General features: G+C 61.0%; 41 protein-coding genes, 5 tRNA genes and 2 pseudogenes (1 of these 48 only partly in view). 29 read left to right on the top strand and 19 right to left on the bottom strand.

The annotated features are described in order from the left end of the window. Window positions 1-2,205 (top strand): VCBS domain-containing protein (locus tag VWY60_RS03395; protein WP_416539825.1); only part of this gene is annotated, 2,205 nt, incomplete at its 5' end. Between the two features lie 303 nt (window positions 2,206-2,508). On the opposite strand, the gene VWY60_RS03390 is transcribed toward VWY60_RS03395, so the two are convergent. Next, window positions 2,509-3,819 (bottom strand): PLP-dependent aminotransferase family protein, encoded by a 1,311-nt coding sequence (locus VWY60_RS03390; RefSeq protein WP_416538986.1) that lies wholly within the window; start codon window positions 3,817-3,819, stop codon window positions 2,509-2,511. Window positions 3,820-3,932: 113 nt separating this feature from the next. On the opposite strand from VWY60_RS03390, the gene VWY60_RS03385 reads away from it, so the two are divergent. Beyond that, window positions 3,933-5,099: an MFS transporter gene (locus VWY60_RS03385; protein ID WP_416539824.1), complete on the top strand. Its 1,167-nt coding sequence runs from the start codon at window positions 3,933-3,935 to the stop codon at window positions 5,097-5,099. Window positions 5,100-5,306: 207 nt separating this feature from the next. On the opposite strand, the gene VWY60_RS03380 is transcribed toward VWY60_RS03385, so the two are convergent. Then, window positions 5,307-5,903, bottom strand: coding sequence for a TetR/AcrR family transcriptional regulator (locus tag VWY60_RS03380; RefSeq protein ID WP_416539823.1), 597 nt, complete (start codon window positions 5,901-5,903; stop codon window positions 5,307-5,309). 125 nt (window positions 5,904-6,028) lie between these two features. Here VWY60_RS03380 and VWY60_RS03375 point away from each other — a divergent pair, with 125 nt between their 5' ends. Both VWY60_RS03375 and VWY60_RS03370 read left to right on the top strand, forming a co-directional pair. Then, entirely contained in the window at window positions 6,029-6,448 is a 420-nt protein-coding gene (locus VWY60_RS03375) for a DUF4345 domain-containing protein (RefSeq protein WP_416539822.1), read from the top strand. Window positions 6,449-6,543: 95 nt separating this feature from the next. Then, window positions 6,544-7,098, top strand: a pseudogene (locus tag VWY60_RS03370) (transposase); the annotation flags it as partial. Window positions 7,099-7,130: 32 nt separating this feature from the next. Here the strand turns inward: VWY60_RS03370 and VWY60_RS03365 are convergent. After that, on the bottom strand, window positions 7,131-7,409 hold the full coding sequence (locus VWY60_RS03365; protein WP_416539821.1) for a hypothetical protein: 279 nt from the start codon (window positions 7,407-7,409) through the stop codon (window positions 7,131-7,133). A gap of 25 nt (window positions 7,410-7,434) precedes the next feature. Beyond that, window positions 7,435-7,695: pseudogene (locus VWY60_RS03360) on the bottom strand (M24 family metallopeptidase); the annotation flags it as partial. Between VWY60_RS03360 and VWY60_RS03355 the strand changes: the two are divergent. Genes VWY60_RS03355 through VWY60_RS03340 form a run of 4 tightly spaced genes read left to right on the top strand, consistent with a single transcriptional unit; the run spans window position 7,578 to window position 9,718 of the window. Then, complete coding sequence (locus VWY60_RS03355; RefSeq protein WP_416539828.1) at window positions 7,578-7,964, top strand: NAD(P)-binding domain-containing protein; 387 nt, start codon at window positions 7,578-7,580, stop codon at window positions 7,962-7,964. The pseudogene VWY60_RS03360 and the gene VWY60_RS03355 sit on opposite strands and share 118 nt — an antisense overlap. Before the next feature lie 44 nt (window positions 7,965-8,008). Next, complete coding sequence (locus VWY60_RS03350; protein ID WP_416539820.1) at window positions 8,009-8,449, top strand: NAD-binding protein; 441 nt, start codon at window positions 8,009-8,011, stop codon at window positions 8,447-8,449. Then, window positions 8,407-8,826, top strand: coding sequence for a ThuA domain-containing protein (locus VWY60_RS03345; RefSeq protein WP_416539819.1), 420 nt, complete (start codon window positions 8,407-8,409; stop codon window positions 8,824-8,826). Before VWY60_RS03350 ends, VWY60_RS03345 begins: the two co-directional genes overlap by 43 nt. 37 nt (window positions 8,827-8,863) lie before the next feature. Next, the gene (locus tag VWY60_RS03340) at window positions 8,864-9,718 is read left to right on the top strand and encodes a fumarylacetoacetate hydrolase family protein (RefSeq protein WP_416539818.1); all 855 of its coding nucleotides are present in this window, start codon (window positions 8,864-8,866) and stop codon (window positions 9,716-9,718) included. Between the two features lie 22 nt (window positions 9,719-9,740). Here the strand turns inward: VWY60_RS03340 and VWY60_RS03335 are convergent, their stop codons facing one another. The 7 genes from VWY60_RS03335 to VWY60_RS03305 form a co-directional block, all read right to left on the bottom strand. Next, window positions 9,741-11,408: an acyl-CoA synthetase gene (locus VWY60_RS03335; RefSeq protein ID WP_416539817.1), complete on the bottom strand. Its 1,668-nt coding sequence runs from the start codon at window positions 11,406-11,408 to the stop codon at window positions 9,741-9,743. A 3-nt stretch (window positions 11,409-11,411) separates the two neighbouring features. Beyond that, window positions 11,412-12,212: an enoyl-CoA hydratase gene (locus tag VWY60_RS03330; RefSeq protein WP_416539816.1), complete on the bottom strand. Its 801-nt coding sequence runs from the start codon at window positions 12,210-12,212 to the stop codon at window positions 11,412-11,414. 23 nt (window positions 12,213-12,235) lie between these two features. After that, a complete protein-coding gene (locus tag VWY60_RS03325) occupies window positions 12,236-12,685 on the bottom strand; it encodes an OsmC family protein (protein WP_416535163.1) in 450 nt (149 codons plus the stop codon). A 27-nt stretch (window positions 12,686-12,712) separates the two neighbouring features. Then, complete coding sequence (locus VWY60_RS03320) at window positions 12,713-13,852, bottom strand: glycine cleavage T C-terminal barrel domain-containing protein (RefSeq protein ID WP_416539815.1); 1,140 nt, start codon at window positions 13,850-13,852, stop codon at window positions 12,713-12,715. 140 nt (window positions 13,853-13,992) lie between these two features. Further along, window positions 13,993-14,508, bottom strand: a complete 516-nt coding sequence (locus VWY60_RS03315; protein WP_416539814.1) for an Lrp/AsnC family transcriptional regulator — start codon at window positions 14,506-14,508, stop codon at window positions 13,993-13,995. 508 nt (window positions 14,509-15,016) lie between these two features. Further along, the gene (locus tag VWY60_RS03310; protein WP_340545934.1) at window positions 15,017-15,295 is read right to left on the bottom strand and encodes an NfeD family protein; all 279 of its coding nucleotides are present in this window, start codon (window positions 15,293-15,295) and stop codon (window positions 15,017-15,019) included. Further along, on the bottom strand, window positions 15,292-16,185 hold the full coding sequence (locus VWY60_RS03305; protein ID WP_416539813.1) for an SPFH domain-containing protein: 894 nt from the start codon (window positions 16,183-16,185) through the stop codon (window positions 15,292-15,294). Before VWY60_RS03305 ends, VWY60_RS03310 begins: the two co-directional genes overlap by 4 nt. A 364-nt stretch (window positions 16,186-16,549) precedes the next feature. Here VWY60_RS03305 and tgt point away from each other — a divergent pair, with 364 nt between their 5' ends. The 3 genes from tgt (at window position 16,550) to lon (ending at window position 21,436) form a co-directional block, all read left to right on the top strand. Continuing rightward, entirely contained in the window at window positions 16,550-17,680 is a 1,131-nt protein-coding gene (gene tgt, locus VWY60_RS03300) for a tRNA guanosine(34) transglycosylase Tgt (protein ID WP_340545932.1), read from the top strand. A 437-nt stretch (window positions 17,681-18,117) separates the two neighbouring features. Next, window positions 18,118-18,786 (top strand): hypothetical protein, encoded by a 669-nt coding sequence (locus VWY60_RS03295; protein ID WP_416539812.1) that lies wholly within the window; start codon window positions 18,118-18,120, stop codon window positions 18,784-18,786. Between the two features lie 235 nt (window positions 18,787-19,021). After that, complete coding sequence (gene lon / locus VWY60_RS03290; RefSeq protein ID WP_416535159.1) at window positions 19,022-21,436, top strand: endopeptidase La; 2,415 nt, start codon at window positions 19,022-19,024, stop codon at window positions 21,434-21,436. Between the two features lie 311 nt (window positions 21,437-21,747). Here the strand turns inward: lon and VWY60_RS03285 are convergent, their stop codons facing one another. Further along, window positions 21,748-22,020, bottom strand: a complete 273-nt coding sequence (locus VWY60_RS03285) for a YrhK family protein (protein WP_416539811.1) — start codon at window positions 22,018-22,020, stop codon at window positions 21,748-21,750. Between the two features lie 292 nt (window positions 22,021-22,312). Then, window positions 22,313-23,368 carry a Leu/Phe/Val dehydrogenase gene (locus VWY60_RS03280; protein ID WP_416539810.1) on the bottom strand — a complete coding sequence of 352 codons (1,056 nt, stop codon included), beginning with the start codon at window positions 23,366-23,368 and terminating at the stop codon, window positions 22,313-22,315. Window positions 23,369-23,497: 129 nt separating this feature from the next. Between VWY60_RS03280 and VWY60_RS03275 the strand changes: the two genes are divergently transcribed. From VWY60_RS03275 to VWY60_RS03240, 8 genes are all read left to right on the top strand, one after another. Further along, window positions 23,498-23,953 carry an Lrp/AsnC family transcriptional regulator gene (locus tag VWY60_RS03275; RefSeq protein WP_340545927.1) on the top strand — a complete coding sequence of 152 codons (456 nt, stop codon included), beginning with the start codon at window positions 23,498-23,500 and terminating at the stop codon, window positions 23,951-23,953. A 101-nt stretch (window positions 23,954-24,054) separates the two neighbouring features. Further along, window positions 24,055-24,129, top strand: a tRNA-Val gene (locus VWY60_RS03270). Window positions 24,130-24,277: 148 nt separating this feature from the next. Continuing rightward, a complete protein-coding gene (locus tag VWY60_RS03265) occupies window positions 24,278-24,847 on the top strand; it encodes a histidine phosphatase family protein (RefSeq protein ID WP_416539809.1) in 570 nt (189 codons plus the stop codon). Window positions 24,848-24,924: 77 nt separating this feature from the next. Beyond that, window positions 24,925-25,000, top strand: a tRNA-Val gene (locus tag VWY60_RS03260). A 147-nt stretch (window positions 25,001-25,147) separates the two neighbouring features. Then, window positions 25,148-25,519: a hypothetical protein gene (locus tag VWY60_RS03255; RefSeq protein WP_340545925.1), complete on the top strand. Its 372-nt coding sequence runs from the start codon at window positions 25,148-25,150 to the stop codon at window positions 25,517-25,519. A 330-nt stretch (window positions 25,520-25,849) separates the two neighbouring features. Next, window positions 25,850-25,926: transfer RNA gene (locus tag VWY60_RS03250), tRNA-Asp, on the top strand. Between the two features lie 50 nt (window positions 25,927-25,976). After that, window positions 25,977-26,053 (top strand) — tRNA-Asp (locus VWY60_RS03245). An 87-nt stretch (window positions 26,054-26,140) separates the two neighbouring features. Continuing rightward, a tRNA-Asp gene (locus tag VWY60_RS03240) sits at window positions 26,141-26,217 on the top strand. A 127-nt stretch (window positions 26,218-26,344) separates the two neighbouring features. Here the strand turns inward: VWY60_RS03240 and VWY60_RS03235 are convergent. Next, on the bottom strand, window positions 26,345-27,736 hold the full coding sequence (locus VWY60_RS03235) for a M20/M25/M40 family metallo-hydrolase (protein WP_416539808.1): 1,392 nt from the start codon (window positions 27,734-27,736) through the stop codon (window positions 26,345-26,347). A gap of 323 nt (window positions 27,737-28,059) precedes the next feature. Here VWY60_RS03235 and hemA point away from each other — a divergent pair, with 323 nt between their 5' ends. The 3 genes from hemA (at window position 28,060) to ispG (ending at window position 31,969) form a co-directional block, all read left to right on the top strand. Further along, window positions 28,060-29,283, top strand: a complete 1,224-nt coding sequence (hemA, locus tag VWY60_RS03230) for a 5-aminolevulinate synthase (protein ID WP_416539807.1) — start codon at window positions 28,060-28,062, stop codon at window positions 29,281-29,283. 131 nt (window positions 29,284-29,414) lie between these two features. Beyond that, window positions 29,415-30,638 carry a helix-turn-helix domain-containing protein gene (locus VWY60_RS03225; protein WP_340545922.1) on the top strand — a complete coding sequence of 408 codons (1,224 nt, stop codon included), beginning with the start codon at window positions 29,415-29,417 and terminating at the stop codon, window positions 30,636-30,638. A 209-nt stretch (window positions 30,639-30,847) separates the two neighbouring features. Then, the gene (ispG, locus tag VWY60_RS03220; RefSeq protein WP_416539806.1) at window positions 30,848-31,969 is read left to right on the top strand and encodes a flavodoxin-dependent (E)-4-hydroxy-3-methylbut-2-enyl-diphosphate synthase; all 1,122 of its coding nucleotides are present in this window, start codon (window positions 30,848-30,850) and stop codon (window positions 31,967-31,969) included. Window positions 31,970-32,206: 237 nt separating this feature from the next. On the opposite strand, the gene VWY60_RS03215 is transcribed toward ispG, so the two are convergent. Beyond that, window positions 32,207-32,995, bottom strand: a complete 789-nt coding sequence (locus VWY60_RS03215; protein ID WP_416534240.1) for a DsbA family protein — start codon at window positions 32,993-32,995, stop codon at window positions 32,207-32,209. After that, the gene (locus tag VWY60_RS03210) at window positions 32,992-34,380 is read right to left on the bottom strand and encodes a M48 family metalloprotease (protein WP_416534239.1); all 1,389 of its coding nucleotides are present in this window, start codon (window positions 34,378-34,380) and stop codon (window positions 32,992-32,994) included. The genes VWY60_RS03215 and VWY60_RS03210 overlap by 4 nt, the downstream gene beginning before the upstream one ends. Between VWY60_RS03210 and VWY60_RS03205 the strand changes: the two genes are divergently transcribed. From VWY60_RS03205 to VWY60_RS03180, 6 genes are all read left to right on the top strand, one after another. Beyond that, complete coding sequence (locus VWY60_RS03205) at window positions 34,379-35,527, top strand: pyridoxal phosphate-dependent aminotransferase (protein WP_340545918.1); 1,149 nt, start codon at window positions 34,379-34,381, stop codon at window positions 35,525-35,527. The two genes, VWY60_RS03210 and VWY60_RS03205, sit on opposite strands and share 2 nt — an antisense overlap. A 164-nt stretch (window positions 35,528-35,691) precedes the next feature. Beyond that, entirely contained in the window at window positions 35,692-36,972 is a 1,281-nt protein-coding gene (locus VWY60_RS03200; RefSeq protein WP_416539805.1) for an N-acetylmuramoyl-L-alanine amidase, read from the top strand. Window positions 36,973-37,159: 187 nt separating this feature from the next. After that, entirely contained in the window at window positions 37,160-39,661 is a 2,502-nt protein-coding gene (locus VWY60_RS03195; RefSeq protein ID WP_416534237.1) for a penicillin-binding protein 1A, read from the top strand. 178 nt (window positions 39,662-39,839) lie between these two features. Beyond that, window positions 39,840-40,964, top strand: coding sequence for a peptide chain release factor 2 (prfB, locus tag VWY60_RS03190; protein ID WP_340545916.1), 1,125 nt, complete (start codon window positions 39,840-39,842; stop codon window positions 40,962-40,964). Window positions 40,965-41,105: 141 nt separating this feature from the next. Beyond that, the gene (locus VWY60_RS03185) at window positions 41,106-42,530 is read left to right on the top strand and encodes an amidase (RefSeq protein ID WP_416539804.1); all 1,425 of its coding nucleotides are present in this window, start codon (window positions 41,106-41,108) and stop codon (window positions 42,528-42,530) included. Between the two features lie 12 nt (window positions 42,531-42,542). Next, a complete protein-coding gene (locus VWY60_RS03180) occupies window positions 42,543-43,313 on the top strand; it encodes a DUF2189 domain-containing protein (protein ID WP_340545914.1) in 771 nt (256 codons plus the stop codon). 7 nt (window positions 43,314-43,320) lie between these two features. Here VWY60_RS03180 and VWY60_RS03175 read toward each other — a convergent pair whose 3' ends face one another. After that, entirely contained in the window at window positions 43,321-44,079 is a 759-nt protein-coding gene (locus VWY60_RS03175; protein ID WP_416539827.1) for a helix-turn-helix domain-containing protein, read from the bottom strand. 259 nt (window positions 44,080-44,338) lie between these two features. Here VWY60_RS03175 and VWY60_RS03170 point away from each other — a divergent pair, with 259 nt between their 5' ends. Beyond that, on the top strand, window positions 44,339-44,839 hold the full coding sequence (locus tag VWY60_RS03170) for a hypothetical protein (protein WP_340545913.1): 501 nt from the start codon (window positions 44,339-44,341) through the stop codon (window positions 44,837-44,839). 102 nt (window positions 44,840-44,941) lie between these two features. Here VWY60_RS03170 and ilvN read toward each other — a convergent pair whose 3' ends face one another. Both ilvN and VWY60_RS03160 read right to left on the bottom strand, forming a co-directional pair. Then, entirely contained in the window at window positions 44,942-45,502 is a 561-nt protein-coding gene (gene ilvN, locus VWY60_RS03165; RefSeq protein ID WP_340545912.1) for an acetolactate synthase small subunit, read from the bottom strand. A 66-nt stretch (window positions 45,503-45,568) separates the two neighbouring features. Further along, a protein-coding gene (locus VWY60_RS03160) for an acetolactate synthase 3 large subunit (RefSeq protein WP_340545911.1) crosses the window boundary here: on the bottom strand, window positions 45,569-46,160 show its final stretch. Its footprint extends 1,160 nt past the window's final position; 592 of the gene's 1,752 nt are visible here — the last part of the coding sequence; the start codon falls outside the window, past its right edge — the gene reads right to left on this strand; its stop codon occupies window positions 45,569-45,571.

Below are 46,160 nucleotides of genomic sequence, written 5' to 3'. Positions count from 1 at the left end.
ACAGCAACCGACAGCTTCACCTACACTGTGGATGATGGCAATGGCGGCACTGCGACCGAAACCGTGACGATCACCGTCACCGGCCAGAACGACGCGCCGGTTGCCATGGCGGTAACCGATACTGCCGACGAAGACGGCCCTGCCATCACCATTGCGGCGGACTTCACAGATGTCGATGCCGCTGACAGCCACACGTTCAGCGTCGACACCACAGGCACGCTTGGCGCGGTCACCGACAACGGCGATGGCACGTTTGGCTATGACCCCAGCGGCGCGTTTGACAGCCTCGCGGTTGGAGAAACAGCAACCGACAGCTTCACCTACACTGTGGATGACGGCAATGGCGGCACTTCCACTGAGACGGTCACTGTCGCCATCACCGGCCAGAACGACGCGCCGATCATCAATGTCGCGAACTCTGATCTGGTGGAAGAGATCGGCGCGGGCTTTACCACATCCGGCAGCTTTGACGCGCAAGATTTCATCGAGGCCTTTGATCCCACAAGCGGCACGGCTTCGATCCAGACGGTCGGCGGTCAGGATGCGATGCGGGTGAATATCAACACCGAAGACAGGCGTGCGCCACACACCGTTTTTGATATTGTCGAGCAAGGCGCGCTGGAGGCGAACGACAAGGTCGTCGTGACTGTTCAGGGTGAAGTCGCACGGACAGGCGGCGATCAGGACGTCTTTTTTGGTCTCACCGATGGTGTCGGTCAGGTGTCGTATTTCTCTGTCAACAGCAGGGCGGGACGCCTGTATAACGGCGAGCTCAAGACGGACTCGCAGCCGGGAGACTCGCTACAGGATGGTGCGATTGAGCTGAACCTACTCAATCTGAGCGGCGGGCAGCAGAATACCTTTAGCCTCGAAATCGTCCTCGACGGTCTCAGCGATGTCATCTCGGTGTTCAGCAGTTCGGGTGCGCTGATTGGCACGTTTGATGGCTTTGACCCGGCGTCCTCAAAACCCGATCAAACCAACGCGATTGATCCGTCTTTGGGTCTCAAGCTGTTCCTAGCGAGTGATGGTGACAACGAGACCAATTACTTTGTCGGCCTTGACTACGATATGGAGATCACCCGTCAGGGCACGATTGAATTCAACGATGTCGATGTCACGGATGAGCACACGGCAGAGATTGATGCGGTGCGCTTTGTGGGCGATGCAGGCGGGCTGACCTCGGCGCAGGCGCTGGCCCTGATCGAGCTCAGCGTGAACAGCACCGCAGCGCAAGCGTCCGGCTCTGTGGACTGGGCTTTTGACATAGGCGCGGTGGATGCGGCCTATCTGGCCGCGGGCGAGACGCTGATGATCGAGTATGACGTGACCGTGCAGGACGGCAACGGCGGCTCTGACACGCAAACCCTGTCGTTCACAGTGAACGGCACAAATGACGCCCCGGTGGCACAAGCGGTGACCGGCACTGTCGACGAAGATCCGCAGGTTGCCAGCTCTGATGGCATCGGTGCCTATACGATCCCCAATGCCGGGCGTTTCTATGTCTACGATTTCGACACGGGCACGGCGGCGTCTATCCAGCGCGACGGGGGCGCGAATTTCACCTTTGATCAGATCGCCGCGCAGTATCTCAGTGAGGGCAACGGCGTGATCGTCCAGCCCAACCCCAATAGCACCGGCTGGGCATTCGCGGGCGAGGTGTTCGTGGATGGGACGGGACAGACAATCGCCTCGACCGATTGGGTCATCAACGGGGGCAACGGCGATGTCGACCTGTCGAACCCTCAGTGGATCTTGTTTGCCGACACCAATCAGAACATCGACAGCATCGAGCTGGACATCGCAGGCTTGGATCTTGGAGGCGGTGTCACGGTGGATGCCCAGATTTCGGTCGGCCCGCTTAACTATGAGTATGCGCGGACCGATGATCTGCGCGTGGACGGGGTTCAGTTCAGCTCAACCCTGAATGGCCCCAGCCCCTCGGTCACGGTTGCAGCAAATGTCACCGATCCAGACAGCGATACCTTTGTGTTCACGATTGACGACAGCGGCACCCTTGGCGATGTCATCAACAACGGCGACGGCACGTTCACCTATTCCGCCGACGGTATGTTCGAGCATTTGAACAGCGGGGAGACGGCCACTGACAGCTTCGCCTACACGGTCGATGACGGCGATGGCGGTCTGGACACGGAAACTGTGACGATCACCATTTTGGGATCAGATGACATCCTGTTTGCCTAGGGGACCAGTACAGCAATCGAAGCAGGCACCACATCAAGGTGCCTGCTTTCGCACGGTTTGCGGTTGCAGCTGTCCATTCGGCATACGTGTCTGGTGTCAGGGGGCGTTTCTGGCCGATGAGGCCGCCCGTGTCTGAAGCCCTGCCTTTCGGATGGGTGCGGAGTGTTGGACGTTTGGCATGACACGGCTGCCAATACTCATTCCCCCCTTTGCCGGATGTGCCGTCAGCAAGCAGCACCAAAGATGAACCGGCGGCAAACGTCAGTTCGCGGTATTCGCTCGACAGCCGGTGCCGGAGCTTCCCTAGGCTATCGAAGTTTCCTCGACGGCTTTTCGGACGGTCTGGAAAACCTCCCTCAACTCACTCTTTGAAATGCCACCGAAAGCGAGCCGCAATGCCTGTGGCACAGCAACGGTTGTCGCAAAGGGGTCTGCTCCCGATGCCGAGATGCCGTGTTCTTTCAGACGTGTGACGATAGGCTCGGCGCGGACACCTTTCTCCAGCGGCAGCCAGGCAAAACCTGCATTCGGGTGCGACAGGATGCGCGCGCCACCCAACGCGGTCCGGCAGAGCTGCTGGCGCTCAGCGCCATCCCGTCTGCGGTTTTCCTCCGAAGCCACCAGCGTGCCATCTTCCACCCAGCCCGTGACCAGACCGGAAATCAGCGCCGGGGTGTTCCATGTCGTCGCCCGGATCGCTTCAAGCAGTCTGTCGCAGTGGTTTGCAGGGGCGATCACGTATCCCAGGCGTAGCCCCGTGGCGAGGCTCTTGGAGAAGCCGCCCACATGAACGGTACGCTCCGGCGCAAGCGAGATGAGGCTCGGCGGCGGGTCCGGCTCCAGAAAGGCGTATGCAGCGTCCTCGATCACCAGAAGATCATGTTTGCGCGCGACGCCGATCAGACGGTGGCGCGTTGGTTCGTCCATGACTGCGCCCAGGGGATTATGGACGGTGGGCATCAGATAGATTGCCCGGATCTTTCGGTCGCGGCACTGTCTGTCCAGATCATCCGGGCTCATCACGCCGTCCCGCCCGTCCACCGGGATAAGGTCAATCCCCTGCAATGTCGCGATGGATTTGAAGCCGGGGTAGGTCAGCGTGTCGGTGGCGATGGCGTCACCGCGTTGAAATAGCCCAAGGGCGATGATGGCCAATCCATGCTGGCCACCGGAGGTGACCAACAGGCATTCGGGATCAATGGGACCAAGCGTTGATGTGAGATTTTCGGCGATGATCCGGCGTTCGTGGGTGCGTCCGCCATGGGGCTGGTAGCGCAGCATCGCCTCAAGATCACCCGTGGTCGCTAGCCGCCGAAGGCCAGCACGCAGCATATCTGCATCGGCTGCGTCACCCGGCATGTTGAAGACGAGGTCGACGAGACCATCGCTGACCGTCTGTCGAACACCAAGCGTCGTCGGCAGGTCAAGGTCGCGCACATAGGTGCCGCGACCAGCCTCGCCGACAATCAGCCCGCGACGTTCAAGCTCCCCGTAGGCGCGCGTCGCCGTGGCGAGGGCGACGTTGAACTGCTCCGCAAACGCCCGATGTGTCGGGAGTTTGGTGCCCGGGGCAAGCTTGCCCTGCCGGATCACTGCCGAGAGCATGTCGGCCAAGCGTATGTATCTGGATTTCCTCATCTCTTCACTGTAATTAGTACAATAGAAAAATTGTCATATTTAAAGGCTCATGGCATTCCGATCTGAAGTCAACCTTCAAGGTCCACCCCATGTCCAAACTCATCCCGATTTCACTTCTTGCCTTTGGCTTGTTCACGGTGACATTCGCCGTGAACCTTCAGGCTCCGCTCTATGATGTCTATGCCGCCGAAAGCGACGTTGGGGCGACGGCAGTGACGGTCGCGTTCGCGGCCTATGTCGGAGGTCTCATGCCGACGCTGCTGCTGGTGGGCGGGCTATCGGATCGGATCGGTCGCCGGGTTCCGATTGCACTGGCGCTGATCTTCGGAGACGTCGCAACCGCGCTGCTGGTGCAGGTGCCAAGCTGGACAAGTCTGGTCACCGCGCGCTTCCTGCTCGGGATCGGGACAGGTCTCGCGACGACTGCCGGAACCGCCTATATGACGGAAATTCGCGGCGCGGAGCGCGCAAGGAGCGCCGCTCTGATTGTCACCTCCGCAACATCGCTCGGCTTTGGTGGTGGCGCTCTGGCGACCGGTATCAGCCTTGGTGTGCAGGGGCCAAGTTTGCTGCCTGCGAGCTATATCGCGCTGTTTGTGGCAGCACCGGTGCTCGCGGTCCTTGTCCTTGCATTGCCGCGGGTCGACACGCCCAAGCCGGTATCGGTTCTGCGCCTTCCGGTGTTCCCGGCTGGCGTTTGGGTTTTCGGGGCCGCGATGGCGCTGGCCTGGTCCACGACAGGCATGACCATTGCGGTTGTTCCGCTGGAACTTGCCGCGAACGACCTTGGCGGCTGGACGGGCCTTGTCATCTTTCTTGCGATCTTTGTGGGCTTTCTGTGCCAGCCGATTGCCCGCCGCATGACCAACGAACGGGCGCTCGCCCTCGGGTTTGTCCTGATCCCGCTCGGCTTTCTCGTTCTTCTGGCCGGTGTCTGGCTGAAGGTTCTGGCATTTGTTCTGATCGGCACCTGCATCACCAGTGCGGCCAGCTATGGCTTTACCTATCTCGCCGCTTTGGCAGAGGTCTCGCTACATGCGCCGGATGATCGGGCGCGGGCGACGGCGGGTCTCTTCGTCTATGCCTATTTCGGCTTCTCGCTGCCCGTGATTGCCAGCGGCGCACTGGCGGACAGGCTCGGCCTGCTGTCGGCCATGATCGTTTTCGCATCTGTCCAGATCGTGGTGACAGCGATCATCGTGATGCTATGGCAACGGCGACCCGTCCCGTCCAGCGCCGCTGTCAAAGCTGGGTAGCAGCGCAACCGCTAGTTTTTGAAAGCCACGGTCCGTCTAAGGTGCGGCATTGGGTGATTTCGGCGGGCCTGAGCCTATCACGGTTGGCCTGGGACAAGCTTGGGCTGGTCTCTCGGCGCCGCATCGCCTCAAGTATGCTATCGGCCCACTGTGTCCAATGCTGCTGATCGCATGGAAGTCTGTCTCATTCCGAAACTGCCTATCGGCTTATGCAACGACGCTTTTTAATAAACGTTCGGTCATCAGTGGTGTATCGACCCAAGGGTAATCAGGGATAGTGTTCATGCAAAGAGCAATGCCGATCATTCCCGATATGAGCGTGTCGGTCCTCACTTGAACATCGGCTGCGTCCGGAAGAACCTCTCGGATCAAATCTGAAAAGACTGCGAAATGTGCCAGGGTCTTCTCATCGCTCACGAAGGTACTGACATCCGCGCGGTTCACGTCGTTGGACATAAAGACAAGTCGAAAATGATCGGGATGATTGGTCCAATAGGCGACAAAGGTTTGTGCCGCCGACTGCAACCGTTCACTTGGAGCAGCGATATCCGTTAGCGTCTTCCGGATTTCATCTGACATGTCCGATAGGACGTCCGCCCAAAGGTATCGCAGGATATCTGTCTTGCCCTCGAAATGCGCATAGATCGTCATCGGCGCGCATCCAACCTCCTTCGCCAGACGCCGGATTGAAATCGCTTCGAAGCCTTCTGCTTGGTAAATCTCAAGCGCGTGCTTCCCAATTTTTGCCTGGAATCCAAGGATATCGGTCTCGCTTCGGCGAGGTCTGCCAGCGCGTCTAGCCATGGTTGGACACTCCAATTTAATCTGGAACGCGTCCCAAATAAATCTTGCAATGTCAAGTTTACATTAATATGGGACGCGTACTGAATTATTATTCAGCCTCAGCGCCAACCTCTAGGAGACATGAAATGAAGAAGATCAAACTACTGAACGCGGTCGTCGTGATCATTGGTGCCGTCATTGTCCTCCTAGGTTTGAACGTCGGCCTTGGCGGGATAAAGACACTGGGATGGCAATCGACACGTGATTTCGTTTCGATCACCGATGCGGCAACATTCCATGCTCAAGATAGTCACATACGATTTATTGGTGGTGTCTGGTTTGGCGTCGGTGCTGTGTTCATGATCGGAGGTTTTACAATGCGCCAGCTTCGCCCAACCTTGATCATTCTGTCGGCGATGATCGCAGTTGCGGGTCTGTTCCGACTAAGCGCCATGGACACCGGCGGGGTATTCAGCGCTGCCATTGCCCCTTCGTTCGCCTTCGAGCTTGCTGGTTTTCCGCTACTTGCATGGTGGCTGATGGTGTCTGCCAAACGAGAGGCCTAGGGACAGGATCAGAAGGTTTCTGCTGCAACGCGTGATTCACGGTTCCGAAAACGGAGCGGTGAATTGTCTGATTTTTTTGGCTGACGGATGCGCATATGGCGCGCTTTGAGCCCTTCTTTCCCAAGTTCCACGGCGAGCCCCGCGTTGATGGCCGACGTGTGTTGAGCGGAGTATCTTTATCAATCGCGATGGGTTGCGCTGGTGCGATGCTCCTCGGGAGTACGGCCCGCATAAGTCTCTCTACAGCCGCTGAACGCGCTGGAGCGAGAATGGCATCTTCGCGCGGATGATGGCGGGGCTGGCCGCCGGGCACGGCGAAGAACAGGCCGTGATGATTGACGCGACGTATCTAAAAGCCCACCGCACAGCGATCAGCATGGCCGCGAACTATGGATGATAAGGAACTGATCCAGTGGATCAATTCCCCGACGAGGGGAGGTGCGGCCGCCTGATCCCTTGCCCGGCAGGGCATTGCGCAGCAATGTCCCGAGAGGGGGCGAGACAAGTGTAGAATGAACACCAAGCTGCATGCCATCTGCGACAGCCAGGGCACCCGCTCGATCTGTTCGTTACCGACGGTCAGGTGCGACTACATCGGCGCGCGGGCGCTGCTCAGTGGTCTCCCAAATGTCGATTGGCTGCTCGGGGATCCCCGCCCAGTGCAGACCGGACGGGGCTTTGTTCAGTCGTTGATGTCGTGGTCGAAGTGTTTCACCTGGCCTTTTGGGCCCTTGAAGAAGTGGCGCAAGACCAGCCAGGCGATCAGCGAGAGGGTGGCGTAGATCAGCAGCAGCACCGGCAGGGTGATGCTGCCTGCGGGGGTGGCGACCAGCAGCAGGGCCACCAGCACGGCGCCGACGGCAAAGCCTATCACGTCCTCGGCCCCGGCTTGATCCATATGGGAAAAGTCGGCGCATACAGCGGCAGCCCTGGTGCCCAACGCCCTGATCTTCATTCGCAAAGCCGAGTTCCCGGGCTGTTGGTCAAACCTCAACCACCTTGTCGGTGGAGACGCCGGGTTTGATCGTCGCGATGGAGGCATCAATCCATTCGCGCGCCTTCACATAGGCGTCATTATGCCATGGGGTCGCGCGGCCGACGTTGAACCTGCGGTAGTAGCAGGTGCGATATCCCTGATAGGATTGCAGGATATCAAAGAAGGCCTGATTGCCGGGTCGGATTAAAATCCGAAGGCTGTCTGGCAGTGCAGACCCCTGTGGATCTGGCGGCGCGGGCTGACATCGTTGTCACGATGTTGGCCGATGACGCGGCCTCTTATGCAGTGCATCTCGGCCGCGACGGATTGTTTGCCTCGACAGGCAGCGCGACCTTGGTGGAAATGGGCACGATGAGCCCTGACCACATCGCCGATCTGGTCGCAACGGCGCCAGAGAATATCCGGGTGATTGATGCGCCGGTCTCCGGGCGACACAAGCTGCTGCAAGTGCAGATCTGCTGGTCATGGCCGACTGCCGTGACGAAGATGCTGATCTTGCGACCGTATTCGATGCGGTGAGCCGACAAACCATCTATCTCGGTCGGTCCTGGGCAGGGGCTGTGATGAAACTGGCGGTGAATTCGCTGATCCACGGGATTATTCAGACGCTTGCCGAAACGATGACCCTGGCCGAAGCCTCCGGCATCACGTCTGAGCAGGCATTCGATGTGATTGCGGCCTGTGCGCCAATGCTCAAATACCGGCGTCCGCTCTATCTGAACGAGGCAGATCACGATGTCACCTTTACCGTGGCACTGGCCCGCAAAGACATGGAAGTGACGCCACAGCTTGCAGATCGGCTTGGCACTGCGATGCCGCAAGGCCGAACCACACTGGCCAAATTGATCGAGGGGGAAAGGCAAGTTATGGCGCCCGCGATATGGCGTCGATATCGACCTACATGCGAAAGGATACACCATGAAAGCGGCGCTGTTTGTTGGCGGCTGGTTGGCACGGGCATATGGGGGATGCGTTCCGCGATCGCCCGACCTATCATTTCCTGATCGGCGGTCAGTTTGTGGCCCATCCGCCCGGATGGCCCGACAACCTGCAGCCGCGCGAAGACCATATTGATTCCGATGTGACCATCTGCAAACCCGACGATCCGATTGTGCAAGACATCAAGAGTTTCCGCCTGACGACCGAGCAATACCATATGCTCGTCGATCCATCGAACGAGGTCCTGGCGACCACGACGTTTTCGGGCGATCATCTGTGGTGGATCGAAGGCACCGTGATCCCGGTTGTCTGGAAACGCCGCTGGGACAAGGGCCGGGTGTTCTATTGCTCAATCGGCCACGAGTTGGACGACCTGAAGGTGCCGCAAGTTACCGAGATTATCCGCCGTGGGGCCCTGTGGGCGGCGCGCGGCGCTGCCTGATGACACGATATTCAAGCCATAATTATGAGGACACGATATGAAGCTTCTCCGCTACGGCGCGCCCGGCGCAGAAAAACCCGGGCTTCTGGATGCGTCAGGCCGCGTGCGCGATCTGTCGGGCCTGGTCCCGGATATCTCTGGTGAGACATTGCGCCCTGCTGGCCTGAAGGCCTTGCAAGCACTGGACCCGGAAACACTGCCGCTGGTTGACGGCACACCTCAAGAGGATCTGCGCCTTGGGGCCTGTGTCGGGAATATCGGCAAATTTGTCTGCATCGGCCTGAACTACGCCGATCACGCCGAAGAGGCGGGGATGCCGATCCCCGAAGAACCCATCATCTTCAACAAATGGACCTCTGCGGTGGTCGGCCCGAATGATGACATTCAGGTCCCGCGCGGTTCGGTCAAAACCGATTGGGAGGTCGAATTGGGCGTCGTGATCGGCGAACCGGGATCTTATATCGACGAGGGCAACGCGATGGACCATGTCGCAGGGTTTTGTGTGATCAACGATGTGTCAGAGCGCGATTTTCAGCTCAATCGGGCAGGCACGTGGGACAAGGGCAAAGGCTGCGATACCTTTGGGCCAACAGGGCCTTGGCTCGTCACAGTTGATGAGATCGCAGACATGGACAACATGGGGATGTGGCTGGATGTGGATGGCAAACGCATGCAGACAGGATCAACCGCGACATTGATCTTCAAGATCCCGCACCTCGTGTCCTATTGCAGCCAGTTCATGAGCCTGCAGTCGGGGGATGTCATTTCAACCGGCACGCCTCCGGGCGTGGGGATGGGTCAATCCCCGCAGCGGTATCTGCACGGCGGGGAGGTTGTGACCTTGGGTATCGACGGATTGGGCGAGCAACGATCAAAGGTTTTGCCAGCCTGACAGGATTGCAATTGACACCGGCTTACTGAGCCGGTGTCATTTGACCTGCATGTGCGTTTTCCGCGATCTTCTGGGCCTGATCGCGCAAGATGAATTTCTGGATCTTGCCGGTTGACGTGCGCGGGATCGGCATGAACACGAACTGTCCGGGCACCTTGTAGGGCGCAAGCTGGTCCTTGCACCACGCGCGCAATGTGGCGGCATCCACATGTTCACCTGTAGCCAGTTCCACAAAAGCACAGGGCGTTTCGCCCCATTTTTCGTGCGGCATGGCCACCACGGCAGCAATCGCGACGGCGGGGTGACGATAAAGCGCTTCTTCCACCTCAATGGACGAAATATTCTCGCCGCCCGAAATGATGATATCCTTGGAGCGATCCTTCAGCTGAATATAGCCGTCGGCGTGCCGCACGCCGAGATCGCCGGAATGGAACCAGCCGCCTGCAAAGGCCTCTTGGGTGGCTGTGGGATTGCGGAAATACCCCTTCATGACGACGTTGCCGCGAAACATCACCTCGCCCATGGTTTTCCCGTCGCGCGGCACGGGCAGCATGGTGTCCGGGTCCAGCACGTCCAATCCCTCAAGCGGCAGGTAACGCACGCCTTGGCGCGATTTCAGCTTGGCCTGTTCGGCGGGCGGGAGATCGGACCAGTCCTGATGCCAGTCATTCACCACGGCAGGGCCGTAGGTTTCAGTCAGCCCATAGAGATGCGTGACATCAAAGCCTGAGGTTTTCATATCCGCCAGCAGCTTCTCCGGCGGCGGGGCGGCAGCGGTAAAGAATTGCACGGTATGATCAAGTTGGCGCTTGTCGGCCTCGGGGGCCGAGATCATCAGTGACATGACAATTGGCGCGCCGCACAGGTGGGTGACGTGCTCATCTGCCAAAGCGGCCCAGATTGGTCCTGCCCGCACCTGACGCAGGCAGACATGGGTGCCGATGATCGCCGACAGCGTCCATGGGAAACACCAGCCATTGCAGTGGAACATTGGCAGCGTCCACAGATAGACCGCATGTTTCGCCATCGACGTCGTCAGCGCATTGCCCTGCGCCAGCAGATAGGCCCCCCGGTGGTGCGAAACCACACCCTTTGGATCACCTGTCGTCCCCGATGTGTAGTTGATCGAAATCGCGTCCCATTCATCCAGCGGCATCAGCCAGTCGAATTCAGGATCGCCCGTCGACAGGAAGGCCTCGTAATCCTGCGCATCTGCCTCGGTAACGGGTCCGCAGAATTCAGCGTCGTCGTATTGGATGACAAGCGGGCGCACTGTTGCCAGCGCCAGCGCATCCTGCATCAAGGGCATGAATTCGCGGTCTACGATGACGATTTTGCACATGGCATGGTCCAGCTGAAACGCAATCACCGAGGCATCTAGCCGGGTGTTCACGGAATGCAGGACCCCGCCACACATGGGAACACCGTAATGGCATTCCAGCATTGCGGGCGTATTGGCCAGCAGGGCCGACACGGTGTCACCGCGCCCGATGCCTTGCTCTGCCAAAGCACAGGCCAACTGACGTGATCGCGCATAAAACGCCGCATAATTGCGCCGCAACGGGCCATGCACCATCGCAGTGTGATCAGGAAAGACCGAGGCCGCGCGTTCCAGAAATGTCAGCGGCGTCAGTGGCTGATGGTTTGCAGGATTGCGGTCCAGATCGGTATTATAGGGGTTTGCGGTCATGGCTCAGGCGTCCTGCCATTGGGGCGCGCGCTTTTCGATGAACGCTTCGATCCCTTCTTCGGCGTCTTGCGCCAGCATGTTGTCGACCATCACAGCAGAGGCATAATCGTAGGCATCGGGCAGCGACATCTCGCGCTGGGCGTAATAGGCGCGTTTGCCGGTTGCCAGCGTCATGCTGGATTTTGACGCAATCTTGCGCGCCAACTCCATCGTTACCGTTTGCAACGCGTCAGGTGCCGCGACGCGGTTCACAAGGCCGATTTCGGCGGCCCGCGCGGCTGAGGTCAGGTCACCGGTTAGCAGCATTTCCATCGCGTGTTTGTCCGCAACATTGCGCGACAGCGCCACCATCGGGGTGGAGCAGAACAACCCGATGTGAACACCCGGTGTGCTGAATTGCGCCGTGTCCGCCGCAATGGCCAGATCACAGCTTGCGACCAGCTGGCAGCCTGCGGCCGTTGCGATGCCTGTGACCTCAGCGATGACGGGTTTGGGGCAATTCACGATGCCTTGCATCACGCCTGCGCACATCGCCATGACATGGGCAAAATAGGCTTTACCACCATCTCCGTTCAAACGCCCAGCGGTCATTTCCTTGAGGTCATGGCCTGCACAAAACGCAGGGCCATTGGCCGCCAGGACAATGACCCGCACATTTGGATCGGTCCCGGCGGCTGCAAACGCAGCACCGAGTTCCGCCAGCATCGCCTCGGACAAGGCATTGCGCCGACGCACGTCATTCAAGGTCAGGCGCAATATTCCGGTCCCGTCCAGAACGCGCAGCAGGATGTCAGAGGTGGTCACGGGGGGTATCCCTTATTCGAGCGCTAAAGAATGTTGATTTCGACACTGTCGGCGAGGGTGTTCGCAATAAAGCAGTAGCGGTGCGCGCGGTCCTGCATCTGCGCCAGTTCGGCGTCGCCCACCGTAAAGCCGGTGTCAAAACGCACCACCGGATGCAGATCAATCCGCGTTACCGACATCTGGCCCTTGGGGTTCTTGCCCAGATGGGCCTCGGCGTAATCGTGGTAGCTGGCCACCGGCCAGCCCGCCTTTGCGGCCAGCGCAAGAAAGGTCATCATATGACAGCTCGACAGCGCCGAGGCGAGGGCCTGTTCGGGGTTTGTGTTCTCCGGGTTTCCGCCCCAATCAGGGGCGGAATCGACCAGCAGGTCATAGCGGTTGTTGTATTGCACGGTGTGCTCGTTCGAATAGGAGCCGGTTTGCAATACGGGCGCTGCGCGCTGCCAGTGCAGCTCAATCGCGAGATCTGACATTTCGGTATTCTTTCATGTAGCAGGACGTTAAGCGGCAGCGATCTGTTTTTTGGGATCATAGAACGGGCGCTCGCAGATTGTTGCGCGGACGGGGCCGGATTTCGTGACGACCTCAACCTGTGCACCGATGTTGGCGTGTTCCGCTGACACCATGGCCAAGGCGATGTTCTGCTCCAAACGCGGGGAATAAACCGCAGAGGTGACCTTGCCGATTGCTTCGCCACCCGAATTGATGTCCCAGAATGTCGTGTTGGGACCCGCAAGAGGATCGCCGTCGATGATCAGGCCGATCTGCTTACGGCTGACACCTTCGTCCCTGATACGGCGCAACGCGGCCTTGCCGATGAAATCAGCCTCCATGTCGAGGTTCACCAACCGGTCAAACCCAAGCTCAAAGGGGTTGGTGCCCATGTCGGCATCCGCGTGATACGACAACATCCCACCTTCGATGCGGCGGATGGAGGATGTGTGGCCGGGCTTGAGGCCAAATTCCAGACCGGCTGCCATAATGGTTTCCCACAGCAGATCGCCTTTGGAACCGTCGCGCAGGTAGATTTCATAGCCCAGCTCGCTGGACCAGCCGGTGCGGGACACGATCAGCGGGATGCCGTTCAGCTCGACTTCGCGCAGCCAGTAGTAGCGCAGGTCCATGATCCCGTCGCCAAACAGCGCGCGCATGATCTCGCCGGATTTGGGGCCTTGCAATTGCAGCGGCGAGACATCCGGCTCACCAATCGTGACATCAAGGCCAGAGTTGACCGCAACCCCCTGCGCCCAAAGAAGAATGTCGCTATCAGCAAGAGAGATCCAGAAATGGTTCTCGGCAAGACGCAGCAGGACCGGATCGTTCAGAATGCCGCCGTCGGCATTGGTGATCAGGATGTATTTGCACTGGCCGACCGCCATCTTGGACAGATCGCGGCAGGTCAGCATCTGGGTGAATTTCGCCGCGTCAGGACCGGTGATTTCAACCTGCCGTTCAACGGCCACATCACAGAGTATCGCGTCATTCACGAGGTTCCAGAAGTTCTGCTCGGGATCACCGAAATCGCGCGGGATATACATGTGGTTGTAGACGGAGAACCCCTTCGCGCCCCAACGCACTGTCGCGTCAAAATAGGGCGACTTGCGGATCTGTGTGCCGAAACCGAAATCATCTGCTTGCATTGGAACTACCTCCCGTTTTGTCCCCGACCGCTTTGATCGGAGACTGTCAAAACCTTTGCGAGATGTAGTCCAGGAGAGGCGGCGAAAGTGGTCCGAAGATTATCACTTCTCAGACCATTCAGGCCGTTTGGGGGGCCATATCAGGACCGATTGGGCCAGAGCGGCAATTTCGGATTTGCAGCGGCCAATTTCGAGAGGTTCGGCAAAGCTGATTTCACTTGGCGCGTGGCAAAATGGGTCATGTAGCGGTCAATGCCGAGGTCTTCGGCATGGAAATCTTCCATCAGGTCTTGAAATGCGGCGAGGCTGGGGCTGATGATCTTCATGATGTAATCGACCCCACCACCGGTGGCGATGCAATCAATGATCTCATCCCGGCTGTTGAGAAAAGCTTCAAAGCGCTCAAAATCAGCCTTTCGATGACGGCTGAGGGAAACCGTCACAATCACCTGCGCGAAATCTGCGAGCCGCTCCAGCGCGATATCGGCATGATAGCCGCGAATGTATCCGCCCGCTTTCAACCGGGTCAGCCGCGCCCAGCAGGGGGTCGCGGAAAGCCCGCTCAGCTCTGCCAGCTTGGCCTTGCTCAACTGCCCATGCTGCTGGAGCGCGCTGAGAATGCGGATGTCTGCTGCATCAAGGGCAAGTCTCTTCATTCGCTCTGGTCTTTCCTTGTGTGGATGCGCGGTCATATGACCGACGATCACATGCTAGATTAGGATATCCCTACCTGAAAGCCCTCCGTCAGCTCAGTGGCTTTGCGACCGAAATGAGCGCGACCACGTCCAGCTGATCGGCGTTGTCCGCCAATAGGGGGCATATCTCCGTGTGATATCAGCATGTCGCGGGTAGACGTTTCGCAACGGCAGAGCAGACCGACCCGGAGCAGAAAAAGGTTTCGAGCCGCAGCCGGATCGCAGTTGCATAACATCCGATTGCAGACTGGACGCTGGACAGGATTTGCAGAGAGGAGAGTCTTGCAAGACAACATAGCCTCTGGCCGCTTCGGACGCTTTGTTGCGTTCCAGCAGGGGGGACGGGCGCCAGCTCCGAATGTCGCTATCTATACACTGCTGAGCCTGACGGTTGCGGCTGTTGTATTGGATTGCGGGACTGGTGAGGCTAGGGGGATCCCCGCCCAGTGCAGACCGGACGGGGCTTTGTTCAATCGTTGATATCGTGGTCGAAGTGTTTCACCTGGCCTTTGGGGCCCTTGAAGAAGTGGCGCAAGACCAGCCAGGCGATCAGGGAGAGGGTGGCGTAGATCAGCAGCAGCACCGGCAGGGTGATGCTGCCTGCGGGGGTGGCGACCAGCAGCAGGGCCACCAGCACCGCGCCGACGGCAAAGCCGAGGAACATGAAGCCCGGCGCCAGCACCTCGACGATGGCGAGGCCGATGGCAATCGCGATCCAGACCCACCAGACGGAGAGCAGGGCCGTCATTTTCCGGCCCCTTTCAGCATGTTGAAGGCGTTGCCGAAGGCCTCAATCGCATTGGCGGGCACCAGGATGGTCTGTTTGCCTTCACCTGCGCCAAGGGCATTGAGCGCCTCGACCTGTTTCAGGGCCACCTGATATTGCGCGGCCTCCAGACCGTTTTCGGCAATGGCTTTGGCGACTACCCCGGTGGCATAGGCCTCGGCATCGGCCTGAATGCGGCGGGCCTTGGCGATCTGCTCGGCGGCGTAGAGCTCGGCGTCGGCGGCCAGTTCGACCGCGCGTTTCTGGCCCTCGGCCTTGGTCACCTCGGCGCGGCGGGCGCGCTCGGCATTGAGCTGCTGCAGCATGGCGTCGCGGGTGGCCTGATCGAGGTTCACGTCAAGGATCTCGGCGCGGGTCACTTCGATGCCCCAGTCGTCAACGGCGCTTTCGACCAGATGCTGGATCTGACCGATCAGCTGCGAGCGGTTCGACTGCACCTCATCCAGGTCCATCTTGCCGATCTCGGCGCGCACGATGCCGGCCACGGTGGTGGCAATGGCGCCGTCAACGTCGCGGATCCGATAGACGGTCTTTTCCGGTTCCAGAATGCGGTAGAACACCGAGGTGTCGATCTGCACCAGCACGTTGTCCTTGGTGATGGCGTCCTGGCTGGCGTTGGGCAGCTGGCGTTCCAGGATCGAGACCTTATGGGCGACGGAGACGAGCAGCGGGACGATGAAGTTGATGCCGGGGCCAAGCACCGCATGCAGGCGGCCAAAGCGTTCGACCACGTATTTTTCGGACTGCGGCACGATGCGGACGCCCTTGAGGATCAGGATGATCAGGAAGATCGCGCCCAGAATATAGATGATGTTCTGCGTCAGCAGGCTCAGCAGGAGTTCTTCGGTCATTATGCCTCGCAATAAATTTGTATGCTATGGTATGCAGTTGGGGGTCGTGGACCCGGGATTCAAGCGTGGGGGGACGGCGCCCCGGTCCTCTTCTCTATGGCGTGTGCGGTGGTGGTAGACAAGGGGAACGGCCCCGTCTGCGACGCATCCGTGGCGTGCGGGGTGGGGGCTGGCTAGGGCTGCGGGGCTTTGGCGCGGGCTGCGGTCATGCAGGCTTGAAAACCGCGCCGGGATAAGGCACATCCGGCAGGCTCTGCCGGTATGGTCCCGGATCGCGGCGGAGCAGGGTTCAGGTGGCAGATGATCCCGTAGGAAATTCCCCGCAGCGGCGGGACCACGCACAAGACAGCCCAAGGAAGAGAACATGGCGCCGAAAATCTCATTTGACCTGAAAGCCACCGATGGCAAGGCCCGCACCGGTGTCATCAATACGCCGCGCGGCGAGATCCGCACGCCTGCGTTCATGCCCGTGGGCACGGCCGCAACAGTGAAGGCAATGCTGCCGGAGAGCGTGCGTGCGACCGGGGCGGATATCCTGCTGGGCAATACCTATCATCTGATGCTGCGCCCCACGGCAGAGCGGATCGACCGTCTGGGCGGATTGCACAAATTCATGAACTGGGAGCGGCCGATCCTGACGGACTCGGGCGGGTTTCAGGTGATGTCGCTGGCGGGTCTGCGCAAGCTGACGGAAAAGGGTGTGACCTTCAAAAGCCATATAGACGGATCCAAACATGAGCTGACGCCGGAACGGTCGATGGAAATCCAGCGCCTGCTCGGTTCGGACATCGTGATGTGTTTCGACGAATGTCCGGCGCTGCCTGCCGACCGCGACCGGATCGCCGAGTCGATGCGCCTGTCGATGCGTTGGGCGGAGCGCTCGCGCGAGGCCTTTGGCGACCGTCCGGGCCATGCGCTATTCGGCATTATGCAGGGCGGGCTGGAGCAGGATCTGCGCGAAGAAAGCGCCGAGGCGCTGAAGAAGATTGGATTCGAGGGCTATGCGGTTGGCGGCCTGGCAGTGGGCGAGGGGCAGGAGGCGATGTTTGACTGTCTTGATTATGCGCCCGGTTTCCTGCCTGAGGACAAGCCGCGCTATCTGATGGGGGTGGGCAAGCCTGATGATATCGTCGGTGCGGTGGCCCGTGGTATCGACATGATGGACTGCGTGCTGCCATCGCGCTCGGGTCGCACGGGGCAAGCGTTTACCCGCTACGGTGTGGTCAATATCAAGAACGCCCGCCACCAGGATGACCCGCGCCCGCTGGATGAGCAGTGCAGCTGCCCGGCGTGTTCGAACTATTCGCGCGCCTATCTGCACCATGTGTTCCGCAGCAACGAGATGATTTCGGGGATGCTGCTGACCTGGCATAACCTGCATTACTTCCAGGAAATCATGGGCGGCATGCGGGAGGCGATTGCTGCGGGCACCTTCGAGGCCTGGCAGAAGGATTTCCACGACACCCGTGCCGAAGGCGATATTGAGCCATTGTAGGGGCCAGCAAGGGGGATGCGCCCGGATTGTTGAAAACTTGAGCAAATGTTCATCGGCGGGTCCTGCCCTGAACACGTTTGCGCCACAAATCGGCGGTGATCTGTCAATCAGGCACTGATGACCAACGTGGAGAGATCCGATGAATGAGACGGCTTCAACTGGACTTGCGCATTGTTCGCTGATGATTTTGCTGGCGGCGGGCGTTGCTGTTTTTGCGCTTTTGGACCACGGCGGATCCTATGGGGAGCAGCCGGGGTCGCTAGCGCACCTGACGTCGGCCGCGCAGCGGTAAGGATTGCCGGAGCGCGACTGCACCCAAGGAAACGGCCTGATGTCGTGCGCTTTTTGCTGCGATCTTTGGTAGGGATGATCCCGGCCCGCGTTCACCGGTTATGAAGACCTCGCTGCTAGATTCCGCCAAAACGGGAAGGGTCGCGATGAGCTGGTTTCAGGCATGGGGGAGCGTGGTGCTGCTGGGCGGCCTTGTGGCTGCCTCTGGCGCTGTGGCGCAGTCGGATCAGGCAGCTAAGGCGCCGGGATCTCTTGCCGAGGCCTCAAGTTTTTTCAAGGCACCACCGCTTGATGGCTGCCGGATCGCATTTGACGATCTGATCAAGGGCGGCTCCAAAGCGCTGCGGGGCCAGTGGTTTGTGCAGAAGGGGCCGGGGGAGACCGGGCTGCCGGTTGGCGGCCGCGTCGATATGCAACCGCTGCCGCAGCGCGCGGGTGAGGTGCTGACACTGAGATTTCGCAATGGCCGTCTGGTGGCGGATTCTGCCGTGTCCGGGGTGATCCCCATCGGCGTGCTGGACCGGGCGCCACCTGAGCCGGGCACGGGGCTGAGGGCCGAAAGCGTTGGCCGCGGCGATCTGGCGGATGGTGCGGAGGTCTTCCTCGATGAGCTGGGCATGGGGCGGCTGCCCTGCGGGGTGGAGCAGATGCTGCAACTGAGGCTGCAATCAGAACGCGACACCGGCACCGGAGACGTGTTGCGGCAGGATATCCGTCTGTACCTGATTGATCAGACCCGGATGAGCGGCACCTACCGCGAAACCGGTCCGGGTGGGCGGCTGGAACGCGGGGTGATCACCCTGATGCGGCGCTGATGCTGCGGGTCAGGTCATCGGCGGAGGCTGCCGCGCGCGGCCTTCACCATTTGCTCACCCTAGCTGCATTTGCGCCCTTGTGGTCCGGGCGCGCTGCGGGCAATGTGACACCAAACATTGAGGCACGGCGGTTGAAATCCCAACACCGCTGCACCAGATAAACAGCCAATGAGGAGACGCGCCGAAGCTGCCGATAATCGGGGCGGGGGCGTCTTGCCAAACCAAAGGACCGAGTATGCAAGAGCCACTCAATTCATCCTACCCCGTCCTGCCGCTGCGCGATATCGTTGTGTTCCCGCATATGATCGTGCCGCTGTTCGTCGGGCGGGAAAAATCGGTGCGTGCCCTGGAAGAGGTGATGACCGACGACAAGCAGATCCTGCTGTCCAGTCAGATTGACCCGGCGGAAGATGATCCGCAATCCGATGGCATCTACAGTGTCGGCGTGCTGGCCAATGTGCTGCAGCTGCTGAAACTGCCCGACGGCACCGTGAAGGTGCTGGTCGAAGGTCATGCGCGGGTGAAAATCACCGAATATCTGGACAACGACAACTTCTTTGAAGCGCGCGCTGAGTATCTCAGCGAGATTCCCGGCGATGTCACCACCGTGGAGGCGCTGCTGCGCACGGTCGGCGATGAGTTCGAGCGTTATGCCAAGGTCCGCAAGAACATCCCGGAAGAGGCGCTGAGCGCCGTTGGCGAGACCACGGAACCGGCCAAGCTGGCCGATCTGGTCGCCGGTCATCTGGGGATCGAGGTCGACAACAAACAGGATCTTCTGGAAACCCTGTCGGTGAGCGAACGTCTGGAGAAGGTCTATGGCCTGATGCAGGGCGAGCTGTCTGTGCTGCAGGTCGAGAAGAAGATCAAGACCCGCGTCAAATCCCAGATGGAGAAGACCCAGCGCGAATATTATCTGAATGAGCAGATGAAAGCCATTCAGAAGGAGCTGGGCGACAGCGAGGACGGTTCTAACGAAGTCGCCGAGCTGGAAGCCAAGATTGCCGAGACCAAACTCTCCAAAGAGGCGCGCGAAAAGGCCGAGGCCGAGCTGAAGAAGCTCAAGAACATGTCGCCGATGTCGGCGGAAGCCACGGTTGTGCGCAACTATCTGGACTGGATTCTGGCCCTGCCCTGGGGCACCAAATCCCGCGTGAAGAAAGATCTGAGCCGGGCGCAGGATATTCTGGACGCCGATCACTACGGGCTTGAGAAGGTCAAGGAACGTATCGTTGAATATCTCGCTGTGCAGCAGCGCTCGGCCAAGCTGAAGGGACCGATCCTCTGCCTTGTTGGCCCTCCGGGTGTCGGTAAGACCTCGCTGGGCAAATCGGTGGCCAAGGCAACCGGTCGCGAGTTCATCCGCATTTCGCTGGGTGGCGTGCGCGACGAGTCCGAGATCCGCGGTCACCGCCGGACCTATATCGGCTCCATGCCCGGTAAGATCATTCAGGCGCTGAAAAAGGCCAAGACCACCAACCCGCTGATCCTGCTCGATGAAATCGACAAGATGGGGCAGGATTTCCGGGGTGATCCGGCGTCGGCGATGCTGGAGGTGCTGGACCCGGAACAGAACGCGACCTTCATGGACCACTATTTGGAAGTGGAATATGACCTGTCGAACGTGATGTTCCTGACCACCTCGAACAGCTACAACATGCCGGGGCCGCTGCTGGACCGGATGGAGATCATTCCGCTGTCCGGTTACACGGAGGATGAAAAGCGCGAGATCGCCAAGCAGCACCTGATTTCCAAGCAGGTGAAGAACCACGGTCTGAAGGCCAAGGAATTCGAGCTCACCGATGAGGCGCTGACCGAGATCATCCGCACCTATACCCGTGAGGCGGGGGTGCGGAATCTGGAGCGTGAGATCGCCAAAGTGGCGCGGAAATCGCTGACCAAGATCGTCAAGAAAGAGGCGGAGAGCGTTTCTGTCACGCCTGAGAATCTGGATGAATTCCTTGGGGTTGCGAAGTATCGCTATGGTCTCGCCGAGAAGGAAGATCAGGTCGGTGTTGTCACCGGTCTTGCCTATACTTCGGTCGGGGGTGAGCTGCTGAGCATCGAGGCGCTGCGCCTGCCGGGCAAGGGTCGGATGAAGACCACCGGCAAACTGGGCGATGTGATGAAAGAGTCGATCGAGGCGGCTTCAAGCTATGTCCGCTCGATTTCGCCGCAGCTTGGAGTGAAGCCGCCGAAATTCGACAAGCTGGACATCCACGTCCACGTGCCGGATGGCGCAACGCCGAAGGACGGTCCAAGCGCGGGTCTGGCCATGGTGACGGCGATTGTCTCGGTGCTGACTGGGATCCCGGTCCGCAAGGATATCGCCATGACCGGCGAGGTGACGCTGCGCGGCAATGCGACCGCGATTGGCGGTCTGAAGGAGAAACTGCTGGCCGCGCTGCGCGGTGGTATCAAGACGGTGCTGATCCCGCAGGAGAATGAGAAAGACCTGCCGGATATCCCGGATAACGTGAAGGAGGGGCTGGAGATCATCCCCGTCAGCCACGTCTCCGAGGTGCTGAAACATGCGCTGACCGATACGCCCGAACCCATCGAATGGGATGAGGCCGCAGAAGAGGCCGCCGCCGCTGCCAAGGCAGCATTGGGTGTTCCCGAGGATGGCGCCAGCGCCACCGCGCATTGATCCAGGCGACGGGTGCTGCCCCTAAGCTGTTGAGATCAATCCGCAATAGGTAACAATAGATGGGCGTCCCTTATCCGGGGCGCCCATCTGCCTTATGTCCTGTGAGATGCGTTTGCGACCTTCTTGAAGCAGGCGACCTGTCGGTTCGTCGGCCGTGGGAAGAGGAAGAAATAGATCAGTTCGCCGCATTGTTGGGCCGCTTGATTGTCGCAACATGGGATACGCTGGCCTGATACGACAGGGCGACGAGGAACCGGTTGTTGGCCGGTCCGCCGGGCGGTGGCTTGGCGGAGACGCGGGCACGGGCCGTGTCATTGGCGGGTGATATCGTCATAATCGCCAAGTCGCAGATAGGCGTATTCACGGTAGAGTTTGATCGTCGGGCGCAGGCCGAAGAGGATGGATCCTACCAGAAACAGCCATGTGCCGGGGGTGACGGTTGCGTCGTTGAAGAACAGGATCGAACCTATCACAAACAGCACCGCAGCGGAGACATCGACCATCGTGTAGGCGATTTCACAATAGGCGTAGATCTTCTTGTGGCGGTCGCTGCGATTGCGATTGTCGGGGTGGAACAGGGCCATCATGTCCTCCGTCGGTCTGTGTCGGCTGCTTTTACCCTAACGCGCGGGGGGAGGATTGGTTCAAAGGGGATCTTCATAGCGGCAGTCAGTGCCTCTCAGGGTTTCCCCGCAGGCCTCGCAAGAAAAAGGGCGACCGCAAAGGGCCGCCCAAATCAGGTTTTATTATTGTTTTCCCGAGGTTTCGGGTTCTTCCGTCTGGCGTCCGCTCTTATTCGGCGGGCTTGATCCAAGGCGCTGCATTGGGCAGCGCATCTTGGATGTTCGGGGCGGGCGACAGGGTCGCGATGCCGGGTCAGGCCGCTTTAGGCGCCATTTTTGCCTGCACGGTGGCGATGGCCACGGCGTCGGGGCTGACGTCATCGGCGGTGGCCTGCTTCAGGATTGCCGCCATGGTGACCTCCAGCGCCTCAAGCCGTTCGGCCACAAAGCTGTTGCGGTTGCCGATTTTCAGGATCTCGGTGGCGACATTGATAATGCCGCCGCCATTGGCCACGAAATCGGGCGCGTAGAGGATGCCGCGCTTGTGCAGTGCGGCTGCATCCTCGGCCGAGGCCAGCTGATTGTTGGCACCGCCTGCGACCAGGGCAACCTTCAGCTGCGGAATGGTTTCGCTGTTGAGGATGCCGCCGATCGCGCAGGGGGCAAAGATATCGGCCTCCACCGCGTAGATCTCATCGGGGGCGACAGCCGTGGCGCCGAAGGCGGCAACTGCACGTTCAACCTGTGTGCTGTTTACATCGGTGACGATCAGCTTGGCGCCGGCCTTGTTGAGAAAATCGCAGAGATACCAGCCGACATGGCCCAGGCCCTGAACCGAAACAACCCGGTTTCTGAGGTCGATCTGACCGGTCTTATGCGCCCAGGCGGTGCGGATCGCATTGAAGATGCCGCGCGCCGTGATGGGTGAGGGGTCACCGGAGGCATATTCACCATCGGCAAGCCCGGCGACGGAGCTGGTTTCCTCGGCCAGGATGGCCATGTCCGCGGGGCTCATGCCCATATCCTCGGCGGTGATGTAACGCCCGTCCAGGCTGTCGATGGCGCGGGCAAAGGCGCGCAGCAGCTCCGGGGTTTTCTGGGTGGCGGGATCGCCCATGATCACCGCCTTGCCGCCGCCAAGCGCGAGGCCTGCTGCGGCGTTTTTGTAGGTCATGCCTTCGCTCAGGCGTTTGACATCGGTCAGCGCGTCATCGGCGCTGGCGTAGGGGCGCATCCGCAGCCCGCCGGCCGCCGGGCCAAGCAGGGTGGAATGCACGGCGATAAAACCGGTGAGACCAACCGAGGCATCCTCGACGCGGTAGATTTCTTCATGTGTCGAGGTGGCGACGGGGGTGATTGTGGCTGTCATCTTTGGATTGCTCCTCCATTTCACCGCAGAATACCGCCACGCAACCGCCGGTTTCCTCCAAAATACGTCGCAGTTATTGATGTTGTTGGTGGTTATCCCTAATATTTGGCCAAAATTAGGGGGAAACACGTGGATAAGATTGATCGCAGGATTCTGGCCGCCCTGCAGGAGAACGGTCGGATGAAGATCGCCGAGCTGGCGGAGAGAGTCGGCCTCTCTGCGACGCCCTGTGCGCGGCGGGTCGCCAATCTGGAGGACAGCGGCGTGATTTCGGGCTATTCGGCGCGGGTCGATCAGGCCGAGGTTGGCCTGCCGGTCACCATCTTTGTCGCGGTGGAGCTGGAACGCCAGTCCAGCGAAGGGTTGCAGGCCTTTGAGGCAGCGGTGCGGCGGTTCGATCAGGTGATGGAATGTTATCTGATGACCGGGAGCCGCGATATTCTGCTGCGGGTCGTGGCGCAGGATCTGACCGATTTCGATCAGTTTCTGGAGCATCGTCTGATGCGGGTCCCCGGCATTCGCAACACCCGGTCCAGTTTCACCCTGCGCACGATGATCTGCCGCAATGTGCTGCCGCTGGAGTAGGAGGGGGCAGCGCCCGTGCGGCGCAAAAATCGCAGCGCAGCGGGATTTTTCATCACCCCCCTCTTGCAGCGACGCGCGACCGGCGGTATGACCGCCGCCAAGGGTGATTAGCTCAGTGGTAGAGCGCTTCGTTCACATCGAAGATGTCAGGAGTTCAAATCTCTTATCACCCACCATCCTCCTTTTGCAGTGCCGATTAGCTGACCTCTGCGTCTTGTGGTGCGGACGTGGTGTCGCGTTTCGCGCTTGGTCCTTCTCAGGCCGGAGAAACCTGTCTAGATGTTTAGGCAAGGGCCGGAGGGTCGGGCATCAACGAGGGCGGGCATGGACTATCCGAAGATCTGGTTTCTGCGGCATGGGCAGACGGAATGGAACGCCGAAGGGCGCATTCAGGGACAGCTGGAATCGCGGCTGAGCCCGCTGGGGATTGAGCATGCGCAGCAGCAGGCGGGGCTGATGGCGCCGATTTTGGCACAGGGGCCTGCCTGCTATGTCTCGCCGTTGGGGCGGGCGCAGCAGACGGCGCAGATCGCACTTGGCGGTCAGCCCTATGTCACCGACGCCCGGCTGGCCGAGGCGCAGGCCGGCGTGTTTCAGGGCATGACCCGTGCCGAGGTCGCGGCTGAATACCCGGATATCTACGCCGCCAACCCGCTCAATCTGGATTTGTTCTGTGCGGCGCCAAAGGGCGAGGGCTTTGCTGCGTTTCAGGCCCGGATCACGGATTTCCTGACCGGGCTGAGTGAGCCGACCGTTGTGGTGGCGCATGGGCTGTGGGGACAGGTTCTGCGCGGGGTGATCTGCGGCTTGTCGCGCGCGGAAATGGCCGCCTTGCCCAATGAACAGGGCTGCATCTACGAGTTGTCGCAGGGCATGGAGCGGGTGCTGCGCTAGGGGTGGGAATTTTTTCGCAGATTTTTGCGATTTGCCTCTTGCGCAGAGCGCGCGCATTCTCTAAATCCGCGCTCACCGGGTCGTTAGCTCAGTTGGTAGAGCGCTTCGTTTACACCGAAGATGTCGGGAGTTCGAGCCTCTCACGACCCACCATCTCCACCTTGAATTCCATATCAATAAGCTCTGCCAGCGCCAAAGTTGCGATGCATATGGTTTCGCAGTAGGCTCATGTCGCTCCTTCGGCGCATTTCCCGCCGGAGGGGAGTTTTTTTACCGAGTATATGACGTGGAGTTTATGTCATGAAATATTTTGCAATCCTTTCAGTCGTGGTCTCTGTCCTGTTCTGTCTGCCCGCAGCGGGGCAGGCCGGGTCCTATAAGCCGATCAAGACCGAGGCGGAGTTTCTCGCTCTTGTCGGTGGCAAGACCCTCAGCGCCGATTGGGGCAGTATGCAGATCCTGCCCAACGGGAAAATCAAGGGAAAGACCAACCAGGGCAAGCTGGTTGGCGCCTGGCAGTGGAATGGCGCCCTGTGGTGCCGCAATGTCCGCATCGGCAAGCAGCCGGAGCGGGGGACGGATTGCCAGAAAATCGGCGTCTCTGGAAACCAGATGCAGTTTATCCGTGAGCAGGGCCGGGGCGCGGCCGTTGTCATGGTGATCTCCAACTGATCAGGACTAACCGGTGGCGCGGCTCTGGTACGGCGCGCCATCGGTGCTGTCTGCGGCATCTTGCGGCTGGATGGCGCTGTTGTTGTCGCCGCTTGGCTCCGTGATCCGCGGATCTGAGGTCGGCTGTGATTTTCTCGATGGATTATCCCTGGTGTCCGGCGGGACGCCAGATGGGAATTTCGGAAAAACAATGGGTTAGGCGGCAATTTGGCGGTGGCTTTGTTTTTTTTCACGGAAACCGGAGAAAATGCCAAAACACCGCTTGACGATCCCTCGGTGCTGCGAATATTACAGCCCAACATTCAGCGGCGACGTTGGATGGAACAGCAAGCGGTTGTAGCTCAGTTGGTTAGAGTACCGGCCTGTCACGCCGGGGGTCGCGGGTTCGAGCCCCGTCAACCGCGCCACTGCTGTCCGCCCCGGATCCGGGTTAAGGGATCCAGATGAAAGTAAATGCGCGGTTGTAGCTCAGTTGGTTAGAGTACCGGCCTGTCACGCCGGGGGTCGCGGGTTCGAGCCCCGTCAACCGCGCCACTTTCATACGATGCCCTGTCGTTCAGGGTCCGCCCCGGAGGGGATATATAGGTCAGGCTGCTGCCTGATTTGCCGAAAGGCCCATGCGCGGTTGTAGCTCAGTTGGTTAGAGTACCGGCCTGTCACGCCGGGGGTCGCGGGTTCGAGCCCCGTCAACCGCGCCACTTTCTTCCCTAAATTTGTGGATGAACGCTCCCTGCTTCGGCGGGGTTTTTGCGTTTTGTGGCGGGGCGTTACGGTGATTGCCCTGTCGAGATGTGGTGCGCGCCGGAACGCACACCACTGGCCTTGTTATTTCGTGGTCAAAGCATCCAGCACCCGCGCCCAGGAGCGGATGCCCTTGTGGAAGCTTTCCAGATCGTATTTCTCATTTGGGGAGTGGATGGCGTCATCTTCATTGGCAAAGCCGATCAGCATCGCATCCATACCGAGGATGGATTTGAAGAAGCCGGCAATCGGGATCGAGCCGCCCATGCCGCAGAATACGGCTTCGCGGTTCCATTCATCCGACAGCGCACCGCGGGCGGCTTCGAATTCGGGGCGGGCGATATTCATCACCGAGGCACGCGAGCCCTCCAGATCATTGTCCCAGACCACCTTGCAGTCAGGCTTCAGCTGGTCTTCGACATGTTTGCGGATCTTCAGGCGCAGCGCATCCGGGTCCATGTCGCCGACCAGACGGCAGGTGATCTTGCAATGCGCCTCAGACGGGATCACGGTTTTGGAGCCGGCACCGTTGTAGCCACCCCAGAGGCCGTTCACCTCCAGCGTTGGGCGGGCCCATTGCTGTTCCAGAACCGAGCGGTCCTTTTCCCCGTGGGCCTGAGTATAGCCTGCGTTGGAGAGATAGTCCTTTTCATCAAAGCCGCAGCCTTCCCACTGGCGCAGCTGCTCTTCCGGCACCTCATGTACGCCCTCATAGAAGCCCTCAACCGCGACCTTGCCGGTGTCTTCGTCATAGAAGGACGCGACGATGCGGCTGATTTCGCGCAGCGGGTTGAGGCCGGGGCCGCCGTAATGGCCGGAATGCAGGTCGATGCGCGGGCCGATCAGGGTGAACTCATCCTTCAGCATGCCGCGCAGCTGCGAGGAAATCGACGGCACCCCGCGCGACACCATCGAGGTGTCGCAGATCAGCGCCAGATCCGCCTTCAGCTCGGCTGCGTGCTGTTCCATGAAGGGCACGAGAGAGGGCGAGCCGCTCTCTTCCTCGCCCTCAAAGAAGAAGGTGATGCGGCAGGGCAGGGTGCCATTGACCGCCTGCCAGGCGCGGCAGGCTTCGACAAAGGTCATCAGCTGGCCCTTGTCATCCGAGGCGCCACGGCCGCGAATGACGGTGCCGCGCGCGGTCTCTTCCAGTTGCGGCTCAAACGGGGGGGTGGTCCAGAGGTTCAGCGGATCCACCGGCTGCACGTCGTAATGGCCGTAGAACAGCACATGCGGCAGCGCCTCATCCTGAGGGCCGACGTGACCTACCACCATCGGGTGGCCGGGGGTGACGCGCTTTGCGGCCTCGATGCCGATGGATTGCAGATCCGCCACCAGCCAATCGGCAGCCTTGTCGCATTCGGCCTTATAGGCGGGATCGGTGGAGATCGACTGGATGCGCAGCAAATCCATCAGCCGCTGCGTCGCGGCATCAAGGTCGCTGTCAATCCGGTTCAGGACGTCGTTCAAGGACATGGTCAGGGGGCTCCTGCAATTGATGATTGGCTCGCCGCGAAGCCTAACAGTGCCCGTCGGCAGGGGCCAGAGGCTGCCCACCTGTGATGTGCCAGTGATAAGCCTGTGATATGCGTCGGTTTGTAGCGTCAAACGGGCGTTACAATTCTTGCTGCCGTCGGCGCAAAGGTCTATTTGACCTGCATCAAGGCTGGACCGGCCCCTTCACCGTATTTGATTGATCAAACGGAGGGATCGGGTTATTTATTCGGTAACGTGAATATATCAGCCCGACCACAGCTCGCGCCAGATCCGCTGGTGCCAACTATGCCATGGAGATGCCGGTGGACTATACCGCGAAACTCGACCAAGCGATTGCTCAGCTTCACACCGAAGGTCGCTACCGGACATTTATTGATATCGAACGGCAGAACGGTCAGTTTCCACATGCGGCCTGGACCCGTCCAGACGGCAGCAAACAGGACATAACGGTCTGGTGCGGCAACGATTATCTGGGCATGGGTCAGCACCCGGTTGTGCTGGAGGCAATGCATGGGGCCATTGATGCCACCGGTGCAGGCTCCGGCGGCACCCGCAATATTTCGGGCACCACGGTCTATCACAAACAGCTGGAAGCCGAGCTGGCGGACCTGCATCAGAAAGAGGCGGCGCTGCTGTTCACCTCGGCCTATATCGCCAATGATGCCACGCTGAGCACGCTGCCCAAGCTGTTTCCCGGTCTGATCATCTTTTCCGATGCGCTGAACCACGCCTCGATGATCGAAGGTGTGCGGCGCAATGGCGGGGCCAAGCGCATCTTCCGCCACAATGATGTTGCGCATCTGCGGGAGCTGCTGGCGGCGGCGGATCCTGCGGCCCCCAAGCTCATCGCCTTTGAATCGGTCTATTCCATGGATGGCGACTTTGGCCCGATTGCCGAGATCTGCGACCTGGCTGATGAATTTGGCGCGCTCACCTATATCGACGAAGTTCATGCGGTTGGCATGTATGGCGCGCGCGGTGGCGGTGTGACCGAACGCGACGGGCTGATCGATCGCATCGACATTGTGAACGGAACCCTGGCCAAGGCCTTTGGCGTGATGGGCGGCTATATCGCCGCATCGGAAAAAATGTGCGATGCCATAAGATCTTATGCGCCGGGCTTCATCTTTACCACGTCGCTGGCCCCGGCGGTAGCGGCAGGGGCGGCGGCCTCGGTTGCGCATCTGAAGACGGCGCCGGAACTGCGCGAACAGCACCAGTTGCAGGCACGGATCCTGAAGATGCGGCTGAAGGGGCTTGGCCTGCCGATCATCGACCATGGCAGCCATATCGTGCCGGTGATCGTCGGCAACCCGGTCCATACCCAGAAGCTGAGCGACATGCTGTTGTCGGATCACGGGATCTATGTGCAGCCGATCAACTTCCCGACAGTGCCGCGCGGCACCGAGCGGCTGCGCTTTACCCCATCCCCGGTACATGGTCCCAAAGAGATTGACGCCCTGGTCAAGGCAATGGATGGGCTCTGGTCGCATTGTGCGCTGAATCGTGCCGAAATGGCGGGCTGAATCATAGCGCTGTGTCAAAATGGTAAGATTGTGGTAGTATGACCATAATCAAAGGGCGCAGGCGAATCGCATTCCGCGGATCCATGACGTCCTGAATGTCGAATGCGGCAGGCTAAAATGGGACAGCAGGCATGATCGGGCGCCTTACTCAGCGCAAATCGAAGACGCACGACGAATCGCCAAGGCCTCGCAGCTTTGATGATTACGAGCTTCGGTTGGGTGACATTATGCGCGGTGAACGGGCCACGATGGGCAAGTCGCTGCTGGATGTCCAACGTGAGCTGCGGATCAAAGCCTCCTACATCGCCGCGATTGAGAATTCTGACCCGACTGTCTTTGACACGCCGGGTTTTATTGCGGGTTACGTGCGCTCTTATGCGCGCTATCTCAATATGGATCCCGACACCACATTTGACGCCTTCTGCCAGGAAAGCGGTTTCCAGGTGGCCCATGGCATGTCCGCCGAGGCATCCGTGCGCAAATCCGCCGGGAAACCGATTGCAACCGGCATGGGTGGGCTGCGCAGCGATGCCTTCACCTCTCCCAATACTCCCTTCGTACCCGCAGCCAGCAGCGTCTTCAGCCAGATCGAGTTGCGCGCGGTGGGGTCGCTTGCGGTGCTGGTGGCGCTGATCGGCGGCATTGGCTACGGCGGTTGGGCGGTTCTGAAAGAGGTCCAGCAGGTGCAGATGGCGCCGGTGGATCAGACCCCCATCGTGCTGGCTGATCTGGATCCGTTGGCCGGGGCTGCCCGCGAGGGGGATGCCCAGAACGAAGATCCCGCACTTGAGGCGCTGGATCGGCTCTATCGCCCGCAGGCGCTGGACGTGCCGGTCATGGTGCCGCGCGACGGCCCGATCGCGACGCTTGATCCGCGCGGCTTCGGCAATTTTGTCATGCCGGAGCTGCCCTCGGTTGCGCTGGCAGATGCCAGCCTCAGCACGGCAGCACCGCTGCCCGCCATGCCGCAGGTCGTGGAAGAGACCGCGCCCGCGCTGCAGATGGTCGCCGTGCGCCCGTCCTGGGTTCAGGTCACTGCCGTGGATGGCAGCGTGATCTTTGAAACCATCATGGAGCCGGGTCAGCATTTCGAAATTCCCGCCACCGAAGAGGCACCGCTGCTGCGCACCGGCGAGAGCGGCGCGATTTACTTCGCAGTGAACGGCGCCCATTACGGACCGGTCGGCGAACGGGGGCAGGTGACGAAGAACGTCGTGCTGTCCTCCGATGCGCTCACCGAACGGTTTGCGCTGGCCGATCTGAGCGAGGATCGCAACAGCGCACTGGCCACGCTGGTCGCTGAATTGCAGGCCAGCAGCCTCACCGTTCCCGTGACCGAGACCACGGGCGAATAGGCCCCGTCCGGCCCGGATGTCTCCAGCCGGGGCGTCTGACCTGCCTCTGCCGTACAGCTGACCTTTCTGAGCCCGGGCCTCCCTCATGGGCCACGCGTGGTGATTGCGACATCTGGCCTGCGACCTTCAGGATTGCCCGCCTCCCATTGAAGCTGCGCGAGACTGCGCGTATCTATGCCCGGAACCCTGAACAGCGCGGACCGGACCTCATGTCGATCAACCACATTCGCCCCTGGCGCCACATCGAACGCCGCAAGAGCCGCCAGATCCATGTCGGCAATGTGCCTGTGGGTGGCGATGCGCCGATTGCGGTGCAGACGATGACCAATACGCTGACCACGGATGTTGCCGCGACGGTGGCCCAGGTGCAGGCCGCAGCGGAGGCTGGCGCCGATATCGTCCGGGTCTCGGTCCCGGATGAGGCCTCCTCCAAGGCACTAAAGGAAATCGTTCGCGAAAGCCCGGTGCCCATCGTTGCCGATATCCATTTCCACTACAAACGCGGCATCGAGGCCGCCGAAGCTGGCGCTGCCTGCCTGCGCATCAACCCGGGCAACATCGGCGATGAAAAACGCGTGGCCGAAGTGATCCGCGCGGCTCGCGACCACAATTGTTCGATCCGCATCGGCGTCAATGCCGGTTCGCTGGAAAAACACCTCCTCGACAAATACGGCGAACCCTGCCCGGAGGCGATGGTGGAGAGCGGTCTCGATCACATCCGTATCCTTCAGGATCACGATTTTCACGAGTTCAAGATCTCGGTCAAAGCCTCCGACGTTTTCATGTCCGCCGCCGCCTATCAGCAGCTGGCCGAGGCAACCGATGCGCCGATCCACCTTGGCATCACCGAGGCCGGGGGCTTTGTCTCCGGCACCATCAAATCCGCCATTGGCCTCGGCCAGCTGTTGTGGATGGGCATCGGTGACACGCTGCGGGTCAGCCTCTCCGCCGATCCGGTGGAAGAGGTGAAAGTGGGCTTTGAAATCCTGAAATCCCTCGGCCTGCGCCACCGTGGCGTCAATATCATCTCCTGTCCCAGCTGCGCGCGTCAGGGGTTTGATGTGATCAAGACGGTGGAGGCGCTCGAAAAGCGCCTGGAACATGTGAAGACCCCGATGAGCCTCAGCATCATCGGCTGTGTGGTGAATGGCCCGGGCGAGGCGCTGATGACAGACGTGGGTTTCACCGGCGGCGGCGCGGGAGCCGGCATGGTCTATCTGGCCGGCAAGGCCAGCCACAAGATGTCCAATGATCAGATGGTGGATCACATCGTCGAAGAGGTAGAGAAAAAGGCGGCTCAGCTGGATGCAGAGGCCGCCGCGGCGGAATAGATCCGCGACCACAAACTGACAACGAGATGAGCAAAAGGGCGCTATGATGACATCAGCGCCCTTTTCTCGTGTCTGTTTCGCCCGTCATCTTTCCCGAAATACTCCGGGGGTCTGGGGGCTGGCCCCCAGTGTGACCTGTGTCTGGGGGCTGGCCCCCAGTGAGACCTGTGTCTGGGGGCTGGCCCCCAGTCCGCCCTGTATATAGGGGGCAACCTGCGTCACACCCCCAGAAAAAGATCAGCTGCGGTTCTCGCGGATCTCGGCGACCATGATTTCCATCTGATCGGCGGGCAGGTAGCCACGCAGCAGCTCATCGCCGAGGACAAAGGTCGGGGTGCCCGAAATCGCCAGCTGCTGGGCCAGCGCGCGGGTTTCCTGCAGCTGACGGGCAATCTCGGGATCTGACATCCGCGCGAGGATCGCATCGGCGTCCAGATCCAGCCCCTCTGCCAGACGGCGCAGCGTGCCTTCGTTCGGCTCGCCGCCGAGGGTGATCAGCGCGTCATGCACCATCTTGTAGGCTTCATCCCCGGCGACCATCTTGGTGGCGATCGCAAACCGCGAGGTCAGCACGGAAGCCTCGCCGAGGATCGGGAATTCCTTGATGATCAGGCGGATATTGCCATCGCCGGAGACCAGTTTTTCCACCTCTGGCGCGGCGCGGCGGCAGTAGCCGCAGCGGTAGTCCATGAATTCGACCAGCGTGATATCGCCCTCGGGGTTGCCGCCGACCCAGGAAAACCCGTCATCATGCAGCGCGGTCATATTCTCGGCCACCAGCGCATCGTCGCGGGCGGCCTCATCGGCGGCCTGCTGCTGTTCCAGCTTGTTGACAGCCTCCAGGATCACCTCCGGGTTCTCCAGCAGATAGGCACGCACCTCGGCGCCAAAGGCGGCGCGTTCCTCGGCGCTCATCTTGCCGAGGTCGAGCGCCGAAGCGGCAGGAGCGATCATCAGCCCAAGCGACAGGGCGGCCGCCGACAGAACAGGCAGCGCCGGGGCGGGAAGGCGGGCAATACGGGTCATCTCGATTTCCTTTTTTCGTGTTGTTCGGCGGCAATCAGCACATCTTGTGCACGTCGCCAGGCAGGGGATCCGGTGGGCAGCTGCGCGGTGGCCCGTTTGGCATGGAGACCCGCATCCTTCAGCCGACCCTGTAGCGCATAGCGCTCGGCGGTGGCCAGTGCTGCCATGCCGGACTGGCCAAGTTTCGCGTAGGCCTGCGCCATGTCCCGCAGCATGTTGGCGTTGCGGAAATCCTGCGCGCGGGAGGCCTCAAGGGATTTCAGCGCCGCTTTCGGCTGGCCCGCCGCCAGTTGCGCGCGTCCGAGGCTGGCGAGGATCAGCGGATCACGCCCCGCCTTCTGAACGGCCCGGCCATAGGCGGCAAGTGCCGGCTGCCAGCGGCGGTTCTCCATCAGGATCTGGCCTTTCAGCTCCTGAAAATAGGGATCGGAGGGGCGGATCGCGAGGGCGCCGTCGATGGCGCGCAGGGCCTTGTTCAGATCGTTGCGGCGGTGATGGGCGATGGCTTCGCGCATCAGGCGCACATCCTTGTAAGGCTCATCCCCGATCCGGCGCAGGGTCCATTTGGGTGACCGGGTAAAGGCTGACAGCTTGCCGCGCACCCGCGCAAACCAATAGATCGCGTTGGCATCGGGTTTGGCGCTGTCACCGTGGCTCGCCAGATAGGCCTCGGCGGCGCGGATCCGGTCGCGGCTGAGCGGATGCGAGCGCATATAGGGATCCTGATTGACCGGGCTCAGCAGCTCTTGCCCGGCAAAGATCTTATGCACATCGACCAGTCCGCGCGGGCTGACACCGGCCCGTTGCAGGATGCCTGCGGCGGTGCGGTCGGCAGAGGCTTCCTCGGCGCGGGTATGAGCCAGAAAGCCGCGCAGCGCGGAGGATTGCGTGCCAAGCGCGATTCCGGCGGCGGCTTCCCCGGCGCCAGCGGCAGCCGCCAGCACCGCAAGAGCTGCGCCAAGCCCCGCCGCGGAGCGCGCAGAGCGCATGTTCTGCATCCGCCGGGACAGGTGGCCATTGGTGATATGCGCGGCCTCATGGGCGATCACGGCCTGCAGCATCTCGGGGCGGTCCACCTTCAGGATCAGCCCGTAATGTATGAAAATCGTTTGGGAATCGATGACGAAAGCATTGAAGGAGCCGTCATTGACCACCAGCACCCGCACCCGTTTGGCATTCAGCCCGGCGGCGCGCAGCACCGGGGCTGCCAGCTCGTTCAGTCCGCGTTCGATATCAGGATCGCGCAGCAGCGAGATCGAGGCCGCCTGCGCCGCGGGGGCCAGTGACCCCGCGACGAAACACAGCGCGGCAAGGGCCAGAGCCGGGATTGACGCGAGGCGGGAGAAGCGGTCAAAGGTCATGGCCGCACCATGGGAGATCAACATGCGAAACTCAAGCCGGTCCAACGTGGATCCCTTCATTGTGATGGATGTGATGGACGCCGCACGCCGGGCCGAGGAAGCTGGACGCCATATCATTCATATGGAGGTGGGCCAGCCCTCAACCGGCGCGCCGGATGCCGCGCGCAGGGCGCTGGCGGAGGCGCTGGATCGCGACAGCCTCGGCTATACGGTGGCGCTGGGTCTGCCGGCGCTGCGCAAGCGGATCGCGCAGCTATATGGCGACTGGTACAATGTTGATCTGAATCCGGAGCGGGTGGTGATCACGCCGGGCTCTTCGGGGGCGTTCCTGCTGAGCTTTACCGCGCTGTTTGACAGTGGCGACCGGGTCGGCATCGGTGCGCCGGGCTATCCCTCCTACCGTCAGATTCTGCATGCGCTGGGGCTGACGCCTGTTGATATCGAAACCTCGCTTGATCACCGCCTGCAACCGGTTCCGCAGGATCTGGCGGGGCTGGATCTGGCGGGTCTGATGGTGGCCTCACCGGCCAACCCGACCGGCACCATGCTGGACCGGGATGCGATGGCGGCGCTGATTGATGCGGCCCAGGGGCAGGGGGCGGCCTTTATCTCGGATGAGATTTATCACGGCATCGAATATGACGCGAAAGCGGTCACCGCACTTGAGGTGACTGATGAGTGCTATGTGATCAATTCCTTTTCCAAGTATTTCTCCATGACTGGCTGGCGCGTGGGTTGGATGGTGGTGCCGGAAGACCATGTACGGGTGGTCGAGCGCATCGCGCAGAACATGTTCATCTGCGCGCCTCATGCCAGTCAGGTTGCCGCGCTTGCGGCGATGGACTGCGGTGCGGAGCTGGAGGAGAATCTGGCGGTCTATGCGCGCAACCGGGCGCTGATGCTGGAGGGGTTGCCAAAGGCCGGGTTTGACCGGATCGCGCCACCGGACGGGGCGTTCTACGTCTATGCGGATGTTTCCGAGCTGACCAATGACAGCCGCGCCTTTGCCAAGGAAATCCTGGATCAGGCCGGGGTGGCGGTGACGCCGGGGCTGGATTTCGATCCCAAGCGCGGCGCGACCACCTTGCGGTTCTCCTATGCGCGGTCGACGGCGGATATCGAAGAGGGGCTGGCGCGGCTCAAGAGCTTTATGGAGCAGCGTCGGGTCTGAGAGCGCGTCGCGAAAGGGCAGGCCGTGCGGGGCAAGCGGATGAGGCTGGCAATCAGGCCTCGCGATGGCTTAGTCTTTGGCCAAAAGCCGTGCCGCCACCAGCCGCGCGGCCATCCTGTGTCCTTATGGCCGGGCAATACAAAAAAACGGGCGGAGCAACAGCCATGAGCAGACCTATAAAAGCCCTCGCAGCCCTGCTGCCGGCCCTGGTGATCGCGATGACGCCGCCGGTTGTCGCTGAGGAAACAGCTGCTGCCAGCAGTCAGATCAGCGGGCAGGGCTTCAGCGGTCTGGCGCGGATCCTGCCGCAGGACAGCCGCGCCACCGATCGCCGCTCGGGGGTGGATGTGACATTGGCGCTGAGCCAGGGGGTGCCGTATCGGCTGTTCACGCTGGATGGCCCGCCGCGCGTGGTGCTGGATTTTCAGGAGGTCGACTGGAGCGGCCTCGGGGCCGAGGCGCTGGTGACAGAGGACGGCATACGGACGGCGCAGTTTGGCACCTATGTGCCGGGCTGGTCGCGGCTGGTGCTGGAGTTGACGCGCCCAATGCAGGTCCAGACGGCGGCGATGGAGGTTGATCCGGTGACAGCGGCTGCGGGTCTGACCGTAGCCCTGCGCGAAACGAGCGCGGAGCAATTTGCCAAAACCACCGGCGCGCCGCGCGATGCCCGCTGGGATCTGCCCGCACCAACGCCAATGATCGCACCCGAGGACAAGGATTCGCTGGCGCCGCTCTTGGTGGTGATTGATCCGGGTCATGGGGGCATTGATCCGGGGGCGGAGGCCTTTGTTCAGGGCGGTCTGGTGCAGGAGAAGGATCTGATGCTGCAATTCGCCATCGAACTGGGCGAGATGCTGGTGCGGTCGGGCCAGTTCAATGTGCAGCTGACGCGCGACGACGATTACTTCGTCTCGCTTGAGCGGCGGATCGCGCTGGCGCATCAGGCCAAGGCGGATCTGTTCCTGTCGCTTCATGCCGACAGCCTATCCGAAGGGCGCGCTCATGGCACCACGGTCTACACGCTGTCGAAAGACGCCTCTGATGCGGCCTCGGCGACGCTGGTGGAACGTCATGAACGCGGTGATCTGCTCGCGGGGACCGATCTGAGTCAGGTCGATGACCGGGTGACCGATGTGCTGCTGGATCTGGCGCGGGTGGAGACACATCCGCGCAGTCAGGCGCTGGCCCGGGCGCTGGTCAAGGGGCTCAAGACCCAAGGTGGGGCAATGAACCGCCGACCGCTGCGCGAGGCGGGCTTTTCTGTGCTAAAATCGGCCGACATCCCCTCGGCGCTGGTGGAAATCGGATTCCTGTCCAGCCCGCGCGATCTGGCCAATCTGATGGACCCGGAGTGGCGCGAACGCACGGCGCGGGGCATCCTGAATGGGCTTTTGTCCTGGCGCATTGCCGATGATGAGACCCGCCCGCTGGTGCGTCAGTAGCTGCCGCTCGCCGGGATCGCCGGTCAGGCGGAACGGATCTGGCGCAGGGGCGTTTGATATCCGGGGACGGTCAGCGTCGCTTTCCCCCTGTTTTCTCCGGGTCAGCGGCATCAATATGCCGTTTCCCGTTTTGACCCCACGCGCCGCTGCACCTATATAGGCGGCACTGCGCGAGAAAGGCTCTACAGTGGTCAGATATATTCTATCGTTCTTTGGTTCCATCTTCAGCACCATCACGCTGGGCATCGCGATGATCGCGCTGACCATTGGTGCGGTGTTCTGGATTTATGGCCGGGACCTGCCCAGCCATGAATCGCTGGCGCAGTATCAGCCGCCGACGATCAGCCGGATCTACTCCGGCGAGGGGCAGCTGATTGACGAATTTGCCCAGGAACGCCGCCTGTTCACGCCCTCCGAGGAAATTCCCGATCTGGTCAAACAGGCTTTCATCTCGGCCGAGGACAAGAATTTCTACAGCCACAAGGGCTATGACATGCGCGGCATCGCCGCGGCGGCGGTCGAGGCGGTGCGCTCGCGCGGGTCGAACGTGCGCGGCGCCTCCACCATCACCCAGCAGGTGATGAAGAATTTCCTGCTCTCCGGGGACCGCAAGGCGGAGCGGAAGGTGAAGGAGCTGATCCTGGCTTCCCGTCTGGAAGATACCCTGAGCAAGGAAGACATTCTCGAACTTTACATGAACGAGATCTTTCTGGGGCAGAACTCCTATGGCGTGGCAGCCGCCGCCCAGACCTATTTCAACAAGACACTGAGCGAACTGGCCCCGCATGAGGCCGCGACTCTGGCCGCCATGCCAAAGGCGCCGTCGGATTATCACCCGGTCCGCCAAAAGGACCGCCTGCTGACCCGCCGCAACTACGTGCTGCGCGAGATGCGCGAAAACGGCTATATCTCTGATGCGGTCTACAAGGTCGAGGTCGATCTGCCGCTGCGCTCGGTGCAGAATGGCGATTTTGAGAGCTTCCGCACCGCGCTGCCGCCGCGCGATTATTTTACCGATGAAATCCGTCGTCAGCTTTCGGAGGATTTTGGCGAGGGCGAATTCTTCACCGGCGGCTTTACGGTGCGGGCGACGATCGACGAGGAGATGCAGGCCGAGGCCGCTGTTGCGCTGCGTGCGGGTCTTCAGGACTATGACCGGTCGCGTGGCACCTGGCGGGGCACTGGCGTGACGCTGGACGCCGATCTGCTGGCATCCGAAGACAGCTGGCGCGCGGCGCTCAGCGCTGCTGCCGTTCCGCGTGATATCGAACTGGGCGGCAAATGGCATCCGGCGGTTGTGCTGGAGGTCGGTGACCAGAGCATCAGCGTAGGCGTCGAGGAGGTGGCCGAAATCGGCTCGGTTCCGCGCTCTGACATCAAATGGATGAAGGGCAGCTTCAAGGACAATCTCGCCACCGGGGATGTGGTGCTGGTCCGCGCGGTCGAAAAGGACGGCGCACTGCAACATTGGTCGCTGCGTCAGGTGCCGGAAGTGCAGGGCGGCTTTGTCGCGATGGATGTGAACACGGGCCGGGTTCTGGCCATGCAGGGCGGGTTCTCCTACCAGCATTCGGTGTTCAACCGCGCCACACAGGCGCAGCGCCAGCCGGGCTCCAGCTTCAAACCCTTTGTCTATGCGGCAGCTTTGGACAGCGGCTATAGCCCTGCGACCATCGTTGTGGACGCCCCGATCGAGATCAACACCCCGCAGGGGCTGTGGCGCCCCAAGAACTCCACCAACAAGTTCTACGGCCCGACACCGCTACGGACCGGAATCGAGATGAGCCGGAACCTGATGACCATCCGACTGGCCCAGGAGGTCGGCATGGAGGTGGTTGCAGGCTATGCGGAGCGTTTTGGGGTCTATGACAATATGGGGGCTTTCCTTGCCAACTCGCTGGGGGCCGAGGAAACCACACTCTACAAGATGGTGGCGGCCTATGCGATGTTTGCCAATGGCGGCGAACGGGTGCAGCCGACACTGGTGGACCGCATTCAGGACCGCCGGGGCGAGACCATCTATCGCCATGATGACCGTGACTGCGTGGACTGCGCCTCGCCCGCGCTGGCACCGGGGCAGGCGCCCCGGATCGTGGACAACCGCGAGCAGGTGATGGATCCGATCACCGCTTATCAGCTCACCTCGATGATGCGGGGCGTTGTGGAGCGCGGGACCGCCTCCAGCGTGATCAACCTGCCGGTGCCGACCGCAGGCAAAACCGGCACCACCAACGACTCGCGCGATGTGTGGTTTGTCGGCTTTACCTCCAATATCGTGGCGGGCTGTTACATGGGTTATGACCAGCCGCGTCCGATGGGCCGCGGCGCCTATGGTGGCACCATGTGTGGTCCGGTGTTCCAGCAGTTCATGCAGAAAGCGACGGCCAAATATGGCGGTGGTAAGTTCGCGGTGCCGGAGGGCGGCCATTTCATCAAGATCGACCGCTACACTGGTGCGCGCCTTGCCGATGCGGCTTCGGGGGCCAATGTGGTAGCGGAGTATTTCCGCGATGGTGAGGAGCCGATCTTTGGTCTGGCATTTGACGGTGGTTTTGCGATGGGGTCGAACCTGCCGCTGTTTGAGGAAGCCGCGCAATCAGCGCGCCGGGTGACCACATCGGATGGTGGCACGGCGGTTCTGGGACCGAAGGCGAGTTTTGGCACCATCAGTTCCGGCGGGCTTTACTGACGCCGACTGTTTAGCGCGAACCTATCTGAGGGGCGGGGCGTGGAAATCATGACCCCGCCCGTTTTATGCTGTGCGGTGACGTGGTGCGCCAATCGCGCTGCTGCCTGCTGCGTCGGCTTGCCCGCAGGGCGCGGGTGGTTTATCACGCAGGCCTGATACGTGATTTCAAGGGATTGCCATGCGCGCCGAAACTCAGAACATCGTGGCCGATATCGAAAAGTCGCTGGAGCTTTTGGCGCAGCGTCTGGATTGGGAAACCGCAGAGTTCCGCCTGGAAGAGTTCAACGCCCGCGTTGAGGATCCCAACCTGTGGGACGACGCCGAGGCGGCGCAGGCCCTGATGCGCGACCGGCAGATGCTGGTTGATGCAATCGACACCTATAAATCCATCAAGCAGGATCTCAGCGACAATATGGAGCTGATCGAGCTGGGCGAGATGGAAGAGGACGATGAGGTCATCGCCGATGCCGAGGCCGCGCTGAAGGCGCTGAAGGAAAAGGCCGCCGAAAAGGAGCTGGAGGCGCTGCTGGATGGCGAGGCCGACAGCAATGACACCTTCCTTGAGATCAATGCAGGCGCAGGCGGCACCGAGAGCTGCGACTGGGCGTCGATGCTGGCACGGATGTATGTCCGCTGGGCAGAGAAAAAGGGTTACAAGGTTGAACTGCAGTCCGAAAGCGCGGGCGAAGAGGCGGGGATCAAATCCGCCGCCTACAAGATTTCGGGCCACAACGCCTATGGCTGGTTGAAGTCGGAAAGCGGCGTGCACCGTCTGGTGCGGATTTCCCCCTATGATTCCGCAGCCAAGCGCCACACCTCGTTCAGCTCGGTCTGGGTTTACCCTGTGGTGGACGACAATATCGAGATCGAGGTGAACCCGTCGGATATTCGGGTGGATACCTATCGCTCCTCCGGTGCCGGTGGCCAGCACGTCAACACCACCGATTCTGCGGTCCGCATCACCCACGTGCCCACCGGCATCGTGGTCACTTCCTCCGAGAAGTCGCAGCACCAGAACCGTGACATCGCCATGAAAGCGCTGAAGTCGCGGCTCTATCAGCTGGAGCTGGACCGCCGGAACGCCGATATCAACGCCGCCCATGAGGCCAAGGGCGATGCCGGCTGGGGTAACCAGATCCGTTCTTACGTGTTGCAGCCCTACCAGATGGTGAAGGATCTGCGCACGCAGCACGAGACCTCCGACACCAAAGGTGTGCTGGACGGCGATCTGGACGGGTTCATGGCGGCAACGCTGGCGTTGAACGTCGCCGGAAAGAGCCGCTCGGAAGCGCAGGGCGAGTGATTTCGACGCGGCATCCTGCCGCTTTGCGATAGTAGCACCCCCGGTTGAGAACTTGCAGACCCGTTTGCCTCGGCAAGCGGGTTTTCTTTGTGTTTTGCTGCGGCTAGGCTGACATCATCTGCCAGCCAGGAGCCCCCGGAGATGACCCAGATCCAGACCAGCGCCCGCGAGATCCTGCGCGATCTTTCGACCGGGCGTCGTCGCGCAGAGGCGCTGATGGAGGAGACGCTGGACCGCATCGAGGCGATCAACCCGAGCGTCAATGCAATTGTGGCCCTGCGGGCGCGAGACGTGCTGCTTGCCGAGGCGGCCGCTGCCGATCGGGCAGAGACGCGGGGGCCGCTGAACGGGCTGCCGATGGCGGTCAAGGATCTGGCAAATGTGGCTGGTGTTCCTTCGACGCAGGGTTCGCCATTGCTCGCGGATTTCGTGCCGCAGACGGACGATCTGATGGTGGCGCGGTTGCGGGCGGCGGGGGCTGTGATCATCGGCAAGACCAACACCCCGGAATTCGGCCTTGGGTCGCATACCTATAATCCGGTCTACGGGGCGACGGCCAACCCCTATGACCGCAGCCGCAGCTGCGGCGGTTCCTCCGGCGGCGCGGCGGTGGCATTGGCGACCGGGATGGTGGCGCTGGCGGACGGGTCCGACATGATGGGATCTCTGCGCAACCCTGCCGGCTGGTGCAATGTCTACGGTTTCCGTCCCAGCTGGGGGCGGGTTCCGAATGAGCCACGCGGCGATCTGTTCCTGCATCCGCTGTCCACCAATGGTCCGATGGCCCGCAGCCCCGAGGATCTGGCGCTGCTGCTGGATGTTCTCTCCGGTCCCGATCCGCGTCAGCCGTTCTCGACCGGGTTTGCGGCGGCGGATGGTGTCGCCCCCCTGCCTGCCGCGCGACCGATGCGCATTGGCTGGCTTGCGGATTGGGGCGGTGCCTATCCGATGGAGGCGGGCATATTGGAGACATGCGAGGCCGCGCTGGAGGTGCTGCGCGGCTTGGGGCATCAGGTCGAGCCGATTGCACCGCCTTTTGCAGCGGAGCGGATCTGGCAGAGCTGGAGCACGCTGCGTTCCTTTTCCGTGGCCTCTGGTCTCAGGGTGTTTTCCGGGCAGCGGCAACAGCTGAAAGCCAGCGCCCAATCGGAGCTGGAACAGGGCATGGCGCTGAGCGGGCAGGAGGTTCAGGCAGCATCTGATTTGCGGTCGGACTGGCAGCGTGTCGCGGCGCGTCTGTTTTCGCAGTATGACGCGCTGGTGCTGCCGACCGCGCAATGCTGGCCCTTCGATATCACGCTTGAGCACCCGCAGGCGATCAACGGCACCGCGATGGACAGTTACCACCGCTGGATGGAGGTGGTGACACCGGTCAGCCTGCTGGGCCTGCCCTGTCTGGCGGCTCCGGCGGGGTTTGGAGCTGGTCAGCTGCCGATGGGCCTGCAGATCTTTTCCGCCCATGGCCGCGACCGTGACCTGCTGGCGCTGGGGCAGCAGTATCATCTTGCGACCCGCTGGCCAGAGCGGCGCCCGCCCGAGCTGCCGTGCTCGGACACGCCCCTGTAAGGAGATCCTCATATGGACGAAAAAGCCTTTGGCGTGCCGCAGTTGCAGCCGATGACCCTGTCGACCCTGGGGCAGGCGTTGCGGCGCGGATGGGCTGATTTTCGGGCCAAACCGGGCTATGGGCTGTTCTTTGCCGGGGTCTATGTGCTGGCGGGCTGGATCATGGCCTGGATTACCGTTGCGACCGGCACAACCTTCTGGCTGGTTCTGGCGGCCATCGGCTTTCCGTTGGTCGGCCCTTTTGCCGCGGTCGGCCTATATGAGGTCTCGCACCGGCTGGAACAGGGGCGGGCGCTGGGTTTTGGCGCGATCCTGAGCGTTGTGCTGCAACAGAGCCGCCGTCAGCTGCCGTCGATCTGCGCCATCATCATCATTGTCTTCCTGTTCTGGTTCTTCCTTGGTCATATGATCTTTGCGCTGTTTCTGGGCCATTCGACGATGACCAATATCTCCAGCTCGCCCGAGGTTTTCCTGACAGCAAACGGGATAACCATGCTGCTGGTCGGCAGCCTGGTCGGGGCGGTATTTGCGCTGCTGCTTTACATGATCACAGTGATTTCCCTGCCGCTGCTGCTGGATCGTGAGGTGGATTTTGTCACCGCGATGATCACCAGTTTTTCCTATGTGCAGGCCAATTTTCTGGTGATGCTTGTCTGGGCCGCAGGCATTGCCATAGCCACATTCTTGGCCATGGTGCCGGGGTTTCTGGGGCTGTTTCTGGTGCTGCCATTGCTCGGCCATGCCAGCTGGCATATCTATCGGCTGATCGCGACCGCGGCCTGAGCGGCAGCTAGCGAAACCGGGTTCCCACGCCGAGCAACCGCTGCTGAAACGGGCTCAGCTCATGCTGTTCTATGAACCCGGCCCGGCGCGCGGCGCCGAGGATGGCGGCGGGATCCTGGCCGAGATGTTCATAGACCATGCGGGTTACCCGGTCCGACGTGTCGCTTTCGCGGCTGGTGCGCGCAACATAGCCTGCCCAGATGTTGGCCTGCATCGACGGCACATTGGCCAGATAGTTGAAGGAGGAGGTCCGCCCGCCACGCCGCGACAGCAGGAAGGCCACCCCATCATCATGGGCCGAGGCGTAGCCACGGAACTCCCGTGATTGCGGATCCGACGGCAGGCCCTGGTAGCGCATGGCGGATTTCGCTTCATAGCCGCGCAGGTAGGTGATGCCCTCGGTGCGAAAGACCAGCGCCAACCCCAGGATAAAGCGATCCGTGCGTACAAAGCTGCGGCGTACGAACTGATAGAGGCCGGAGGGAAAGAATGCCTCGGTCACATTGGCAACGCCGGGGCCAAGAAAATCGCCGAGGAACGGCCCCTGAAGGATCTGCCCTTTGCAGGAGAGCTGATCGACGGGATCCAGCAGAATCCGCGCATCAACGTCAAAGAAATTGCAGATCCGGTCCAGCACGTCAGGGCGGGGGAAGCTCTCGCCGGTCAGGTAGCGGTTGAACTGGGTGCGATTGATCCCGAGGCGTCGAGACAGATCCGAAATTGAGCGGTAGCCCTTGGCGAGCTGACGCAGGTTGGCACCGAACATATTGCGCAGTTCCGCCGGCGAACGATCGGCCTGGTTCAAGATTGGCTCCCTCTGTGTCGTGGACCGGGTGTTACACCAGATCTTGTGGTTTCCTAGGGACTCCCTAATACCCTTGTAGATAATACATGAGGATCTGACGCTATCCAGCATCAATTTTGCGCAAACCGGACACAAATTGACACAGATCTTGTTACAGGTTTTTGGTGTTCCTTTGCCATGATTTATCCCAGAATAGCTCGGGACCAATGTGAGGTATGATATGATTGGCGTCGTTCTTTGGACGGACTACGATCTGCGGCAGGCGGTGATCTGGAGCGAAGATCACGGTGATCTGGTATATTATCGCTGGACCTCGCTCGATGAACCCATAGAGCTGCGCAAGGGTGACTGCGTCGCTTTTCGGGTTGAGACCAAGGGCGCGTTGCGGTTCGCCAGCGATCTGCATGTCATCCAAGAAAGCCAGAGTCCGGAACTGGCGGCGAAGCTTGGCGATGCCGAGCATGAAGCCAGCCAATCGCTGCCCAACAGCCGCTCGGAGGCGACGGTGATGACCTGGGAGGACGCGCGCCACGATCCCTTGTTTGTGGATCCCTCGGTCTACCCGGAGCATAACGCCCATGAGGTAAAAGCGCCTGTTCGTGGTGCCGGTGATAGCCAGCCGTCCAGCGCGACCATTTTGTCCTTCCCTGACAAACAGGCTCGCGACGCCCGCGCGCAGGCGAAACGGCGCAGCGCTGATCGAAAGCTGATCCGTAGCTGATCTAAAGAGCGGATCCGCCGCTAGCGTAATCGGATCAGTTTGTATGGGACACGAAAAAGGGCTGCGCGATGGCGCAGCCCTTTTGTCATCCTGTCGGAATGATCAATTGCCGCGCAGCAGGGCAGCTACGCCGGTGCGGGCGATCTTGGTCAGGCCCAGCGGGCGCATCATTTCGGCAAAGGCGTCGATCTTGTCGGGTGCGCCGGTCAGTTCAAAAATGAAGCTGTTGAGCGTGGTGTCGACAACCTTGGCGCGGAAAATATCCGCCAACCGCATGGCTTCCACGCGCTTGTCGCCTTCGCCGACCACTTTCACAATGGCGAGTTCCCGCTCGACAAAGGGGCCTGCGACGGTGAGGTCGGTGACTTCATGTACCGAAACGATCCGGCCCAGCTGCGCCTTGATCTGCTCGATCACCTGCGGCGTGCCGGTGGTGACGATGGTGATGCGCGACAGATGGCCGGTGTGATCGACCTCGGCCACGGTGAGGCTGTCGATGTTATAACCCCGACCCGAGAACAGGCCGATCACACGGGCCAGAACACCGGGTTCGTTTTCCACCAGAATGGTGATGGTGTGGCGTTCCTGAACATCCGAAAAATTCGGGCGCAGGTTATAGGCAGAATGGCTGGTGGAGCCTTTTTTGATGTGTAGGGCAGACATTTACGTCCCTTTCCTAGAAATCGGGGCAGGGCGATAGCGCCCCGCTGTATCTGTTCCTGAACCGGGTTAAACCAGCACCGCGCCGCCGGATTGGATGACGCCTTGGGTCTCGGCATCGCCCAGCAGCATTTCGTTATGCGCCTTGCCCGAGGGGATCATCGGGAAGCAGTTTTCGTGCTTCTCCACCAGACAGTCAAAGATCACCGGCCCGTCATAGTCGAGCATTTCCATGATCGCATCATCCAGATCCTTTGGATCCTTGCAGATGATGCCCTTGGCGCCAAAGGCCTCGGCGAGCTTGACGAAATCGGGCAGGGCTTCGGACCAGGAATGGCTGTAGCGTTCGCCGTGCAGCAGCTCCTGCCACTGGCGCACCATGCCCAGACGTTCATTGTTGAGGATGAACTGTTTCACCGGCAGGCGGTACTGCACGGCGGTGCCCATCTCCTGCATGTTCATCAGCCAGGAGGCCTCACCGGCGACGTTGATCACCAGCGCATCGGGGTGCGCGACCTGCACGCCGATCGAGGCCGGTGTGCCATAGCCCATGGTGCCCAGACCACCGGAGGTCATCCAGCGGTTGGGATCCTCAAAGCCGAGGTACTGTGCGGCCCACATCTGGTGCTGCCCCACTTCGGTGGTGATGTAGCGGTTGCGG

Source organism: Phaeobacter sp. JH20_26, assembly GCF_048056275.1.
Classification (GTDB): Bacteria; Pseudomonadota; Alphaproteobacteria; order Rhodobacterales; family Rhodobacteraceae; genus Phaeobacter; species Phaeobacter bryozoorum.
The sequence above is the reverse complement of the archived record's forward strand: the minus strand, read 5'-3'. Positions and strand labels throughout refer to the sequence as shown.

Bases quoted from the DNA above. Each gene is read 5' to 3' on its own strand.
- VWY60_RS03385 (WP_416539824.1), top strand. From the start codon at position 3,933: ATGTCCAAACTCATCCCGATTTCACTTCTTGCCTTTGGCTTGTTCACG.
- VWY60_RS03380 (WP_416539823.1), bottom strand. From the start codon at position 5,903: ATGGCTAGACGCGCTGGCAGACCTCGCCGAAGCGAGACCGATATCCTT.
- VWY60_RS03375 (WP_416539822.1), top strand. From the start codon at position 6,029: ATGAAGAAGATCAAACTACTGAACGCGGTCGTCGTGATCATTGGTGCC.
- VWY60_RS03350 (WP_416539820.1), top strand. From the start codon at position 8,009: ATGAAACTGGCGGTGAATTCGCTGATCCACGGGATTATTCAGACGCTT.
- VWY60_RS03345 (WP_416539819.1), top strand. From the start codon at position 8,407: ATGGGGGATGCGTTCCGCGATCGCCCGACCTATCATTTCCTGATCGGC.
- VWY60_RS03340 (WP_416539818.1), top strand. From the start codon at position 8,864: ATGAAGCTTCTCCGCTACGGCGCGCCCGGCGCAGAAAAACCCGGGCTT.
- VWY60_RS03335 (WP_416539817.1), bottom strand. From the start codon at position 11,408: ATGACCGCAAACCCCTATAATACCGATCTGGACCGCAATCCTGCAAAC.
- VWY60_RS03325 (WP_416535163.1), bottom strand. From the start codon at position 12,685: ATGTCAGATCTCGCGATTGAGCTGCACTGGCAGCGCGCAGCGCCCGTA.
- VWY60_RS03320 (WP_416539815.1), bottom strand. From the start codon at position 13,852: ATGCAAGCAGATGATTTCGGTTTCGGCACACAGATCCGCAAGTCGCCC.
- VWY60_RS03315 (WP_416539814.1), bottom strand. From the start codon at position 14,508: ATGAAGAGACTTGCCCTTGATGCAGCAGACATCCGCATTCTCAGCGCG.
- VWY60_RS03310 (WP_340545934.1), bottom strand. From the start codon at position 15,295: ATGACGGCCCTGCTCTCCGTCTGGTGGGTCTGGATCGCGATTGCCATC.
- VWY60_RS03305 (WP_416539813.1), bottom strand. From the start codon at position 16,185: ATGACCGAAGAACTCCTGCTGAGCCTGCTGACGCAGAACATCATCTAT.
- tgt (WP_340545932.1), top strand. From the start codon at position 16,550: ATGGCGCCGAAAATCTCATTTGACCTGAAAGCCACCGATGGCAAGGCC.
- VWY60_RS03295 (WP_416539812.1), top strand. From the start codon at position 18,118: ATGAGCTGGTTTCAGGCATGGGGGAGCGTGGTGCTGCTGGGCGGCCTT.
- lon (WP_416535159.1), top strand. From the start codon at position 19,022: ATGCAAGAGCCACTCAATTCATCCTACCCCGTCCTGCCGCTGCGCGAT.
- VWY60_RS03285 (WP_416539811.1), bottom strand. From the start codon at position 22,020: ATGGCCCTGTTCCACCCCGACAATCGCAATCGCAGCGACCGCCACAAG.
- VWY60_RS03280 (WP_416539810.1), bottom strand. From the start codon at position 23,368: ATGACAGCCACAATCACCCCCGTCGCCACCTCGACACATGAAGAAATC.
- VWY60_RS03265 (WP_416539809.1), top strand. From the start codon at position 24,278: ATGGACTATCCGAAGATCTGGTTTCTGCGGCATGGGCAGACGGAATGG.
- VWY60_RS03255 (WP_340545925.1), top strand. From the start codon at position 25,148: ATGAAATATTTTGCAATCCTTTCAGTCGTGGTCTCTGTCCTGTTCTGT.
- VWY60_RS03235 (WP_416539808.1), bottom strand. From the start codon at position 27,736: ATGTCCTTGAACGACGTCCTGAACCGGATTGACAGCGACCTTGATGCC.
- VWY60_RS03225 (WP_340545922.1), top strand. From the start codon at position 29,415: ATGATCGGGCGCCTTACTCAGCGCAAATCGAAGACGCACGACGAATCG.
- ispG (WP_416539806.1), top strand. From the start codon at position 30,848: ATGTCGATCAACCACATTCGCCCCTGGCGCCACATCGAACGCCGCAAG.
- VWY60_RS03215 (WP_416534240.1), bottom strand. From the start codon at position 32,995: ATGACCCGTATTGCCCGCCTTCCCGCCCCGGCGCTGCCTGTTCTGTCG.
- VWY60_RS03205 (WP_340545918.1), top strand. From the start codon at position 34,379: ATGCGAAACTCAAGCCGGTCCAACGTGGATCCCTTCATTGTGATGGAT.
- VWY60_RS03210 (WP_416534239.1), bottom strand. From the start codon at position 34,380: ATGTTGATCTCCCATGGTGCGGCCATGACCTTTGACCGCTTCTCCCGC.
- VWY60_RS03200 (WP_416539805.1), top strand. From the start codon at position 35,692: ATGAGCAGACCTATAAAAGCCCTCGCAGCCCTGCTGCCGGCCCTGGTG.
- prfB (WP_340545916.1), top strand. From the start codon at position 39,840: ATGCGCGCCGAAACTCAGAACATCGTGGCCGATATCGAAAAGTCGCTG.
- VWY60_RS03185 (WP_416539804.1), top strand. From the start codon at position 41,106: ATGACCCAGATCCAGACCAGCGCCCGCGAGATCCTGCGCGATCTTTCG.
- VWY60_RS03180 (WP_340545914.1), top strand. From the start codon at position 42,543: ATGGACGAAAAAGCCTTTGGCGTGCCGCAGTTGCAGCCGATGACCCTG.
- VWY60_RS03175 (WP_416539827.1), bottom strand. From the start codon at position 44,079: ATGTTCGGTGCCAACCTGCGTCAGCTCGCCAAGGGCTACCGCTCAATT.
- VWY60_RS03170 (WP_340545913.1), top strand. From the start codon at position 44,339: ATGATTGGCGTCGTTCTTTGGACGGACTACGATCTGCGGCAGGCGGTG.
- ilvN (WP_340545912.1), bottom strand. From the start codon at position 45,502: ATGTCTGCCCTACACATCAAAAAAGGCTCCACCAGCCATTCTGCCTAT.